The sequence below is a fragment of the Clostridium sp. 1001283B150225_161107_B6 genome (assembly GCF_015556325.1).
GTDB lineage: Bacteria > Bacillota > Clostridia > Lachnospirales > Lachnospiraceae > Enterocloster.
On record NZ_JADNMD010000014.1, the window covers coordinates 57,672 to 115,342 of the forward strand.

Below are 57,671 nucleotides of genomic sequence, written 5' to 3' on the forward strand. Positions count from 1 at the left end.
CGCCCAATGCGTACACAATCGTGTCATCATGGGCTGTGTGGAACTGGTTCGCATAATGGATGGTGGGCTGCTTTGCATATGTGCCGGAGGTACTCGTTCCTGTGCCGAAACGGCCCCAGAAGCCGGACTCAAAGGTGGACTGGCAATTGTAGTCGCTGCCTCTAAAATAAAACCCTGCAGAGCTATTGGACGGCTGATAATAGTGGTACCCGGGATACCGCTGCGATTTGCTCACACCGGCTGTATCCTCTGTCAGATAGTAGTAGGTTGGATAACCGTCACTGATAAAAATCATATACCGGTTGGCTTCCGGCCTTGTATCCTCAGATTCTCTTAAAAGGTCACCTGCTATTTTAAGGGCCTGCATTATGTTGGTACCGCTGCCGCTGGAGTTGCTCCACCCCTCCTCCTTCAGCAAATCCTCCCTCAGCGGTTCAAGGTCATTTTCTTCCAGGGTTCTGTAGTCCTGATTCCACCGGCTGGACGACCAGGCATCCCTGTCTCCCTTGCTGTATCCGCTGTCGCTTCCATCCTCTTTTTGATAATTATTCCAGGTTCCGGAGTACCCCACTATGCTGATGCGGTTTCGTTCATCACTGTTCAGCAGCTGCTCTGCAAAATTCTCTGCGGTATCCACCACAGCGTCAGCTCTTGTGCTGCCTCCCCCCATGTCTGTGGTCTGCATACTGTTTGAGTTATCCAGCACCATGACCACGTCTGCCGGCGCTCCTATGATTCCGGCCTTCAGGTCCAGGTACAGCCGGTAGAAATCAGTCATATCCATGTCCTTCTTATCCAGTCCGGTATCCGGATTCTTTTCACCGGTCTCAGGCCGCAGGGCATCAATGGTCTTTTGTATCTCCAGGGTCTGCTTATTGGGAATCTCCGCTTCCTTTGTATTGGTGATTGTAAAGGTCCATGTGGTGTCGGAGCTGCTTTGCCATTCGTAGAGGTCAAGGGTTTTGGCATAATTAGAATACGTGGTGGTTTCAGCCCCGCCATTGGCCGGAATACCGGATAAATAGTACTTATGATTTCCGTACTCTGTATACAGCTTTCCTGCATTGTTCGTATAGCTGTAATAGAAATTACCGCTATAGGTAGACTTCTGGCCGGCATATAGCCGGTAATAATAATACCCATTGATATATTCTGTATAAAGACCCAGCTTCCGTTCTGTATTCGCCGTATTTAACAGCTCAAAGCCTTTTGAACTGCCTGGGGCGGCGCTGCTTTTAGCGGTCCACACAGACTCCGGGGCCGCCTGTGTGCCTGCCTCAATATTCTCTGTTACACTGATTGAGGTCAGGCTGGAGGTATCACTTCCCGCACTGGCCAGAGCATTTCCGCTGTTTACCAGCATGTAGGTGCCGCCGTCTGTGAATTGCCGGACTTTCACCCATTCACCATCATCTGAGCTCATTTCACCGGCTATGGATGGATAGTATCCGGATACAGCACCTTCCTCCACAGAATACAGGATGGGTGTTCCGTCTTCTTCTGTAGGCGGAAGTCCGGTCCACTCTCCTGACCAGCTATTGCTGCTGTTTAGTTCCATGGAATCCCCGGTACGCTTACCGCCGGCCAGAAGATGCACTGTGACTGAGCCCGGATGCCCGCCCGAGTCCCCTTCCCATTTCTTTTCAACGCGTACATTGACATTACCGGTTCTTCTCTGGTTCATGATGGTGTATGAATACACTGCCCTGTTCTCAACACCTGACAGTCCTGTATCTGACGGATTTTCAGTATCCGTAACAGTTGCAGCATCCGCCTGGACCTCTGTCTGCCTGACATCCTCCGGTGATTCCGGGAATTCAATTCCCTCTGCATTTACAGTAATCTTCCATGGCTTCTCAGGCGTAACATATCCGGAGGGGGCCTGGGTTTCATACAGCAGGTAATTTCCTGCCTGGAGATTCCCGAAGAGAAGAATGCCCGAATTATCAGTCTCCTGTGAGGCAAAGGGAGTTTCCTCCAGTTTCTCCCAGTTTTCATCTGCTCTGTAAAGCTCAAACACTGCCCCGGGCAGTACGGTTTCGCCTGTGTTGGTTTTTCTGATTTCCAGCGACATTCCGGTGTATCCGGTATATGTATTGGTAATTGTGGTTGCTGCAAAGCTGTTTAAACGGAATGAATGCTGATGAATCTCGTTGGCGCTGCGTATCACCTTATCTGCCAGAATGGAGCCGCCAAAGGTGGCGCTTTGGTCCACGGTACCGCCGGGAGCCAGTATCACGCCTACGGCCGCGTTCTGCATCCGTATGTATCCGGTATAACAGCTGCCCTCATCAACCATGTTCCAAATCAGTCTGCCATACTCATCCTTCCAGCCCCCGGCATTATTGCTGTTTGGTCCGACATCCGGAAGCGTCACCATGTCAGATACCACATTGGCGCAGTTCAGATTAATTACCAGGTACTGTTCCCCCTGGGGTTCAGCCCCCAGCGGAATACCATGATTCAGATTTTTATCTGATTCTCCGATTGCGTCTGCTATGCTTCCCTTTGTAATGACGCCGTCAGCCGGTACATCCATATTCAGGAAACGCACGCCCGGTGTTTCCAAATCATCCTTGTCATAATCATTGGTCCTGCACGCTGCCAATGCTTCTGAAAAAGCTGCCAGCCGGTCAAAATTCTGCTCCCAGTCCATATTGGTGGGTTTACGAATGGCGCCTTCCCTGGCATTCTGCGCTTCTACCCTATAGCCGTCCGGTGTTGTTATGGATTTTTGGGCGTCATTGATTTCATTATCACCTCCAACATATAAGGCTGATACATTCTGTACCTTCATAGCCGGGTATTCACTGGGAATAAAGTTCTCTATATAGCTGGCATTATTAACATAATCGGCTGTTCCTCCGCCTAAGAATCCGTTGAGATTCTGTGCATCATAGGAAACCGTGAATCCATCACCCATTCCCTGGGCAATGGGATTTCCTGAGGCGTCCAGCTCAAAAACCCTGTAATATCCTGGTTCCAGGGTTACCTCTGCGGAGCCTGGACCAACCATCTGCAGCCGCTCTGCTTCTGAATCATTTTCATCGTAGACAACAAAATTGTATGTATCTGTTTCAGGGCCTCCCTCAGAAACCTCTTTTGTGACAGTCAGTGTCAGGGTTCCCTGATTTCCTGGCACAGTCGTTCCCACCTTGTCTGTATTTCCAAAGTCAAAATTACCATCAACCAGTTTCAGATTCTTCACCGCAATGCTGCCTTCCATGTGGCCTCTGGCTTCCATCTCATTTGCATACACTGCAAACTGATTTGTAATCCCAAACCCATCCAGAAGTTCTTCCAGTGTCATCTGTTCCGGGGATGCCGCCACCTTTACCTTGTACAGTGAAAAATGGTTGGTGCGCATGACCACTTTTCCATCCTCATCCGTCCATGCCTCCATATCGTCAGCCGTATCATTTTCTTCATCAATATGATAGACAGAAGCTGTGGCATTGTCAGCATCATCCAGAATTCCCTCAAAGGTAACCATCACCGGACCATCCGGTTCGATTTCCTTCTCACCATCCATAATGCATATATCAAACAGCCATTCAGACCAAGGGCTTTCCGGCTCATCAAGCTCATCTTCAGCCAATGTCTCTGCATCAGACGGCGTGGCTGTTCCGCCCTGTACTTTAGACACCTCCTTCACAACAAGTCTCAGGTCGCCCTTGGGAAATAAATCCTCAGGACCTGTCATGGTCACGGTCACACCGCCCTCTGTCACTGCTTCCAGAGTCAATTCCTTAATCGTTTCTCTCCAGATAAGCTCCAGGGAATTATTTTTGCGCTTGGATGCCCGCAGTCCCGCTTTATAATTCTTCCCGGTTCCGCCGTATAACCTGAAATACTGCCCTTCCTCTTCCGCCTCAGAGGGACTTGCTGCGGATACATTGGATGGTGTTGCTAAAGATGCATCGGAAGGAGTCGCTTTGTCCAGTTTCTCCGGCGCTGCTGTCTGGGATTCAGCCGGGTTTGACCCATTAACCGGGTTTTTATCTTCCTGTGAATTCTTTCCGGCCTCTTTATCCGCTGCGGCAGGGGGTTCACCGGAAGATACGGATTCCTCAACATCAGCTGTTGTTCCGCTGCCGGTGTCGGTTGTTTCTTCTCCGGTGTCGGTTGTTCCTTCTCCGGTGTCGGTTGTTTCTTTACCCGCATCCGTTGTTTCTTTTTCAGTGTTTGCTGCATCCTTTCCGGTATCGGTTGCTTCTTCACTGGTACCCGCAGTTTCTTTGCCGGCATCTGCTGTCTTTTCACCGGTATCCGCAGCTTCTTCCTTGGTTTCCGAAGTTATCTCTCCGGCCTCAGAGGCACTGTTTTTTTGCTTTGGCTCATTGTCAGTTACCGCACCACGCCATGTGCTCTCCGTATTTTCATCCAATGCATACGCCGGAAGAAACAGATGGACTGTAAAATGCCCGGAAATTTCCGCCTTGGGTTCGCTCTTTGCTACAGCGGAGCCGCTGTTATCGGAGGTGTCTCCACTCTCTCCGCCGCCGCTGTCGGAACCGCTGCTGCCGGAACCGCTGTCATCTTCCCCGCTGCCGGAACTGCTGCTACCGGAACCGCTGCCATCTTCCCCGCTGCCGGAACTGCTGTTACCGGAACCGCTGTCATTTCCTCCGCTTACGCTGTCGGAACCACTGCTGCCGGAACTGTTCTCATTTCCATCATTACCGGAGTTCCCACTTCCTGAACTGCTTCCATTTTCATCGTTTCCGGAGCCGTCATTACCCGGATTAACTCCGTTATCCTCACTGCCAGAACCGCCATTGCCGATTCCGGAACCATTGTTTTCCTCCGTTTTGCCATTGCCGGGCACGGAACCTTCATTTCCGCTTTCTCCTTTGTTCTCATCTGCCTCATGATTTGCCTGATTATCCTTTTCCGGGTTCCGGGATTCCTCCGGCTTACTTATACCATCTGCGCTCGAACCGTCCTCTGCGCCGCCTGCTCCTGCGCCGCCTGTTCCTGACCCGTCTGCTCCTGACCCGCCTGTTCCTGCGCCGCCTGCTCCTGTACCTCCATGACCTGCGGCTGCATTCCCGCCGGCAGCTTCCTTGGACGGCTCCCCAGCCTCTTTCCGGGCCTTCCTTTCCTCTGCCTTTTCCTTCTCCTGTTCATCCAGATTGGTGTACATATCTGAATTACAGTATAAAAGGAAAGACACTGCTTCCTCCGGCTCCAGGCTGAACCAGTAATTCACAACACCGTTTCCCTTAAACTCACGGTGAAGCTCTATGAATCCGCCGTCTTCTGTATCAACCAGACAGACTGCATCGTCCTCTTCCATATCCTCAAAGTTATACATATCGGAAAGACCTGCTCCATTGCTTTCTGTATGGAGTACAAAAACAGTTGGGTCTGCGCCCTTTACTGCTTCAGCCCTGATACGGACAGCCAGCTCATCCCCATAGACAGCTCTCACCGTCTCCGCCTCCATTCGGGGCTGGTCCTTTGTCATACTGATGGCCGGCATACACAGCAGCGCATATACGGAACCTGCAATTATGACAGACAGCAGAGTCAGTACAAGATATGTATACCTTCTCTGTCTGTGCGCTTTTATGTATTGCTCTACTTTTCTCCACAAATCGCTCTGCATCATGCCTCACCCCCTTCAATGTGATACTTGTTTCCCATACCGGCCTTATTGCACCGGCCCTATATTGGCCAGCGGCCATAGCTTGAGAATGACCTTTCCCACAATCACATCTTCCGACACGCATCCCACGGATGAAGACCGGCTGTCAATGGATGTGCTCCTGTGGTCCCCCAGTACAAAAATCCGGTTGTCCGGCACCTGGTAGGGAAAATCCAGGTCGCATTCCCCAAGACCCTTCTCTGTCACATAGGGTTCATCTGCAGCCACGCCATTTACCAGGACTGTTCCGTCATCCTTTACCACAATCTGGTCTCCCGGAAGCCCAATGACCCGTTTCAGCAAAATTTTGTTGTTATAATAAAATGCAATCACTTCGCCACGGCGGAACTTACCATTCTTCAGCGATAGAACCAGCTCCCCATTCTCCAGGGTAGGTTCCATACTGGTGCCCACTACCTGGAGCACCGGCATGAACATGGTGGCAATGAGGACCGCGATGGCTGCAACAATTATCAGCACATAAACCGTTCCTCTCAGCGTCCTCCTGTACTCATGCTTATGCCGCACACGCTTAAGCTCCATTTCAAGCTGTTCTATGGAAGGTACAAAAGCTGCTTTTTTACCCATAAACTTCCCCGCTCTTTTCCTGAATCCCGTCCATGGCATAAATGGCCAGCTCATCCTCCTGAGCTTTGCTTTTTGTCCGGATGTTCTCCAGATACCGCGCGGCTGCATCCTGTGCAGCCTCAAATATGCCGCTTAACTGCAATGCCGCCTCTGCGATAGAACCTGCCTGTCCTATCTTGATTTCCCGTGCCGTGATTCGCTGCTTAAGAGCCTCATTTTCTTCCCTTAAAGCTTCATTTTTCCGTTCAGACTCAATTAGCATCTCCAGAAGTTCAGACCGCCGGAGTTTACGAAGTTCCCTGCCTGTCATAGACCAACTCTCCTTTAATCCTGTAGTTCAATCTTCCCAGCCTCTTTCAGGTGCAGCGCCTCGTCGCCCACCGCACTGTCCATCAGCTTAATCAGTTCCAACACACTCCTGAAACAGACTGTCTTCTTTTTATCCACCCATATCAGCTTTCCCTGCCAGCTGGCATTCTGACGGTACTGGACCTGCACTATAAATGTGGCCCTGTCTCCTTTATTTTCCAAAATCTCATTGACCTTGTTCATCAAAAACACCCTCCTGTCATGTCTTACCTGAGCTGTCGAAGTGAAACTGCGGTTCTGCAGATTTGCCATCGGTGTCCCTGTCTGTTCAAATATGTCATCTGCCTTCAGAATCATCTGAAGCGCATTTTTAAAGTCCACCGGTTTATTCCCATATCTGTGGTAAAATCTCCCGGATATGGGGTCCTGTCCACTTCCGTCAATACATACACACAGCGTACCAGGATATGATTCAATTGATATCATTTTATCCCTCCCAAATATACCGTCAGTTCTAAATCACTTCTACACTATACACGCCAGGGCATTACATCACACATTACACCAAATAAAAAAATTACTGTTTTTTAGGCTGCACCACCGGGGTTATGCGGAAATCCAGCCTGATTCCCCATATTTTTCCTGATTTTTGGAAGCTCCTGTGTATTCTGTCCGTCACCCGGCTGCAGTCTTCCAGGGTCAGGCCGGATAGCAGGATTAAAAACTGGTTGTCTCCGCTTTTGGTATAGATATCTCCAACTCTCAGGGTACTCTCAATGGATTTCATTAACACAGAGGTATTGTCCAGCCCTTTGTCTCCCCGTTCCAGACGTTTTCCCTGATTATCGGTAATACTGCAGCACACAAGGAATACCGCCTGACCGTTACGGGCGGACAGACGTTTCAGTATACGGTAACAGTCAATAAAACTGGGAAAACGGCAGTAATACGCTCCCCCCACCGCCTCCTCATTGAACTGCTCCTGTATTTCTTTTATTGCCGTATAAGCACTGTTGATATGGCTGCTGACCTGCTCATACCGGCCCAGCATTTCTTCTGACGGCATAACGCCAAAATCCCGGAATATAGACTTGCTGAACTCATCCAGCGTGTTCAGGGCCTTCTGGAAATCCCCCCTGGCAATATGAGCATCGATTTTCATAATGGCAAAGGCCTCATACATGTATATATTGAATGCCCGGCCCGCGATATACAGGGCATTATCGTACTCCTTTTCATTCATATATGCCTGGTAGAGCCGCTCCACTGCCTCTGTATACATTTTCTGGTAATCCATGGTCCTGGCAGCCACCCATTGCTCCGCTGATAATTCAGGAAGAAAATCTCCCTTGTACAGTTCGCAGGCATCCCTTAAAAGTGGCAGCTCCTGTCCCTGGGGCAGGGTCTTTGCCTGCTGCAGATAACTAAAAAACTGCTTGACGTCTGTCTCCAGTCCCACCTTGGATGCATCCCACCGGTAAAGCCCGTTTTCAACTATGATGTACTCGTACTCAGGAAGCGGCAGTTTTTTAATCATTTTCCTCAGGCGGAAAATGTTAACGCGCATACTGTTGGCTGGATTGCTGACTTCATTTTCACCATAGAGCCGGCTCAGGATTAAATCCCGGCTGATTCCCTTCTCACCTGCCTCCCACAGCATGACAAGAAGCTGGACCGTGATACTGTGTATATCAAGCGGCAGTTTCATTGGCCTATCATCATACTCTATATACAGCTCTCCAAACATACATACCTTCAAGCATACTTGCTCCATGACAGACCCCTCTTCTTTTCTTTTGTTTAGACAATTCGCCTATTATATTTATTATAAAGCTTGATATGTTACGGGAACGTTATTAACTTAACAATGCAGTGTTACTTTACAGTTACATTTCGTTTTATGTCACAGATTACAGGAAATTACACCCTGCCGGTAAATAAAACAAAAAAACAATGGTCCGGGGCTTTTCTCCGTACCATTGTCTCTCAGTTCTTCCTATATCATAATTCCTAACTTATCCCTTTTATCAGCTGCTCTTTCTGCACCCTGCTCATGTGTTTAATCGCATACTCCCTGCGCATGGCTTCCTGTTTTGTCTCAAATGCCTCATAGTAGGACAGCACCACCGGACGTCTGGGCCTTGTGTACTTTGCCCCGGTTCCCTGGTTATGAGCCTTAAGACGCTTGTCCAGGTCATTGGTCCAGCCGCAGTAAAACGTACCGTCCGCACAGGTGAGGATATAGGTATAGTTCATGGATATCCCTTCCTTCCCGGTAATCAAACACCTGACAGCAATAAAAGGGCGTCCCTTTAAGGGAATGCCCTTCCTGTCTCATTTTATCAGATAATGCCGGCTATGTAAACGGTAATAACGCTTGCAACACGTCATCACCGCCCAGGTTGCCCTGTAATCTATGATTAAAGCACCAGCTGGATGCGCGGCACAACCAGATAGAAGGTATTTTTCTGAACCACATCTATACCTTATTATATCGCGCATACCTTTAAAATGTGCATAAAACACATTTAATATTCCTCTAAAATCTTCTCCCTCCGCCTCCGTGACTCCTGCCGCTGCTGGAGCTGTGGGTGGAACTGCGCCCTGAACTTCGTCCTGAACCTCCTGACGAGTGGTGTGCGGCGGGCCTTGGTATGGGGGCTGAGGTGACGAATTTCTGAATCAGGCTGTCCCCTGAACTGCCAAAGGCAAATTTGGCATCTGCCCGGTAAGCCAGAAGGCTGTTGGCTCTCTCCCGTTCAGTCTGGGCCATGGAATACCGCCCTTTTACTCCCAGGCACACCGAACCTGCCACTCCGGCTGACACCAGAAATGCGAACATGGCTTCATACCAGCGTATGCTTCTGTAGACACTGATTTCACCGGTTTCCGTATCATAATTATACTGGCCTCTCTGAATTCCCCGGTCCACATAATACTCCACATCTTTCAGGAATTCAGCTGCTGCACCCGCATAATCGCGGCTCCTCAATGCATAGGATACATCATCCTGTATTTCATCAATCCGCTGGTCTGTCAGAATCCGTATCATATTGCCGGTGGTGGACACATAGCTCTCACCGCCATAACTGTCCGGACTGTCCATATAAATCAGGAACAGCACGCCGCTGGCTTTCCTCCCTGTGCCCAGTCCGTTCTGGTCGTAAAAATCATCTGCATACTCCCTGGCCGTATGGCTGCCGTCATTATAGGCAGTCACCACCGCCACATCCATTCCGGTCTTTTTCCTGCACCGGGCAATAAGCTCCTCCAGGTTTTCGGCTTCCTCTGATGTCATAAGGCCGGCCTCGTCAAACAGCCGCCGGGTATCTTTACGGGACTGGTCCTTGCTGTAGGTCTTGGCCTTGCCATAAACCTGAATCCTGCCATAAGACTGAATCTCACCGTAAGGCTGAATCTTACCGTAAGGCTGGGATTCCTGTGCCTGAGATTCCTGTGCCTGGGAATCCAGTACATTCCCTGCTCCGCTCCAAAGTCCCAGGCACAACGCCGCTGCTGCCAGCAGTCTGAGCCATCTAACAACCGTTCTGCGTCCTGTCATCCTAAGAAATACCCTCCTATCATAAGTAATAGGAACATCGGAAGAAATACGGAGAAAAAGAGAACCGCCAGCTTTTTCCTGTCCACAGGCAGCTTGCCGCAGACTTTTCCTGTCTGCCCGTTGAGAGCGAAGTAGTATATCTTTCCCCTGGCCTTGTCATTATATGTAAGGGTCCATACAGGAAGCAGGGCATAGCTCCATTTCTCGTCCCTGATACCGGCTTCCTTTTTGCGCACCTGGATTTTGCTGTAGTTTCCGGCCTGATTCTGAAGGCTTTGCAGGGCAAACTGCCTGACCTCTGTCTGCACATCCGTCATGAACTGTTCCTTTTCCATATCCCGGTTCTCGGCCAGGAATCCGGAAAGATATCCCATGGAGAAATTCTCCTTCTCATTCATCCTGTATGGAAGTACACTGTCCACCAGCTGCCTGTTGGCCTTTCTCAGACCGTTCCTGGCCACATGGTCCACCTCCATGGTTCCCTGGCGTTTTACATCGTATATCTTTGTCTCTGTATACCGCATGCCTGCGGTATCCCATGTCCTGAGCATGGTCCCCTGGGCATCCAGCTCCCCGTCCACACGGCAGCTGTAAAGCCAGTAGGGAAAATACACTCCGCTCATGCTCTCAATCTGTTTCTTATTGTAAAATGCCTCCGGCACATATCTCTTTCTCCCTATCCACTGGGAAAATATCTCCTCTGCCTTCTGCCTGTCTATCCGGAAGGGAATCACATAATCCGGCCTGAATTCCCCTTCCAGCCGTCCTGCCAGCACCACGGGGTTATGGCAGTAATAGCAGAAAGTCGCAGCCGTGGTATTGTCCGTCACAATCTGTGCGCCGCAGCTGGGGCAGGTATAAAGAACCGGCTGAGTCCCGGCAGCGTCTGGCTCAGCATAACCGGATTCAGGGCTGCCTGATTCCGGATGGTCCAGTTCTTCCTGTGTAAAATCAGACAGGCAGTATTCGCAGTGGTATTTCTGTGAAGCCGGGTCAAACATAAGACCGCCGTTACAGTTAGGGCATTTGTAGGTTATGGCTGCCATATTCTCTCTCCTGTTATCACAGCATTTAAGACCTTGGTTTCCCGCATTCGCTGCAGAACTTTCCCGTATTAATAGTTCCGCAGGCACAGGTCCACGGTGTATCGGGACGCGGGTGCCCGCACTCCCCGCAGAACTTTCCCGTATTGGAGGTTCCGCAGCTTGGGCAGCTCCATGCCCCGGCTGTCTGTGCTCCCGGCGTCTGGGCGGCCATTCCCGCAGCTCCCGGCTGCGCTCCTGCCATTGGTCCGGCCATTCCCGCTGCTCCCGGCTGCGCTCCTGCGGTCTGGTTCGGCACAGCCCACTGGTTTCCGGCCGGCTGTCCTCCCATCCCAGGCCCCGGATTACCAGGCATCCGGCCCGGGGCCTGGTTCATCTGCATCTGCTGCATATTGGCATTGGATGCTGCGCCCATAAAGCCGCCGCCCATCTGCATTCCCATTCCCATGCCCATAAAACCGGCCATGGCGCCGTTGTCATTGGAGCCTGCATTTTTAAGCCCCTCCGCAATGGTGGTCTGTACATATCCTTCCCTGATTGACGGGTCGCCCATCATGGCTCCTCTGTTTCTCAGGTTAATCAGACTCTGGGACTCCTCGTCGTAGGTGATGCTGGCAATACCCACTGCCTGTATCTCCATGCCTCGCATCCGGGTCCACTCCTCATCCAGGGTCTGGGCCATATACTGTCCCAGCTCCCGGCTCTTGGATGTGACATAAGATATCCTGGTGCCGTCCGCCGACATCTGGTTGATGGATGTCTGCAGGGCCTCCAGGAACTCCGACAGGTACTGCTCGTTGATGGAATCAATATCCACATGGTCCGCATTCTTTGGGATAACCTCAGCATAAAACTTAATGGGGTCCGTCACTTTGATGGAGTACGTTCCATGGGCGCGCAGAAACAATTCCGCGTTGTAAAAATCATCAAAATAGTTCACCGGATTGCGGGTGCCGAATTTAATTCCTTTTATCTCCTGGAGATTGACATAATACACCTTCTGAGCCCCGGGCGTCACGCCGCCGAAGCGGATACGGTTAAAGGATTCCTTAAGCGCCTCCCCGAACTGCCCGTTAAACATGGAAGGCATGGAGGAATGGCTGACCTTATAGTAACCTTCCTCAGCCGTATAATCCACTATCTTTCCTCCGTCCACCAGCATCATGAACTGGTTGGGATATACGTGGATAACGGAACCGTCCGACACGATATCGGAGGACCCCTTTGTATTGGACCCCTTTCCCCTGCGCACCTGTACGCCCCGCACAAAGACGGTCTTATCTCCCATATCATCCGGCTCTATGGCCTCCAGCCACTGGTCTGCCAGGGCTCCTCCCACTGCTGTGGTAACTGCTTTAATGATTCCCATGATTAATCCCCTTTCTTAGCTGCCTTCTTCTGCCTGCGCCTGCGCTTAACCGGCTCCACTGCCTTGATGGCCACCCATATCATCAGCGCGGCTATGGCCAGCTGAATCACAATGCTTATGATAATCCAGTTCTCCATCACAAAGCCGGTGGACTGCATCCCGAAATAGCCTGCCATCTTGGCCGCAGGCGTACTGCCTCCCAGCTGTCCGTTTATGATTGTATAAAATGTAGCTGCCGGGTTAAGAAGCAGCAGATAAATCACATTTCCCGATGAGGGCTTCACCACATTTTCCCCGAATCCATAGGCTACCACTGAATTATTTATATTCATGGCGGACAGGGAGAGGGAAAACTTATTTATAAAGTATGTCCCTGCCACCACGGCTATAAGCACTCCATAGGTGGCAACCGTGGATATGGTAGACCGTTTAAACAGGGCTGAGAAACAGATTCCCAGGCTGCCTGCAAAAAAGGCCACTGTAATATAACATAAAAGCAGGGACAGAATATCCTGCCACGTGATACCCCCATAGACAAATACCATGGCCACTGCGGGAAAACTGGACACAATCAGCAGCAGCAGTGTGCTCAGGGCACTCATCAGCTTCCCAATCACCACCTGGGACGCCGTCATCTGGGTGGTGAGCATCAATTCCAGGGTCTGCCGTTCCCGCTCCCCGCTTATGCTGGCCGCTGTCACAGCCGGCACAATAAACATCAGCAGTATAAATTCAATGGTGGTGACAAACTCATACATATCCATAAAGCTGCTGTACTGGATAACAGCTGCGGACTCCACCTGGGCCACGGCGGAATACATGTTGAGCAGGGTGACCATGGACAGGATTCCATTGAACAGCACGATGATGAGGGGCAGTCTGATACTTCTGGAGCTGACCTTCATCTCCCGGCTATAGACCGGATTTCGCATCATAAGACAACACCACCCTTTCCTCTTCATGTTCTGTCAGCTGCATAAATACGGATTCCAAGCTTCCCTTTTCCCGGGTGAATCCGTTGACCAGCACATCGCTGTCAATCAGCTGCTGGAGCAGCAGGGCCTCGTCCTGTGCATCCCCTGCAAACCGTACGCAGATATCCTGCTCCCTTAGGGATATGGTCTGTACGCAGGGATGGCTCTTAAGGATGGCCAAAGCCTTGTCTATATTGGTAAACACAGATATGACCAGCGGATTGGAGGTATTGACCCTGGACAGGATATCGTCTATGTTTCCCTCCAGCACCATCCGCCCCTGGTCGATGATTCCGATATCCGTACAGAGCTCGGACAGTTCTGACAGGACATGGGAGCTGATTACTATGGTCTTGCCCGACTCCTGGAGCTCCTTTAATATTTCCCTGAATTCAAAACGGGTCCTGGGGTCCAGCCCGGATGTGGGCTCATCCAGTACCAGGATGGCCGGGTCGTGAATCAGGGCCCTGGCCAGGCACAGCCTCTGCTTCATGCCCCTGGACAGTCCGTCCACAAAAAAATCCAGCTTATCCTCCAGCCCCACCTGTTCCAGCAGGGCCGTGTATCTCTTTCTTGCCACCAGGCCGTTTATGTGATGGCAGGCTGCAAAGAATTCCATGTATTCCGATACGGTCAGGTTATCGTACACTCCGAAAAAATCCGGCACATAGCCAATCATGGCCTTTAGCTTTCCCAGGTCGGAACGGGCGTCCATACCGTTTATGGTGATTCTGCCTTCCTCCGCCTCCAGGAGCCCTGTCATGATTTTAATGGTGGTGGTCTTTCCAGCCCCGTTGGGCCCCACAAAACCATAGAGGGCTCCTGTTTCCACCGTCATGTCCAGGCCGCTTAACGCATGGTATTTTCCGTATATCTTGTGTAATCCTCTTATCTCCAGCATCATTTACTCCTTCCTGTCACGGTCAGTATGGGCAGCATGATATTCCAGGTGTAATCGCCTGTGGCATCATACACATACTTGATGGTCAGGGTATTGCCCGGGGACAGGTATGGTTCCAGAGCCTGCCTGTCATAGGACTGGGCATGGGTATCCATGGAATCATAGGCGCCGGTATTGTAATTATAAAAATACATGTTGCCGGCAAAGGGCACTGTATAGTAGTACCGCATGCTCTGTACCACCTCATCGCTCATCTGATGGAAGGACAGCTTCTCCACCTCAATATCATTGCCCAGATAGTACTCCAGCATCACAGGCGTCAGGCCGTACATGCTGTTGTTGGACGCATAATACTCACCGGAGAGCACATTAGGCTGCTTCTGGAGCGCGGACCTGTATATCATGCCGTCCTGCTCATAGTTTACGTCAATGGAGGATGTGAGCAGGGTGGACCCATATGTCTCATGGCTGGAGGACTTTAAGAAGCCTGTTTCCTCCTTCTCATTGCTGAATCCCAGCACTCTGGCTTCTGAGTGGTAGCCCGACAGGTAGTTTCCCATATAGAAGGACAGGAGGTTGGTTCTCTCCAGCGCCTGCACATAGGCTGCATCCCGTATGTCCTTGTCCTCCTTATAGCGGGAAGCCCCTGTTATCTGCTCCGCCATGGCATAGCCGAAATTGGTGATTCCGTATATGACCTTCATATCGTCCAGACTTACGGTTTCGCCCGGTTCCATATGGCCGATGAGAATCATCTGATTATACAGGAGGATGGCCACATTGTCCACCTCCTGGCCGTAATGGTTGGTCAGAGTGCCTGTCACCTTACCGTCAAAGGAATTCACATCCCCTGTAAATCCCTCCTGCTGCCCGTTTTCCATGCGGCGCTCCATCATGAAAAACTTTGAATTAAACGCACCCACATTATCAGACTTAACCCTGGTGCCCTCCTCATCATAACGTATGGTGATGGACGGCGTTTCCTCACCTGTGAATTTGGGCAGGGGCGTCATGTTGTAGTAGGCATTTCCCGTAATGGGATACAGGGTGTAGTCCGGGTTCAGGGTTACGGAATAGGATTTATTATAGGGCGCCCGCATATTGATGAATGTTGTCTCGGATATCTCATCCCGGTCCGTGTCCTTTATGGTGGCGTAGGTGAAGAAGGGCCCTGTGAACCGGGTGCTCATGCCCATGAGAAGGACCATGCCGGTGCAGCACAGGGACAGAACGGCCACGGACAGCTGATAGTACTGGCGCATTCCCCTCTGTTTCCAGAAGAAGTAAAGACCCGGCCCGGCCAGGGCCACATAGGCCACTGCCAGGGTCACGTAAAGGCTCACCTTCGGAAGATTATTGATGTTGCCTGTATTAATCAGTCCCTGTACCGACCAGAACTGGCTGGACGTGCTTCCGTCCATGGCGCTGGCCAGCCCGTTTATCTTATCCTCACCCAGGAGCGTGGTGAACAGGTTGTCGATATAGGAGATATTGGCCTGGCAGAACTCCTCTATGTCCACAAAATCGTACATGGCCACGGCAGCCAGTCCATTCCCCACGGAAACCGACGAGAGCACGGAAAGCTCCTCGCTTCCCAGCACCTCGGTGCCGCCTTTGAGCATAACATCCGTACATGTCAGGGGGATGGAGGCGCCCTCAGGCCGGTCCACCGCATATTCCACACCCATGTTGATGACCCGCTCATCGGGCTGGGGAAGGGGCTGCTCCAAAAGCTCCCTGCCAAAGGCCCTCAGGGTATCCTCTCCCCTTCCGCCGGTTCCTATGAGCAGGACGCCGCCTTTGCGGACCCATTCCCACACAGCCTCAATCTGCTGTCCTGACAGCTTTCCTGAATCAAAATCCGTTATGAGCAGCACATCCAGCTGGTCCAGTCCCAGTTCCGTCACGGGAAGCGTGGCTGCCGTCATCTCAATGGTCTTTGTCCTGAGAGTGCTGTAGTTGATGCCAACACCGTTAAAATACAGAAGCTCCGCCGGGTTATCGCTGAGCACGCCGATAAAAAGCTCTGCTGTTTCCAGGTTCAGATTCAGCTTCAGCCGTTTGCTTACCACCTCATTTCCATTCTCATCCAGCAGACGCACATACATCTGGTCCACTCTTGCCCCCAGGGATATACTCACTGATTTGTTCATGTTTCCGCCGGGTTCTATCTCAACCGGATACTCATACCGGTATACATCGTAATCCAGGTTCATATTATATCCCTGAAAATCCGGCTCCATGGCCAGAATACACAGGGTTCCCTTAAACGTCTGGCTGGTCCGGCTGTCCAGCTGGATTTTAATGGGCAGGAAACGGCCGCTTTTCGCTGTATTCTGATAACCGTAGACCACGTCCATGGCAACAGGGGATTCCGCGGTTTCCTCCCTGGCAGCTGTTTCACCGGTCCCTGATGCCTGGGCTCCCAGGGACTGGACCGTCACAGACGCTGCCAGCATTAAGCCAAAAAGGGTGCTTTTCAGCGCCCTTTTCATTTTCTCCGGAAATATCTGCATGTTACACTTCCTCATCCTATTCTCCGTTCAAGTCAGCTAATGGTTCCAAAATTCTCTTTATTAATGTCAAAATTCACCTGCAGCTTTACCGTGAACACGGTGCCGTCCAAATCGCTGGACACATTGATGGTGCCCCCATGCATGTCCACGATTTCCTTTGCAATGGCCAGTCCCAGGCCCGTACCGCCTGTGCTGCTGGACCGCGACTGCTCCACCCGGTAAAACTTGTTGAATATCAGGGGCAGCTCCTCCGGCGGTATAACATAGCCGTAATTGGTAACGGAAACAGTCACCACATCCTCCTGGGCCAGTATCTTTACCAGGACCCGCTTGCCGTCAGCGCCATACTTGATGGCATTGCCAATCAGGTTGTCAAACAGGCGGGCCAGCAGATTGCCATCAGCTGTTATGATTTTAGCCGGCACATTGCTCTGCAGGTCATATGACAGGTTCTTTTCCACAAAGTTGGGGTATGCCTCCTCCAAAAGCTGTCCCAGCAGCTTTACCACATCCAGCTGGGCCACATGCATGGATATCTTGCCGTAATTGAGCTTGGTAAACCCAAACAAATCTTCAATCAGCTTCTCCAGGCGCCTTGCCTTTCCATATGCAATCTCTATGTACTTGTGCTGCATCTCCGCCGGTATCTTATTGTTGCCTGCCAGCAGCTCCAGATATCCGATAATGGATGTCAGGGGCGTGCGCAGGTCATGGGCCACATTGGTTATAAGCTCATTTTTGGTGCGCTCGGATTCCCTCTCCTTATCCATCAGCTCCCGGATATCCTCCGCCATCTTGTTCAGGTTGGCAGCCATGCTGGAGAACTCGTCGTCTCCAATCACGTCGATGGTGGTGTTCAGGTTGCCTTCTGATATGCTCTGGACCGCATCCGATATATTGCTGATATAGCGGATGTAGGGTTCCTGGAGAATCATAAAGGTCACTGCAAACAGCACCAGCCCGGATACCACATAAACCAGCACCACCGCCACATGGTAATCCAGCACCGCCTGTAGCAGGCGGTTCATACGCCCGGATTCCTCCATGTATCTGGCAATCATGGACACGTTGGTCACCAGAAATATTTCCACCAGACAGGAAATAATGGCGCTGTATATGATGTTGGTGATAACACGGGTATGGTAGCGCCTGCTCATATCACTTTTCAATTTTGTAACCTACTCCCCACACAGTGGTGATGATTTTATTCTGTCTGGTGTCCTCTTTCATCTTGCCTCTCAGGCGTCTGATATGTACCATGACCGTGTTGTTGGCCTCGTATACCTTTTCATTCCACACCTTCTCGAATATCTCGTCGGTGCTGAATACCTTGCCCGGGTTGGAGGCCAGCAGGTACAGGATATCGAACTCAATGGGAGTGAGCTTGATTTCCTCATCGTCCACAATCACCTTATGGTTATCCTTATTAATGGTCATTCCCTTAATGGTTATCTCGTTGTTGGCCTTTTCCTTGGAAGCGCTGTTTGGATTCAGCTGTGTGTAGCGGCGCAGCTGGGATTTAACCCTGGCTGTCAGCTCCAGCGGGTTAAAGGGCTTCACCACATAGTCGTCCGCCCCTGTTCCCAGGCCTAATATCTTATCTAAATCCGTGGACTTGGCGCTGAGCATGATAATAGGGATATTGTTGGTTTCCCTTATCTTCTTGCACATCTCCAGGCCGTTCATACCCGGCATCATGATGTCCAGCAGCACCAGGTGCACCTCTTCTTTGGAAATAATTTCCAGTCCCTTGGCGGCATTCTCCGCCTTAAACACTTTATAGCCATCACTTACAAGATAAATCTCAATCAAATCCGCAATCTCTTTTTCATCATCTACAACCAGGATATTTATATCGGGCATGATGTCCCCTCCTCATACGTTAACTTATATGACCTATTCTAACATAATATATCAAGGTTTTCCTTACTTTTTTCTTGAAAAATTGTGGGAATTTCTGTTACAATCCGCCATACCTCCCTCTAATGGCAATATCTTCTTTTATTTGTATACTTTAAATAAAAACAGACTGAAAAATAGAAATTTTTGCAAATATTTGTGTTCTGTCACAATGGAAAAAGAAGTAAATTATGATATAATCATTTCATAAATATTATTAAAATTTTATAAACTCTCAGGAGGTGAGGATTATCAAGATAGTGACTGTCATGGACAATCTGGCCGGGGAACAAAAGGCCATGAAAGCAGAACACGGGTTGTCCTTTTATGTGGAGACAGGGGATGCGCGCATCCTCTTTGACTTCGGAGCAGGCAGACACGCCCTGGAAAATGCCCTCAGGCTGGGAATCCGGCCGGAACAGGTGGACATTGCAGTGGGAAGCCACGGGCATTACGACCACGCAGCCGGTTACAGGGATTTTGCGGCGGCAGGCCTTTGTTGTCCCCTGGTGACAGGTAATGGGTTCTTTGAGGAAAAATATGCCGTGAACGGCCTCAAGGCAACCTATCTGGGTACGGGATTTGACAGCCTGTTTCTGGAGGAGCACGGTGTCCGGCACATGGTATGCAGGTCTGTTCTTCCCATTGCCAGGAACTGCTGGGTCATGGGAGACATCATACGGAGCCATGACTTTGAGACGGTTCCGGAACGTTTTGTGATACGGGACAAGGAGGGATGGAAGCAGGATTATTTTCAGGATGAGGTCTGCCTTGTACTGGAAGACAGGGGTGAACTGGTGGTCATCGTGGGATGCAGCCACCCGGGCATCCTGAACATCCTGGATACGATAAGACAGCGCTTCTCACAGCCCATCCGGGCCGTGGTGGGCGGAACCCATCTGGTGGAGGCTGACCGGGAGCGCATACAGCTGACCATCCGTACCATGAAGGACATGGGTATCGGGCTTCTGGGCTTTAACCACTGCTCCGGGGAGCTTCTGCGGAACATGATGGCTGAAAATCCGGAGCTGAACACCGTGTATCTGGGCGCAGGCGACTGCCTGTTCCTCTGATTTCCCCGATTTGGATTACATCAGGGATACATTTCTTGGCAGGAGGACGATATGCTAGAATTTTCCAGTATGGCACAGGATTTTGTGGAAGCCACCTCCTCCCTGGTGGGAGGACGCACCATCAACATCATGGACCGGGAAGGGACCATCATCGCCTCCACGGAAAAGGAGCGCATCGGCACCTTCCACCAGGGCGCTGCCGAGGTCATTGCCACGGGAAAGCCGGTTCTTATTGAGACAAGGGACCTGCCCCGGTATCCCGGCGCAAAGGAGGGCTACAACATGCCCATCTTTCTGAAGGATGAGCTGATAGGGGTGGTGGGCATCTTTGGATGTGAGGAACAGATGCTGAATGTGGCTAATTTGCTGAAGGTCTATGTGGCCCAGCATTTTGCCCAGCAGGCCATGGCGCAGAAACAGAACGTGGAGTCCGAGGTAAGAAACCGGCTTTTGGGTCTGATGCTGCTGGGAGACACAGGGCAGACGGAAACCATATGCCAGCTGTCCGCCCTGATTCCGGTCCAGCCGGCCTTTCCTGTAAAGGTCATCATAATACGGGCAGGCGGACGGGAAAATACCAGGGAGCAGATGAACCACTACACCCAGCTCTTTCAGAACATGGCCTGGCAGGGCGCCCTGGACCGCGGGAAGGATGTGTTCGGCATCCAGAACAATGACTGCATCATCATTCACAGTGTTCCCCGGCACGGCAGGGACGAGGCCCTGGACAAAATCATAGCCCAGGTGGTCCGGGAGAAGGGACTCTGCATTGCTGTCAGCGGCGCCTGCAAAGGGCTGGAGGATATTCCCGGCGGTATGAAGGAATCCAACACCCTGATTTCCATGGAGGGGGGACCGGTCCGGAATCTGGAGGACAGCCAGGTCAGGATTCAGTATCTGATTTACAAGTCCCTGATTCACGGCGGTATGAAGTATGCAGAAATGCTGTACCGGAAGCTGACAGACAGCCAGGATGCCAGACAGGCCGAGGTCCTTCTGGTGACTGCCGGGGTATATTACCAGGAAAACGGCAGTGTGCAGAAGGCGTCCGACCGGCTCCATCTTCACAAGAACACCCTTCTTTACAGGATGAAGCGGCTGTTCCAGCTGCTGGACCTGGAAAACGAAACTCCCTTTACCAGGGAGTTCCTGATTCGTCTGATTTTCATGTATCATCCGGTGGGTGATATCACTTAAACATAGTTGAGGAGGTTTTACAATGTCAGGTATATTTATATTTTTAGTTATATTTCTGGCCGTAGTATGTATGGTATTGGCCATATCCAAATTTAACCAGCATCCGTTCCTAGTACTTACGGTCATTGCCATTGCAGTGGGCCTGGTGTGCGGCATTCCCACAGAGGAAGTCATCAACACAGTAAAAAGCGGCTTCGGCAACATACTGGCCAGCATCGGTATCGTAATCCTGGCAGGAACCATCATCGGAACCATTCTTGAGAAGACAGGCGCTGCCCTGACCATGGCCAACACCATTCTCAAGCTGGTGGGAAAGAAGAACAGCGTCCTGACCATGGCCATCACCGGTTATGTGACAGGCATTCCTGTATTCTGTGATTCCGGCTTTGTCATTTTAAGCCCGATTTCCAGGGCCCTGGCCAGCCAGAGCAACGTATCCCTGGCCGTCATGGCCACAGCCCTGTCAGGCGGCCTATATGCAACCCACTGTCTGGTTCCGCCTACCCCCGGCCCTATCGCCATGGCAGGCACCCTGGAAGCCGACCTGGGACTGACCATACTGGTGGGACTTCTGGTATCCATTCCAGCCACCCTGTCAGCGCTGTTCTATGCAAAAAAGGTATCCAGCAAAATTGATATCCCTGCAAACCCTGAGTACACGGTAGATGAGCTGCTTCAGAAATACGGCAAGCTGCCCGGCGCCCTTCACAGCTTCTCACCCATCCTGCTTCCCATCGTACTGATTGCACTTAAATCCGTGGGCGACTTCCCCAGCGCTCCCTTTGGAGACGGCGCTGTAAAGATGTTCTTCTCCTTTATCGGAAACCCTGTCATTGCCCTGATTTTAGGCGTGTTCCTGGCCATGACCCTGGTTCCGGCCGCTGAGAAGAAAAATACCTTGTCCTGGATTACGGAAGGCGTCACCAACTCCGCCGGCATCCTGGCCATCACCGGCGCAGGCGGCGCATTCGGAGCCATCCTTCAGAAACTGCCTATCGCTGACGCGCTGAGCGCATCCCTTCTGGGCCTTGGAGTGGGCGTATTCCTTCCATTCATCATTGCAGCCCTGTTAAAGACAGCCATGGGCGCCTCCACGGTGGCCATGATTACCACCTCCGCTATGATTGCGCCTCTGATGCCTGCCCTGGGATTTACCACCCCGCTGGCAAAGGTGCTTGTCATCATGGCCATCGGAGCCGGTTCCATGACCGTGTCCCATGCCAATGACTCTTACTTCTGGGTGGTATCCCAGTTCTCAGACATGGAGACAAAGGATGCCTATAAATGCCAGACCGGTATGACAGGGGTAATGGGTATTGTAACTATTATTGTTGTGTTTATACTTTCCCTGGTATTTGTGCATTAGCCAAATTTCAGTACATCAAAAGGAATCCCCTGGCCGGGGATTCCTTTTGATTTTGCTTACGCTGTATTTTCTTCTAATTCTTTGCATGGGCCAACGGCTCACCTCTGAAATAGCGCTCAATATCCTCCACAATAATATCCAGGGAAATGGCTGCCAGATTGCTGCAGTTCCCTGCCCGGTGAGGCGTCAGGGTAACATTATCCAGCCCCAGGATGGGATGTCCCTCAGGAATGGGTTCCACGGAAAAGACATCCAGTCCCGCCCCGCCAATCCTGTGTTCGGCCAGCGCCTCCACCAGCGCCTCCTCATCCACCAGCCCTGCGCGGGCCGTGTTGATGAAAAATGCCGTGGGCTTCATCATGTTTATATGCTCCCTGGTTATAAGCCCCTGGGTATCACTGGTCAGGCGGGCATGAACACTTACATAATCGGAAGTCTTCATCAGTTCTTCCAGGGATACGCTTCTGCAGTTTGTCGCCTCAAAAACCTCAGGTCTGCAGAACGGGTCATAGGCGATTATACTGCAGCCAAAGGCCTGCAGCTTGGCCGCCACCCTCTGTCCGATGATTCCGTACCCCACAAGTCCTACCGTGGCGCCTTTTAAACTTTTAATATAGGAAGAATTAGGCGCATCCGTCATCCACTGGCCGTCATGGTCCGTGATGCTCATTCTGGCAATATTTCTGGATTCTGCCAGAATCAGTCCAACGGTATAATCGGAAACAGGGTCTGCCAGGCGGCCGGGCGCAACCGCCACCTTAACCCCCTGCTCCGTGGCTGCCCCGATATTGATGTTCTCGGCGCCGCTTCTGGTGACTCCTATCATCTTAAGATTCTTTCCCGCCTTAATGATTGCCGACCCCACCGGGGCAAAATTGGCAATAATAACCTCTGCCTCCTCTGCCTCCTTTAAAAACTCCTCATTTACCTCAAAGGGTTCAGGACCGGTCTTCTCCACCTTGGACGCATACTCCACAAACATGGAACGGTCCCAGTCTTTCTGGTCCTGTACATAAATAATTTCAGCGCCGTAAGCCTCCAGACGTTTTAACACAGTCTGGGCGTCCGGCGACATCACTTTGGGATAGGTCAGGGATGAATCTGTCAGCATAATTACTTTTCTCTTACTCATATGTCAATTCCTTTCCGGATTACTTCTCATATCCAATCAATTGTCTCACTTCTTCTATTGTCTCTGCTTCCAATACCCTTGCAGCGGTCTGTCTGGCCTCTTCAATCCGTATGCCGCGTATGCATCTTTTTATCCTGGGAATGCTGGATGCGGTCATACTGAACTCATCCAGCCCAAACCCGGCCAGCAGAACGGCCGCCCTTTCATCCCCGGCAAATTCACCGCACATGCCCACCGGCTTTCCCTGTGCATGGGCGGCATCAATCACCTTTTTTATACTCCTGAGCACGGCGGGATGAAGTGGATTATACCGGCCGGCTATTTTCACATTTCCCCTGTCAACCGCTAATGTATACTGGCACAAATCGTTGGTGCCAATGGAGAAAAAGTCCGCATATTTTGCCAGTACCTCTGACATGGCAACAGCGGCAGGCGTCTCCACCATGATTCCAACCTGTATATCCGGGTTGAATTCTCTCCCTTCAGACCGCAGTTCACCCTTACAGGCTTCAAGTATTTCATTGGCCTGCAAAAGCTCTTCTTTTGAAATTATCATGGGATACATGATTCTCAGATTGCCATAGGCGCTTGCGCGCAGAATGGCACGAAGCTGTGTCTTGAAAACATCAACCCGCTCCAGACAGATACGGATTGCACGCCAGCCCAAAAATGGATTTTCTTCATGTTCAAAGGTGAAATAGGGAAGCTCCTTGTCCCCTCCGATATCCAATGTCCGGATAATGACAGGCTTGTCCCCCATCTTCTCCGCCACCACTTTGTAGGCTGTAAACTGTTCCTCCTCCGTGGGAAAATGGGAATTTCCCATATACAGGAATTCCGTTCTGTAAAGCCCGATGCCCTCTGCGCCGTAATCCAGTATCCTGTCCGCATCAGACGGATTGCCTATGTTGGCGCACAGTTCAAAAACAGCATGGTCCTCTGTCATGGCCGGCTTATCCTTAAGCTGGGCCAGCAGCTGTTTTCCGGCCAGATACTCCTCCTGCTTCTGTTTATAAAATGTAATCTGCTCTCCATCCGGGTTGATGATGACTGTGCCTTCCAGGGCGTCCAGAATCACCCAGTCCTCATCCTTAAGCCCTTCCATCATGGCCCCGGTTCCCACCACTGCAGGAACCTCCAGGGACCTGGAAATGATGGCTGTGTGGGATGTCCTGCCTCCCTGCTCCGTCATAAAGCCCAGGGTTTTTGAGAAATCCATGGACATGGTTTCAGAGGGGGTCAGGTCTTTGGCTGCAATGATGCATGGATAGGGAAGCCTGCTTAAATCCAGGGATGCATTGCCCAGAAGATAGTCCATTATCTGACCGCCCACGTCCCTGACATCAGCGCCCCTCTCCCTGAGATATTCATCGTCCAGGGCTGCAAACAGAGCTTCTATCTCATCCAATGTCAGCTTAAGGGCCTGCTCCACATTCATTCTTTCATCCCGAATCCGGTCCTTTACGCCATCCTCAATCATAGGGTCCTCAATCACCGATAAATGGGCCGCAAAAATCTCAGCTTCACTTTCATTTAACTTCTGTTTTGTGGACTCATACAGCGCCTGCACATGGCAGGCCACCTTCCCCAGGGCCTCTGTAAAGCGGCTGATTTCCTTTTCTATGTCCTCCTCGCAGATTGTGTACGCCTCGACAGCGCGTTCCTCCTTATCCAGCTTCAGCACACGGCCAATGGCGATTCCATCTGAAACAGGAATACCAGACAATTTTTTCATTGTGGTCCTCCTCCAGATTATTCTGCCAGCTCAGCCAGATACGTGACAACCGCCTCAAGAGCCTCTTGCTCATCCTCGCCTTCAGCCCGGACCAGCACCTGGGCTCCCTGATTTAAATCCAGGGTCAGCACATTGATGATGCTTTTTGCATTGGCAGTCTTATTATCCCTGATTAGGCTGATTCTGCTGCCGTATTTCTTGACCAGGCTGACAAGACCATTGGCGGGTCTTGCATGCAGGCCTGTCTTATTTATAATCGTTACATTTTGTTCTACCATGTCCAAACCTCCGTTTTTTAACGTACTATACGGTCCAGACGAAACTATACTCCACAATATCGGTTCTGAAAAATACCTTTGTGTATTTTACAACCTTCCCGCTCTTATCATAGACCTTACTGCGTATGGACAGCTGGGGCGCATTGGTTGTCAGGTTCAATACTTCCTTCTGCTCCTTTGTGGGAACCTTGGCCTTCAATGTCTGCATGGAATATGCAATCTTTACCCCAAACTGGGTTTCCATGATTTCTATCAGGGACTTTGTTTCCATCTCCCAGGGATTGATTCCCTCAAAGAGCCACGACGGCAGATAATTCACTTCCTCTGCAAAGGGAACCTGGTCCGCAAGCCGTATTCTGTGGATGACAATCACCAAATCCTCGGGAGCGCAGCCAAAGATGCTTGCCAGGCGTGAACCGCAGCTCTCTGTTGTCATTGAAAGAATCTTGGAGCCGGGGGTGTAACCCGCTGCCACCAAATCATCATAAAGGCTGAATCCCTTATGGGATGTGACGCCCTCCCGCAGCTTTGCCACAAAGTATCCCCTGTTTGGCTGGCGCTCCACCAGCTTTGTTTCAACCAGCGCATTCAATGCGTTGCGCACCGTAACCCTGCTTACCTGATAGGTCTTACTCAGTGAGTTCTCAGTTGGCAGCTTATCGCCGGGAGCAAGTATGCCCTCCTCAATTTTAGCCTTGATATCGGAAACAATCTGATAATATAAAGGCATTGAAACATTGAGATTTTTCATCGATATACCCCCCTCCCAAACTTTTGCATAATAATTAATTATATTATATTGGTGGAACGAGATACAATCAACAATTATTTTGCAAAAATACCTGCCTTCCATATGATATGGCGGGTTTTTAGAGCATTGTTCCGCCGGAACAGTCTATGGCTGCCCCAATAATCTGCGACGAGCAGTCCGAACACAGGAATGCGGCAACCTGTCCAATCTCAATGGGCAGGGTGAATTTTCCTGTGGGAAGCAGCGCACGCATCCGTTCTGTCCTTGCATCCCCGTCCGGATATGTACGCTCTGTCTGTACATAGCCGGGCACAATTCCGTTGACCCGGATACCGTAGGGAGCCATTTCATTGGCAATACCCTTGGTAAGTCCGTATGCGCCCATTTTGGCGCTGATGTATGTGGTATTGTCCTTGCTGTTTGTGGTAAATGCAGACTTGGACAGTACATTGACTATGCTGCCAGGACGGTCATTATCCCGGCAGTATTTTACAAATTTGCGGCTCATAAAGAACTGGCTGTTAAGCGTAATCTCCTGTACCGACCTCCATTCCTCTGTGGTGAGCTGGTGGAACGGCTTGCGGATGGCGCCCCTGCCCGCATTGTTAATCAGGATATCCACTCTGCCGAAATGCTCCAGTACAGCCTGGAAAATCATATCAATCTGGTTTTCATCGCTGACATCTGCGTTCAGCTCCAGCACATCCACCCCATATTGCTTCACAAGCCCGTCCATATAGGCCCTTGTGTCCCCGTCATGGGCCAGGTCGGCAATTGCCAGGCTGCATCCCTCCTGGGCCAGGACCGTACTGCAGCCTTTGCCGATACCCCGTCCGCCTCCGGTCACAATCGCAACTTTTCCTTTTAAACCTAAATCCATGGTGCCTCCTTACTGTCTATTCCCCTAATCCAATCCTGTGCATCTTCTCCATATACTCCGTGAGATCCATTACCATATCCCTGCAGACAGAAGCAGCCTGTGCAGCCAGTTCCTTTTTATCCATCTGGTCACGGTCTGATAATACCTCTATCAGCATGGGCATGCTGACCCCCGCAACCCCATATAAGCATCGTGTACGGGCTGCCTTTGCAAGGGATTTAAAGGGTGTGCCGCCCATAATATCCACACATACAAATACATTTCCGTCATAAGAGTCAATCAGCTGATTCAGCTGTTCCTCATACGTTTCCGGGTCCATTCCCTCCTCCAGGGGAAGGCTGTCCAGCCTGGCAACATCCCCAAATACCATCTTGACGGAGTTAACCAGCTCCCTGCAGAAAAATCCGTGGGAAATGACCAGTATTGCCGGTACCTGCTGTTCCATATATCCTCCTTTCTATGCCTTACCGCACTGATTAAATAATTTCATATAGTGAAGCAGTTTTGCCTTGTATCCGTCTGCCATCAGCTGATATCCCAGATGAGCCCTTTTGATTTCACTGTGATGCGCCAGCAGATTATCAACTCCTGCCTGGAACAGGTCTGTTCCTATGTTAACCTTGGTGATGCCCATGCTTGTGGCCCTGGCCAGGTTCTCATCTCCTGAGCCTGAGCCTCCGTGAAGTACCAGGGGTATCTCCACTTCGTTGTATATTTTTTCCAGAAGTTCAAAATCCAGATAGGGTGTGCCCACATATTTTCCGTGGGCTGTTCCGATTGCAATTGCCAGTGCGTCTATGCCTGTTGCCTCCACATAGGCCTTTGCCTGTCCCGGGTCGGTCAGCCCTGCATTGCGGTCCGCGTCATACTGCTCTCCGCTTCCCACATGTCCTAATTCCGCCTCCACGCTGACACCTACTGCGTGGGCGATTTTAACCAGTTCCGCAACCTCCGCCACATTCTCCTCATAGGGAAGGCTTGAACGGTCCACCATAATGGAGGAAAAACCTGCCCGCAGCGCAATCATGGCATGCTCAAAGCATCCGCCGTGGTCCAGATTCAGCGCCACGGGAACCGATGCCTTCCCGGCCAGCTTCCCGCATATATCGGCAAAAAGGGGGATATCGGGATTTACATTAAAGATTACATCCAGAATCAGGGGCGCACGGTTCTCCTCAGCCACCTCTATGGCTGCCCTGGCAGTATCCTCATTGCATATATTAGGAGCCACCACACCATATTTGCCTTCCCTTGATTTTCTTAAAATATCGCACATATTGACTAACATAATAATCTCCTCCATTTTCAGGGGATGGTAAGGGGACGCGGATTCAGGCATCCCCCCACTGTCCCATAACAGCTGCTGTCTTATACAATACCCAGGAACGCTCCTGCAAGACAGGCCACCAGCGTAATGATAATCAGCCTTAAATACTTACCGCCTTTTTCAAAGTAGGAATACACACCCATCATCAGGATAAACGGAAGCAGTCCGGGCAGGATGCCGTCCAGCTTTTCCTGAATGGAAATCGCGCCGCCCAGGGTCTCACTTGCAATGGAAAGCGCCAGATTCAGCTTGCAATAGCTGGAGCCCATGGCTCCCAGCATGAACATTCCCATGACACCGGCGCCCGCCATAAGCTTCTTCATCCAGCCGCCTCTGAGCAGGGCTATCAGGGAACGTTTACCCATCTTATAACCCAGGTCAAAGGACCAGATACTTGCCAGACATGCGCTGAAACGGATGAATGGTTCCATGAGAAGTCCGGCCAGTACGGAGCCGCCCAATGCAAACGGGATAAATACAGTCCTGACAACAGGCGCATAGGTAGACCAGAGCAGGGAATCACCAAAGCCTGCAAAGGGCCCCATCAGGGACGACTTAAGGGTAATCACATCGTCACCGTCAATTCCTTCTGAACCTGCTGCAATCTCCTCTTCCATGGCCAGGGCGGCACCCATGATACAGTTTCCAAGGGACATCTCAGATATATACGGAAGCAGGTGGCGGTCCATTGCTTCTTTCAGTTCCTCATCCTTTCCCTTATACAGCTTTCTCAGGGCAGGCATCATGGCATAGCCCACGCCGGTACCATACATGGCTTCCAGGCTGTTGCCGAACCGGTGCCCCAGCATGACCCTCCACGCAGTCCTGTGGCAGTCCCGTTTTGTAAGGGCGCCTTCAAAACCGCCCTTTTTCTTAAAAATAGACATATCAAAGGGTTCCTCCCCCTCCTGCTTCGGATAAGCCAGCTGCACATATACAATTGCCAGGATAATGCCGAACACAGCAGCAACCAGGGTGGTAAAGCCAAATATCTTCATGGAGAAAAAGCCCAGTGCAAAGAAGGGAAGGAAATTCTTCTTTCCGATAAAGGTTGCGCAGAGTACAAGTCCGAATCCCGGAAGAATGCCGCCTACCACGGACAGGCCGGTAAGCAGCCACTGGGGTACCACGTCAAGAATGGCTGTGGTGCCTCTGCTGACGCCCAGCATGATGGCAAAGACAATGGGGACACGTACTATGAACTGTGTCAGGAACGGATAAATCGTGCCGTCCATGGTGATTCCCTTAAAGTTAAGGGCCTGTGCATCCCTGTGCGCCTTGCGGTTCCAGTAGCCGTTTACCATTCTTCTCGCGTTGTCCATAAACGTGCCAAGGATACCAAAAGGAGTTGCCAGAAGAACTGCGGTTGCCGGGTCCAGACCCGAGGTCAGTGCAACCGGTATGGCCACACAGGCTGCCAGCGAATCGTCTGCCGGCATGTTGGCGCCCACTGCAGCGATTGATATGTACATAATATTAATGGTTGCGCCGATAATCGTGCCGGTTACCACATCCCCGAAAACCAGTCCGAACAGCACGCCGTTTAAACAGGGGTTCATCAACGCCCTTCCCAGATTACCTAAATCACAGTTTATGACCCAATACCATACAGCTATCAAAAAGCAATGTAAAACTGATAATTCCATTCTTTCCCCTCCATCACATTTTGCAAATCATTATCCCTTCAGATTCAAGATACGATTGTCTCTATTATCCCTTCAGCTTCTTATATGCAGCTTCAAATTCAACCAGCTTGTCCTCCGGCGTGGGATGGAAATAGACCCTTACGCCGTCTCCGTTCAGTCCTTTCAGGGCATTCAGCTCCACCTCGCTCAGGTGGCAGGTATTGTTTGCGTGGTATGGCCTGTCCGCCATCTTGGGTACCTGTCCTATGTTGATGGATGTGTAATTCAGCCCCTGGTCATAGCACCGCTTGGCCGTGTCAATGTTCTGGAAAATAATAATGGTGTTCTGTTCCCCATATCCGTCCTTTTTCCATTCCTCCAGCGCCTTTGCCTCATCCATTACCTGGACCGTGACACCCTGGGGGGCTGCCAGAAGCAGCAGCTCTGTCAGAAAATCGTCAGCTGCCGACTTGTTGTCAACCACCACAATCTTCTTGGCCTGCAGGACCTTTGTCCAGCGCACCGCTACCTGACCGTGAATCAGCCTGGCATCAACCCTTGTCATTACTACATTACTCATTAAATCTCGCACCTCCTTAAGCATTTTTTTGTGTAATTTTGTTTTATTTGTATGTCTATACCATAATGCATGTGATTCAATTTGTCAATATACTTTTTGCAAATTGATTTAATTTTATATTGACAAAAAGGACAAATTAGATACAATATAGGTAGAATCATTAACAGACAAACAAAATACAAGAGGAGGTTATACATGGATTTAGGCCATAAAGGAAAAACAGTCATCATATCCGGCGGTTCCAAGGGAATCGGAGCCGGAATCAGTGAAGTGTTTGCGCAGGAAGGCGCCAACCTGGTTATCAATTACCACCGCAACAGAGAAGCCTGCCTGGAATTTGCCGGCTACCTTTCAGAGCACTATGGAATCAGGACAGCAGCCGTACAGGGGGATGTGGGAAAGGAAGAGGATGTGGCAGCCATATTTGACTGCGCCATTCAGAATTTCGGCCAGGTTGATATTCTGGTGAATAATGCGGGCCGCGGTGTTTCCAAGAAGTTTACCGATATCACACTGGAGGACTGGAACCAGTGTTTAAACGACAATCTAACCGGACAGTTCCTGATGTCAAGGGAGTTTGCGCGCAGGGTAATACCTGCTAAAAGAAGAGGATGGATTGTAAACATACTCTCCAAAGCATCCTGTACCTCCACCACAAAAGGACGCGTCTGCTATGTGTGCAACAAATCCGGTGAAACAGGGCTGACCCACTCCCTGGCCGTGGACCTGACTGAATATGGAATACATGTCAACGGCGTCATGCCGGGTTTTGTAATGGCTAATACACTAAAAACACAGTATGAGACAAACCGCGATGAATTCAACCAGCGGGTAGAACGGGTTCCCTTAAAACGGGTGGGGGAGCCATGGGAAATCGGAACCATGGTGGCGTTTCTGGCCAGCGATAAATGTGAGCTGGCCGTGGGGACATGCGTGGATATGACCGGCGGCCTGCTGCTGGGATATTAATCCGGGAGCATTCATATGAAACCAGACAAAAAATTGGTTTTTATAGACCTGGACGGGACCCTGCTGGATAACAGCCGCAGAATATCCGCCTACAGCCTAAGCGCGATAAAAAAACTGGAACAATCCGGCGGCATTCCCTGTATTGCATCGGGACGCCCGGCGTCCATGGTCCGGCTCTACACCCATGAACTGGGTCTGGATACCCCCCTGATATCCAATAATGCGGCCAATATCAGCCTGAACAAAACCATACTCCGCCAGACCTGCCTTCCCCCTGAAGCGGCGTGGGAATTCCTGAAGTTTTGTTTTTTCCATCATATGGACTGGGCGGTTTTTTACACGGATGCCATCTACACGGCAGACACGCCCACGCGGCTGGCACGGTATAGGGATTATAATATGGGGCTGGTAAAGGCTGGCTTTCCCCCGGTTCCCATTACAGTGGTGCGTTCCCCGGACCAGGCCCGTCCCCTTTTGGCATCAGGAGCCGAACGGCTGTCACTGCTGATTCATTCCCGGCAGGAGCGCAAATTGGTCCTGTCTTACTTTGAACACACCGGCGCCCTCTCCTGTATCCGTTCCACCCCTGATTCATTTGACATCGTACATCCCGGCGTGGACAAATGGTCCGGAATCCAGTTCATTGCAGACTATTACGGCATGTCCATGGACCAGGTATATGTATTTGGAAATGACCGGAATGACTTAAGGATGATTCAGAACTGCCCCAATTCATTTGTTGTGGCAAACGGAGAACCGGAGGTACGCTGCGCCGCCGCCCATATCATTGGAAGAAATGATGAGGATGGGGTGGCCAGGGCAATTGAGCAATACTTAATAATTTAATATATAGCGAAAGGAGTTTTTATGAACAATTTTATGTTTTACAGTCCCACCCGCTTCATATTCGGGAAGGGCGAAGAAATGAATGTGGGGAACTATATTTCCCAGTACGGCGCCAGCAAGGTGATGGTGCTTCATTATGGTACTGATTTTGAGTTTGAGACAGCCTTAATAAACAAGATTTTTGCTTCCCTTGACCAGGCTGGAATCCCTTATGTGGATTTTAAGGGCATTAAGCCCAATCCCACCATTGGGACCGGTGATAAAGGGGTTGCTGTTGTTAAGGAGGAGCATGTGGATTTCCTGCTTGCAGTAGGCGGCGGCAGCGTCATTGACACTGCTAAATACATAGGTGTGGCAGCCCTTACTGAGGAAAATGTATGGGATGAGTATTTTCTCAAAAAAACACCCGTCCATGCAACCCTTCCGGTGGGCGCCCTTCCGACTATTGCCGGAACAGGCAGCGAGGGTTCCTTCAGCTGCGTCATGACCAATGGTATATTAAAACGTTCCCTGAACGATGACAGGATTCGTCCTGTTTTCGCCCTCATGAATCCGGAATTAAGCTATACCCTTCCTGCGTTTCAGACTGCGTGCGGAGCCGTGGACATTATGGCGCATGTCCATGAACGGTACTTTACAAGGGGCGAGGATAATTATCTGACCGACAATCTGGGTGAGAGTATCTTCCGCACCGTTATCAAGTATCTTCCCATTGCCCTTAAGGAACCGGAAAATTACAATGCCAGGGCACAGCTTCTCTGGGCCAGTGTATTGGCCCATAATGACAGCTGCGGAGTAGGGCGTGTCACAGAAGGAACGGTCCATGGCATACAGTCTGAAATAGGGGGCATGTACGACAGTGCCCACGGCGCCGGGGTTGCCTGTGTGACGCCGGGATGGATGAAATATGTGTACAAAGCAGATACACGCCGTTTTGCCCGCTACTTTAACAGGGTATGGGAAATGGAATACGATGCCTATGATGTGGAAGGCATGATACTGGAAGGAATCGAACGGCAGAAGCAGTTTTATGTGTCCGTAGGCATTCCGGTACATTACAGCGAACTGGGTGTGAAGGAGGAGGATATACCGGCCCTGTGCTCCACGGTGCGCCGGGGGCCTGACGGCATGGCTGGAAACTTCATGAAACTGAGTACCGAGGACCTGATTCGCATTTACCAGCTCTTCAAATAGCCCAAGACCACATGGCGGGGAGTTTGACAAAACTCTGCCCATGCTTTAAAATAAAGGAGGAAAATTATGTCACTTGTAACCTTAAAAGAAATTCTTGCACCTGCTAACGAAAAAAACTATGCGGTAGCTGCCTTTGATACCATGGATTTTACCCTGACGGAAGGCATCATTGAGGCAGCCGAGCAGACCGGTCTTCCAGTTATCCTGATGCTTCCCGGATTTGCCTTTGACCGCCAGGAGGCTGACGCATTCCTGGATTTTAACCTGAGCCGGATTAAAAAGGCCAAAGCGCCCATCTGTTACCACCTGGACCACGGCGCATCCGTTGAGGAATGCTACCGTGCCATTCATGCAGGCTGCTCCTCTGTTATGTTTGACGGCTCCAAGCTGCCGTTTGAAGAGAATATCGAAAAGACCCGGCAGGTGGTCAAAGTCGCCCATGCCTGCGGCGTCAGCGTGGAGGCCGAAATCGGCCATGTGGCGGCCCCGGAGGGCAGCGTGGAGGGCAGTGTGGCAAAGGAGGACCTGTTTACCAGGCCCGAGGATGCGGTTGCATTTGTAGAGGCAACCGGAATCGATGCACTGGCCATTGCCTTTGGAACGGTCCACGGCGTTTATAAAGGCAAACCCAACCTTGATTTTGAGCGGCTCGCCAAAATTAAAAGCATGGTGGATGTTCCCCTTGTCATGCACGGAGGCAGCGGACTTCCTGAAAGCGACTTCAGAAAAGCAGTGGCTGGCGGAATCAACAAAATCAACTTCTTCACCGGTATGTCCCTGGCAACCATTGCCTCCATGCGCAAGATGATTGATGAGACAGATGGCCGCTGCCGTTATGTAAACCTCTTTGACAGGGCATTAAATACAGTAATCGGCATAGCCAGGGAACAAATGGAACTTTTCGGCACACAACCCATGTAAGAATATGGATTATAAGGAATAGGGATTATATGAAAACAGCTTCTAATGGTTCACTTCCCCTGTATTCTCAGATTGTACAGGATATCCGGAATAAGATATTAAACGGAACATATAAATACAACGAAAGGCTTCCAAATGAAAAGTGGCTCTGCAGTTTATACGACATCAGCCGCACCACCCTGCGCAAATCCATTGATGAACTGATTGCCGAGGGTCTTCTGGAACGCCATTCAAACAAAGGGGTCTATGTGGTCTATTCCAAATTTGACACCGGGTTTGACCGGCCTTACAGCCTGTTCCAGGAAATGGTCAAATCCGGAATAAAGCCCAGCTCTAAAATACTGTCTTTTTCGCGAATCAACGCGGACAGTAAGCTGGGCCATGCCCTGAACTGCGAAGTGAACACACCGCTGCTGGAAATCCTGCGCCTCAGGTATGCTGATGAAGTACCCTTTAACATTCAGCATCTCTATCTGATTGAATCCTTTTTTCCGCAGTTCAATCCGTGGCTGCTGACAGACCATTCCCTGTATGAAATCATGGAATCCGATTACCAGATAAAAATCGTCAAAACAGTACAGGTGGTGACCACGGGCACTGTCTCAAAAAACCAGTCGGAACTTTTAAAGGTACCCATCCGCACGCCTCTGCTCCACACCACCAGCACCATATATTCATCCACCGGCGATATTGTGGAATACCAGCAGAACGACATACTGACCAATGTGATTCCTTATTCATATAAAGTGCAAAGGCCATAAATAACAAAGTCTGTAAAATAACACCGCATCAGCTCCCGTAACAAGGGCGCTGATGCGGTGTTCTCTTATCTGTCATTCCATATGATTTGTAAGGACCTGCCTTGTATTTCAGGCAGTCCTATGCATGCATCCGTACAGGATGCCTCCACGGTCCCTGAAAACAGCTCTGTCAAACACTTCCCTGTTTGCAATGTTGGGCGGCAGCTGGCCGCCCAGATAAAGAGCCAGGGCCTGGTACAGTTTTTCTGACTGATATACAATCCGTTCCTCACTGACCCCGGCCAGATGGGGCGTCAGCAGAAGACGTTCCCGGGGAATCGTGTACAGAGCCGAGTCTTCCGGAAGGGGTTCCTGGTCAAACACGTCAAGAGCAGCCCTGATTCTCCCCTCTTTAAGCGCATCCTCCAGCGCCTGGCTGTCCACCAGGGCAGCCCTGGCCGTATTGACCAGACACGCGTCCTGTTTCATCATTCCCAGAAGCTTTCTGTCTATCATATGCCTTGTTTCATCTGTAACCCGGGCCATTAATACGATATAATCAGATACGGAAAACAGCGTTTCCAATGCTGTCAATTCAATCTGCAATGCATCGGAGCGCTTTTTATCCACATAGGGGTCATAACCTACCACATGCATCTGAAAAGCCCTGCATCTGGCGGCCAGCCCCATCCCATTTCTTCCCAGTCCCACGATTCCCACTGTTTTTCCTGACAGTTCCGTGGAGGACTCATTGATTCTCCTGAGCCTCAAATCATTCTTCTCCGTCCACTTTTCCGTCCGGAACACATGGGTTGCTGACAGCACCGGCTTTGCCATCATCATCATTGCCAGAAATGTAAATTCAGGCACCGAGCGTTCACAGCGGCCGCTGCTGAACAAAACCGGTATTCCCAGCCTGGTACACGCCTGAATATCTATATTTTCCTCGGGCCCGTCCCGTACACTCAGTATAAGCTTTAAATCAGGGCATTGGTACAGTACTTCCTCCGACAGTTTTTCGTATCCTGATATATGGATATCGTATCCCTTAAGAGCTTTTGTGATTTGTTCCTTTCCCATCCGCTTTTTCGGGTCCTTGTCCAGGCTGAACCCAACCCTGTCCATGTCCACCAGTTTCCTGAATTTTTCTGTCCATCCGTCATCAAATTCCGCCGTACACAGCAATCGTAACATATTTGTCCCTCCTTCTATATACTATCTTAAAATATTGTATTGCTTTTGTCAATTTAAATGTTCTATTTTGTTGCTTTTAGTTTCTATTTAAGATATAATATAAATACAATTTATAGAAGGAGGATTTACAGATGCGCTACAAGAAATTTGGAAGTACCGGTTTGGAGTTATCGGAAATCTCAGTAGGAACCTGGGCCCTGGGCGGAAAAGATATGGGACCCGTGGATGAGAAGGATGCAATTGAGGCCATACATACCATGATAGACTGCGGTGTCAACTTCATTGATACGGCGCCTACTTATGGAAGAGGGGCTTCAGAGACAATTGTGGGAAAGGCTCTGGCATCCGGAAAACGCAGCCAGGTCACCCTGCTGACCAAATGCGGTATCCGCTGGGAGGAAGGGCCAAAGAATTTTAAGAAGGGCGCTGTCCGTGACAGCAGCCATGACAGCATCATGAAACAGATTGACGAGTCCCTGATGCGCCTGCAGACGGATTATATTGATATCTACCTGATTCACTGGCCCGATGTCAATACACCCCTGGAAGAAACAGCTGATACATTAAAGGAACTTAAAAAAGCCGGCAAAATACGTTTCTCCGGCATTTCCAATTTTGAAGATAATGACCTTGAACAATTGTACACCCTGGGTGTGCTGGATGTAATCCAGTTCCCATATTCCATGGTTAACAGAAGCCAGGAACAATTATTAAAGAAGTATCACGGGAAAGGTGTTGCCACCATGGGTTACGGTTCCCTGGGAGCCGGCATCCTTACCGGGTCCATCCGGGAGCTTCCCCACTTTGAGCCCGGGGATGCGCGTCTGGGTTTCTACGATTTCTTTGTGGAGCCAAAATTCTCCCGGGTTATGAAGCTGGTCGGGGTGCTGGATGAAATCGCCCTGAAGCGCCAGGTGCCTGTTGCACAGGTAACAATCAACTGGACCGTCCAGCACAGCTTTATCAACACATCCCTGACCGGTGTCAGGAATGCCAGGGAGGCGGTTGAAAATACGGCCGCCATGGCATGGCAGCTGACCGCAGATGAGATACAGAGGATTGACCAGGCGGTTGAGCAGTTGGATTCACTGTCATAAACACAGCGGGCTGCGCGGGCTGAACGGAAAACAACTATGCCGCAAAGCGCGTCCCGCTTTGCGGCATAGTTTTCTAATTACTGCTCATAACCGGTTTAAACACTCTGCTTCTGGCCGGGTCCTCCCCATCTGCGGACTCCTGAGCCATAAGGACGGCCTCGCGGCAGAACTGTTCCTGGGAATTAACCAGGACCTTGCCCCGCTTGTCTTCCTTCTCGTAGCTGCCGTCCGGCTGCAGGATATGGGCCTTTACATTGTCCTCCAACTCCACCTCCAGGATATGGATAACCTTTTCCCTTAACACATCATCTTCCACCGGGAACATAATTTCCACCCTGCGGTCTAAGTTTCTGGGCATCCAGTCCGCGCTGCCCATATATACCTCAGGGCTTCCGTCATTAAAGAAATAAAAGATGCGGCTGTGCTCCAGGAAATTGCCCACAATGGAGCGCACGGATATGTTTTCACTGAGTCCCGGCACGCCTGCTTTAAGGCAGCAGATGCCGCGGATAATCATCTCCACCCTGACGCCTGCGCAGGAAGCTTCATACAGGGCGGTGATGATTTCCTTGTCACACAGGGAATTCATCTTGGCCATGATGTGGGCGGGTCTTCCTTCCCTGGCATGTTCCGCCTCCCTGCGTATCATCCGCAGGAACCTGCCCCTGAGCCACAGCGGCGCAACGGACAGCTTATTCCAGGCCAGCGGCTCGGAATAACCGGACAGCATGTTGAACACGGCAGTGGCGTCCTCTCCTATCTGGGGATTGCAGGTAAGTATGCCGCAGTCCGTGTAGAGCTTGGCTGTGGAATCATTGTAGTTGCCTGTGCCCAGATGTACGTAGCGGCGGATTCCGTCCTCCTCCATCCTTACCACCAGGGTAATCTTGCTGTGGGTCTTAAGGCCCACCAGCCCGTATATTACATGGCATCCCGCCTTCTCAAGCATCTTTGCCCAGTTGATATTGTTCTCCTCGTCAAAACGGGCTTTCAGCTCCACCAGCACAGACACCTGCTTGCCATTGTCCGCCGCCTCTGCAAGAGCAGCAATAATAGGCGAATTTCCGCTGACCCGGTACAGGGTCTGCTTGATGGCCAGGACCTCGGGGTCCCTTGCCGCGCTGCGCACAAAGTTTACCACCGGGTCAAAGCTCTGATATGGATGATGAAGCAGGATATCGCCCTTTCTGATATTGGTGAATATATCATCCTCATTCATAAGGGCCGGCACGGGCTGGGGCACATACCGGGGCGCCTTGAACAGTTCAAAGCCCTCCAGTCCGTACATCTTCATAAGGAATGTCAGGTCCAGGGGACCATTAATCTCAAAGATATCCTGGCTGTTGATGGACAGTTCCTTCCGGAGGATTTTAAGGAGGCGCTTATCCACATTATCCTCGATTTCCAGGCGGATAGCCTCGCCCCACTGACGTTTCTTGAGCTGCTTTTGGATTTCCTCCAGCAGGTCCACAGCCTCCTCCTCATCTATGGTAAGGTCGGCGTTCCTCATGATGCGGAATGGATGGGAGGCCACAATATCATAATTGAGGAACAATGAAGGCATGTTCCGCTCTATGATTTCCTCCAGAAGGATGACCACCCTCTGCTCCTTGCCGTCCTCGTCTATCTCCCTGGGCAGCTCCACAATCCTGGAAATGACCGAGGGAACCTGCACCATGGCGAACTCCAGTTCCTCATCCTCGCCGCTCTTCTTTTTCAAAAGTGCGGCAATGTTCAGGGTCTTGTTGCGTATCAGCGGGAAGGGCCTGGAGGAATCAAAGGCCATGGGCGTCAGAACCGGATATACATTCTTCTTAAAGTACTCGTCCGCATATGCCGCCTCTTCCCCTGTCATGTCCTCATGCTCTGTTATGATTCGCAGCCCGTTCTGTCTTAAGGTAGGCACCAGGGAACGGTTATAGGTGGAATACTGCATCTCCACCAGCTCATGGGTCCTCTCGCTGATTCGGTCCAGCTGCTCCTGGGGCGTCAGGCCTGCGATGTCGGGCTTGGTATACTTTGCATGTACCATGTCCTTTAAGGAGGCCACCCGGACCATATAAAACTCGTCCAGGTTGGAGGCGGTTATGCTCAGGAACTTAAGGCGCTCAAAGAGAGGGATACTCTTGTCCCTGGATTCGCTGAGAACACGGTAGTTGAATTCCAGCCAGCTCAGCTCGCGGTTAACATAATTCGTAGGGTCCGCAGCAAAATCAATGGGGACTGAATCCGCCCTTACCATATCGGTTTTTTCCGCTTTATTTTTCTCTGCTTTAGCCTTCTCAGCCTTGGTTTTGGCTGCCTGAGGCTTTCCAGCTGCTTCTGCCATATCTACACCCTCCTTTTCTGTCTGAGTACCGGCCTTATGCCGAATATCTCTTCAAAGAAGTCCGCCTTCTGGTCAAAGGATGCGGCCTCCAGCGCCATATTTCCGGGATAACCAGTGGTGATTACCAGTTCATTTTCCCGGATAGCCATGCGGCAGTCCACCAGCTTTCCCCTGTGGCTGCGGTCCATGGAATTGGCCAGGCGCAGGATGGCTGTCAGCTTGGCAATGAGGATGGTGATGGCGTTGCGGCTCATTCCGCTGTCCTCCTCCTGGTGTACCTGGGTTTCCAGCTGCACCTTGTCATAGTCGAAATCACGGATATTATACCGTACTACATTGGCGATGATTTCCCGCTCCAGATGGCTCAGACCGATGATTTCCGTGGACATAATGATGTTATAGGAGCATTCGTTGGAATTCTTTATGCTTATGAACTTTCCGCAGGCATGGAGCAGCACCGCTATCTGCAGCATCAGCCGCTCCCGCGGTCCCAGTCCATGGAATTTCTTCATGTTGTCGAATATACCCAGGGCATACTGCTCCAGCACCTGGTTATGGCTGGTGTGGCACTTATAGCGCTTTGCAATGTTCCTGGATGCTGCCAGAATGTCATTCTCAAAATTGTGGCTGAACCGGACCAGCTTATTGTCGTTGGCATATTCTGCGGCAATACCGTCGCAGAGACGGATGCCCGGCACCCAGAACATCTCTGCGCCGGTCAGCTCCAGAATCCGCTTATATACCACAACACTCGGCAGAAGAAGGGATGCGTATTCGCTGTTGACCCCGAAGCGCTCCTCAATCTGGTCCGTTGTCATCTGACACATGCGGTCGTAGAAACGGTTCATGGTGGCCGCGTCAATCTTGTCCCCATAGGTCTTAAGGTCCAGCCGGTTGATGATATAGAGGATGTTCTCTCCGATGCCAATCAGGTTGGTAATTTCCCTGTCCTTCAGGTACATTTTCCGGAAGGTAAACAGCTCATTGTCCACGATTTCCTCTATGTGCTGCTTGTGTTCCTCCACCGTGGCCGGTATCCTGGCCAGCAGCCCTCTCACACGAAGGGTGCCCAGGGGCAGGTTCTGGGTGGTCACCAGGGAATCCTTGTCAAAGAGGGACAGCTGGGCGCTTCCGAATCCCACATCCACAATAGCGGTTCCCTTCTGGATGATTTTGTTGAATTCCGCTGCCTTGGCAGCTATGGCCTTATAACTGATGAACCGCTGCTCCGAATTGCTGATGATACGCACCGTAAGCCCTGTCCTGACCCGAATCTGGTCCAGGATAATCTGGCGGTTGTGCGCCTCCCTCATGGCGCTGGTCGCATATGCCCTGTAGTCCTTTACCTTATAGGACTTCATAATCTGGACAAATTCCTCCAGTACCTGGCACATCTCCTCCACCAGCCCATAGCTTATCTTTCCTGTGCTGTAAGTATCTTTTCCAAGGGCTATTACATGGCGTACATGGTCAATACGCCGGATACCTGTCTTATATGACATCTCATAGATGCCCAGCTCCAGCTCAAATGAACCCACATCAATCGCCGCAAATGTCCGAACTGCCACTTTTTTCAACTCCTTATCGGTTGCCTTATAGGTTAACTCATGGTTATTATAATCGTCCTCCTCCCATCTTACATCGAAAGGCGGTAAATCTTATGTAAAATCTGCGTAAAAACTACTGTCTCGCCTTCAGATGGGTTATAAACTGGGCCGCTGTCCTTCCAGACAAGCCTCCGTGGCTCAGCTCCCACTTGTTGGCCTCAGCAAAAAGCTCCTGCTCCGGCATGTCCAGGCCATGGCGCTCCGCCAGCGCCTTTACAATTGTCTCAAACTGCCTCTTATCCGGCGAGCCGTAGTAAATAGTGACCCCGAACCTGGCGGCCAGGGACAGCTTTTCCTGGACCGTGTCGTTGTTGTGAAGCTCGTCATCCAGCTCCCTCTTGTCGCTGAACTTTTCACGGATAAGGTGGCGGCGGTTGGAAGTGGCATAGATGAGTACGTTGCCGGGGCGCTTTCCCAGTCCGCCCTCTAAAATCGCCTTCAGATACTTATACTCAAGTTCGTAGTCCTCAAAGGAAAGATCGTCCATGTAGATGATGAACTTATAATTACGGTCCTTAATCTGCTCCAGCACATCGGACAGCGCCTTGAACTGATGCTTATATACCTCAATGATGCGCAGACCCCTGCCATAATATTCATTGAGCACTGCCTTGACGCTGGAGGACTTGCCTGTTCCTGCATCTCCGAAGAGAAGAACATTGTTGGCTTCCTTGCCCTCCACAAAGGCATCGGTGTTCTCTATGAGTTTCTGCTTCTGCAGCTCATAGCCCACAATGTCCTTAAAATATATGTGCTCCACATTGATGATGGGGTCTATGATAACAGGCTGCCCTTCCTCCTTCTCAATGATGCGGAAGGCCTTATTGAGCCCGAATTTTCCAACGCCGAATTCCCTGTAAAATTCCACCACATGGTCCTGGAACTCACCTGCATCCGCTGCTTCCTCCAACTGTACGGCCAGATTCACAATCCGGTCCCTGACACGGCGGTTGAATACCCGGCTGTCCTTTCTGGCAGGCCTGTAATCCTCCATAAGGGCCCACAGGCCGGAGGGTTCCAGGTTTCGTATATCATAATCAAACAGGGCCTTGAAGATTCGGCAGTCCTCCCTGGCCAGTTCATCCAGGGAACCTCCTGCCGCACCTGTTATCTCACATGTGGTGGTGTATGCGTTCTCATTGTTCGCCAGGCAGAAGGCCAGGAAACAATGCCAGAGGTTTCCCTCAAATCCGTACTTAACAGCCAGCTCCGTAAGGCGTCCCCCGCAGGATGCGCCGTCAGGCTCCTGTCCTCCCTGCGCATACCCCATCAGATGGGCGATGTCCCGGAACAGCTCCTGGTGCTCCAGGTTTCTGTATATTACTAAATCTTTGATATCCATGGCCTTCCTGCCTCCCTAATAATTTCCCAGAATTCTCATGCTGACTGCTTCCTCGGAGATTCCCAGCAGCGCGTTGCGGATGGCCGGGTCGCTGAGCGAACCCTCCACATCCACAAAGAACCTGTATTCCCAGCTGCGTCCCTCTATGGGCCGTGATTCTATCATCAGCATATTCACATCATTGTAGATAAAGTTCCCCAGCATATTATACAGGGAACCGCTTTTATGCAGACCTTCAAAGCATATGCTGACCTTGGCGGCATCCTTCCGGTACATGGGAGTCCTGGCAACAATGATGAACCTGGTGGTATTGTTCTTATTGTTGTTGATGGAGGCCTCCAGAACCTTCAGGCCGTAGAGGGCTCCTGCTGTGGGGCTGGCCACCGCTGCCTGGGTTATATCCCCCTCTTCCAGCACCTTTTTAGCCGCCCCGGCCGTGTTCTCCGCGCTTATCTGGCTCCACTGCCTGTGGGCGCCCAGATACCCGGAGCACTGCATCAGGCCCTGGGGATGGGAATAGACCCGTTTGATGTCCCGGAGAGTGGCTTGCGGCAGGCCCAGAAGCGCATGGTCCACAGCCACCTTTGTCTCGGCCACAATGTATATGTCATGCTTCAGCAGATTATCGTAATTATCAATCACGGCCCCTGCCAGGGAATTCTCAATGGGAAGCACTCCGTAGTCAGCCCTTCCCTCCTCCACCTCTATCATGGCGTCCTCAAATACCGGGACATGGTATACATCGGCATCTTCCCCAAAATACTGGAGGGCGGCCCTGTGGCTGTAGGCCCCCTCCACGCCCTGGTACACAATCCGCGCGCCTTCCCGTTTCAGCCCGTCCACCATGGTAAAGCCGGTATCCCCGTCCATGCCGTGCTCCGCCAGAAGGCGGTACTGAAGCCTGCGGCTGATGGTCATAATCTGCGAAAAAAGCTCATGCACCCCTTTTTTGTTGAATTCACTGCGGGCCATGGCAGCCACTGCCTCCAGCTTCTGCTTTTCCCGCTGCCCGTCGTACACAGCCTTCCCTGTCCCAATCTTAAATTCGGCCACCTGGCCGCACAGCTCCATCCGTTTCTCAAACAGCTCCACCAGTCCGGCGTCTATCTCATCCAGCCGGCCCCTTATCTCCTGTAAATCCAGATTCTCCATGGTTATTTCTCCTGCTCCTGTCCTTCCTTCATGTCTTTCAGCATGCCTGATATAACGTCTCTTGTATATGCCCCGGGAAACTTACGGCTTTCTGCCGGAAGCTCCTTGATATAGATTGGTGTTCCGTAGCGTATGCACACATGGCTGGGCTTTATGAAAGGCAGGTGCTGTTCAAATATCTCAGCCGTCCCCGTGATGGCCACGGGTATGACAGGGCATCCGCTTTTCTGCGCAATCTTAAGGCTCCCCTCATGGAACGGCAGGAGCTCTGTCAGCTCCCGGTTCTCATTGCGGGTGCCCTCAGGGAATATCCATATGGATACGCCGGATTTTACTTTTTCGATTCCCTCCAGTATGGTCTTAAGGCCTTCCTTTATATCCACACGGTCCAGGAAAAGACAATTGACTCTCTGCATCCAGGTCCGCAGAAGGGGTATCTTTAACATCTCCTTCTTGGCCACAAACCCGGTCAGACCCGGAACCGTCATATAGCCCACCAGTATATCGAAATAGCTCCTATGGTTCCCCACATAGAGGACGGCCCGGTCCGACGGTATGTTCTCCAGCCCCTGCACCTCGTATGTAACGCCTGACAGCCTCAATATGAAGCGGAATATCCCCTGAATTTTGCTGAGACTCTTTTCCTGCACTCCCACAGGGTCCTTTTTGGCTCTGAACTTAAGCAGGGTCAGTACCGGTATGGAAAATACCAGGTACAGTACAATCGTCAGCGCCACCAATATGATACGTATCATTGCCTTCTCCTTTATACATCCGTATTTATAAGTCAAGAAATGTTTATTTTCCATTATATCAAAAAGAACGGCTTAAATACAATACCTTCCAACCAGGTTTGTTATTTAATCGCCGTTCTTAGGCTTAGTGAGATATTCAAATAAAAGGCCTGTCATAAACCAGAGCGGCGCGAACTTAAGCCGTATGACCCCGCCCACATTATCCGGCCACAGGGAGTAATCCCATGGGCAGATTCCTATGCTGGTAAGCCATATGCCGGTTATATATTCCGCAATGAAAATCAGCACCATATAAATCAGTCCGTGGCGTATGCCCCGGCCGGCGCGGCTGAGTCTGTCCTGTCCCGCGTCCTCCAGCCCCGGAAGTCCTGTGAGCCAGCTGTCAATGAACCGGCTAATTGGAAGCAGGAGGGCCCCCATACCGTAGATGGGAAACATGATAAGGGACGTCCGGCCAATGAGTCTCCAGTCCCCGGCCATAATGGAATCCACGGAGGTGAACATGACCTCCAGACACCATCCTGCAATTCCGCATCTGCAGAAATTAAGGAGTAATCCATATATTTTATTTTCGTGATTGATTTGTCCTGTTTGCGCTCTCATAGCCATTAGTATGGGCCCGGGAAGCTGCCTTCTATTCGCAGTTGCCTGCTTTTCCAAAACTTTCCGGGTTCCTGCGCCCGGATTCAGGACTTGATAAAATCCTCCCGGCCGGCCTCTACAAAAGCGGGGACAGCAGGCGGCTGGACTGCTCCTTAATGCGCATCCACATATTCCTGTCCCTGTACTCCTCTTTAGTGATTTCCCTGCAATGGGGCAGGTCATTCATAAACGCCTCTTCCAGCTGGCCGGTAACTTCCTCGTCATAGATGGTGGCATTGACTTCAAAATTCAGTTCAAAACTGCGTATATCCATGTTGGCTGTTCCATAACAGCTTACCCTTCCGTCCACCATGATACCCTTGGAGTGGAGGAATCCATTTTCATACACATAAACCCTGGCGCCATAGTCCAAAAGCTCCCCAGCATAGGAGCAGGTGGCCCAGTACACAAAGGGATGGTCCGGTTTGCAGGGAATCATCAGCCGCACATCCACCCCGGAAAGGGCCGCAATCTTAAGGCTGGAGAAAATGGCGTCATCCGGTATGAAATAGGGGGTCTGTATATAGATATGGTGCTTTGCCTTGTGGAACAGCTCCAGGTAATTATTCCGTATATGAGGCTCCCTGGTATCCGGCCCGCTGGTGATAATCTGCATGCAGACCATCTCGCTCACATGGTCCGGGTCCGGCCAGACAGCATGTATCTGACCGTTCAGCCTGCGTCTGGCATACTCTGCTTCCTCCCCGAAATACCGGATTTCCTTAAACAGGTTCTCACCTGTGACATAGTTCCAGTCCAGGGCAAAACGAATCTGAAGGCTGATGGCTGCCTCCCCCTTGATTTCCAGGTGGGTATCGCGCCAGTAGCCAAACTTAGGGTCCCGGGATATATATTCCCGGCCTATATTAAATCCCCCCACAAACCCTGTGGTGCCGTCCACCACCACGATTTTCCGGTGGTTGCGGTAATTCACCCTCAGGTTAAGCCACCCCAGAAAGGGAGGGAAGAATACTCCCACCTTAATTCCCGCGCAGCGCATCTGGTCCCACCGCTTCTTCGGCATGAACCGGCCGCCCATTCCGTCGCACAGGATTCTCACCTCCACCCCTTCCCTTACCTTTTCCAGAAGAATGGGAACAATGGAGTCAAAGAGCTCATCGTTCTTGATAATATAGTACTGTATGTGGATGAACCGCCTGGCCTGGCGCAGGGCGTTTCTCAGGGCCTCAAATTTGGCCTGGCCGTCCGTGTATATCTGCACCTGGTTGTTCACGGTAAGCACGGAACCCGAAGTCTCCAGGTTATAGATAATCAGGCTCTTAAAATCCCTGGACATGGGGTCCATCATTTCCTCGGGCATGTCGTCGGAGCGTATGATATCCTCCTGGCTCTTCACCGGCAGGTTCAGCCGGTCGCTGACCTCCTTCACGCGGAACATCCTGCTCTTCTTCATATCCTGTCCAAAGAGCAGGTAGAATACGATTCCAAACACAGGGATGAAATACAGGGCCAGAAGCCAGGTCCATACACTTCTGGGGTCCCTGCGCTGAAAAAATATAATAATGATTGAAAACGCCAGGTTGATATACAGCAGATGGTCCAGCAGCCATCCCCATACCGTCAGTACCGTACTCCAGATTATTTCCATTCCACAGCCTCTCTCCTAGTCTTTTGCTTCCGTTATATTTCCTTCCTCGTCAATGTTCAGTTTCACGGTGCTGTACTGGTTTCCATATTCCAGGCAACTCAGACGGCCTGTGGGAATGTCCGCCTCCACGGAGACAATTCTGGCCTCCTTCTGCCCTCCGGAAATATAATCCTTTAGCGGCCCGTCGGGATTGCTGAGGTCCAGTCCCATAAGCCTGTTTAGCTTCATTGCTGTCAGCGTCCCCTTCTCCTTCTCGTCATTCAGGTAACGCTGGACCGCATCCACGCAAATCAGAGCCTCTGTTTTTGCCGTTGCCTCATGGGCAGCATTTATATAGTTCATCATATTAGGCACCGCGATGCACAGCAGTATGGACAGGATTGCAACCACTGCAATCAGCTCCACCAGGGTAAACGCGGAATTTCCCTTTTTCTTCATGTCTTTTTTCCTCATCTTACGCTTCCTGCATATGCCGCCGATAATGGCTCATTGTACCACATTCGGGGCTTAATTTCCAGACTCAATCTTGCCCTCCCCGGTATTGCCGTAATAGCAGGCTTTATAGGTTTTACCGTTTATTTCCCCTTCCCAGTAGGCGCTGTTGCCATCTTTGTCATAATGGTACTCCTTTTTCTCTGACTCCTTCATTACGCCCGCATCTACCATGTCCTGCTGCGCTTTTCCCAGGGTATAGTTTGACCTGGCATTGGAAATGGCTACCTGCTCCGCTGATTTATCCTGGATTCCCCGGTAGGACGGCACTGCTATGGCCACCAGTATTCCCAGTATGGCGATGACACAGATTAGTTCCACCAGCGTAAATCCTTTGGTTCTATTCTTTCCCTTTTTCATATGTATGTTCATTATCATGACTCCTCTTTTCTTTTGTACGATTGCAGCTCCCTACTGGACGGAATACAGTATCTTCTCAGCCTCCTCCATATCTGTCTCCCCGCTGGCAGCCATTCTCAGGACATGGTTTCTGAGAGGCACGGAACCTTTTTGTTCCTGGTATTCCCTTATGGATGAAAGAGGCTCGTTGTCAAGTATCATGGCCTTAATGGGTTCATCCACATCCATCATCTCATAGACCGCGGTCCTTCTGACATACCCGGTGCCGCCGCAGAGCGGACAGCCGGCAGACCTCCACAGCCTGTCTGGAACATCTGCCCTGCGCTCTGCAAATATCCGGCGTTCCCTCTCATCCGGCTCATAGGGTTCGCGGCAGTTGGGACAGAGCAGCTTCACCAGTCTCTGGGCCACAATGCCGGAAAGGGAAGCCGCCGCCATATAAGGAGGAACTCCCATATTGCGGAGTCTGTGGAGCGTGGAAGCGCAGTCATTGGTATGAAGGGTGGACAGGACCAGATGTCCTGTGATGGCGGCCCTTACTCCGATGTCCACTGTCTCCTCGTCCCTCATCTCACCTACCATGATTACGTCCGGGTCCTGCCTCAGGATGGAACGCAGGGCGGACGCAAAGGTAAGGCCGGCTTTGGGATTGACCTGGACCTGTGTGATTCCCTCCATGATTTTCTCTACCGGGTCCTCCACCGTGACTATGTTGATTTTCTTTTTCACCATACGGTTCAGGGCAGCGTACAGGGTAGTTGTCTTTCCGCTTCCCGTGGGACCTGTGACCAGGACCATGCCGTGAGGCGCCTTAAGGATATGTTCAAACACAATTCTCTGCTCTTCCTCCATTCCCAGGCGCCGGATATCCATCAGTGAATTATCCCTGTCATTCCCCAGCAGTCTGAGCACTGCCTTCTCGCCGTAGATGGAGGGCAGCGTGGAGATTCTCAGGTCCGTGGACACCTCACCCCGCTCATAATGGTATTTTCCATCCTGGGGAAGGCGTTTCTCAGCAATATCCATGCCTGCCATCAGCTTAAGCCTGGTTATCATGGGACGGTGATATTCCATTTTAAGTGTAGTATGGACAATCAGGTCCCCGTTGATTCTGATGCGGACAACCAGCTCTTTCCTTCCCGGCTCCACATGAATATCACTGGCATTTTTATGGAACGCATCTTCAATGACCGCGTTGACCATACGCACCACAGGAGCGCTTTCCACCCGCTCCATAAAGGACAGCTCTGGGCCGGAGCCCTCCGGCGCCGTCCCCGGCGTCTCCATTGGGAAATATCCATTCTCTCCATAGATACGCTCCGGCGCATTTCCATAGGCTTTTCTGAGGGCCTTCTTCAATTCCTTTTCCGGCGCCAGCACAGCCCTGACCTCCATGCCGGACAGGGTGGCCACCTCATCCAGCACATCAGGGTCCACCGGATATGCGGCTGCCACCACCAGACATTCTTCCTCAAATCCCATGGGAAGAATCCGGTTCCTTATGGCAAAGGACGGCTCAACCAGGGCCGCTGCCTTCCGGTCAGTTCTGAGACGGCCGGAAGGCGCCACCTCCATATGGTCCCTGGCCGATGCGCAGGCCAGGAGGGCTGCTTCTGTCACATAACCGAACTCCATCAGTATTTCCTCAACAGAGCGTTCCGGCCTGCCCTCCTTAAAATGCATGGCGCGGTCCATCTGTTCCCGGGTCAGATATCCCTTGTCAATCAACAGGTTTTCTATGGGTATTTTCTCTGGCACTGTTGTCTCCTCTCCCTTCCATGTGGTATACTTTCGCCAGACAGCAGATTTTGATGGAAGCGAGGTATTACCATGGTCTTTATCTATTTTGTATACGGACTGTCAGGCGCACTGATTGGCAGTTTTCTGAATGTCTGCATCCTGCGCATACCGGAGGGCCGGACGTTCCTGACCGGGCGTTCCCGCTGTCCTGTCTGCGGCCATGTGCTGGCCTTTTACGATATGGTTCCCATCCTGTCCTGGCTGTTCCTAAAAGGCCGGTGCCGGCATTGCGGGGCCCCTGTCTCCAGGCAGTATCCGGCCGTGGAGCTTCTCACTGCATCCGCCTTCATCCTCTGCCTTAAGGCAGAAGGCCCGGGTATTGGTTCTGCCCTTATGTGCATCTTTGCCTGCCTTCTCATCACAGCCGCCTTCATAGACGCGCGGCACATGTACATACCTGACGGCATCCATATCCTGATTCTGGCGCTGTCCTGCATCTCACTGGCAGCCGGAACCGGGCCGGGCCTTCTGAACCGGCTGGGCGGCTTTTTCCTGGCAGGCGGTTTTCTGGCCTTTGTAAATCTGTTAAGCCGCGGAGGCGTTGGCTGGGGCGATGTAAAGCTCCTTGCTGCCAGCGGTCTGCTGCTTGGCGCTGCGCCGGCCATGATAGCCCTTCTCATGGGCTATGTCATAGCCGGTCTTTGGTACGCCGTTCCCCTTATGCGCGGAAAAATCAGCCGGAAAACACAGATTCCCATGGCCCCGTTTTTTGCTGTGTCCTTAATGATATGCGGGCTTTGGTTCTGCCCGCTGTTCCTGTGGTATATGGGCTTTTTCCTGTGATGGCTGCCGTGTGTCTGCTTTTCAGGGTCATCTGCCCTCATAATAACGGTACACTCCGTTTCCGTTCAGATATACCTTTACATCCGGGCCGCCCCCGCCGCTGGAACGGTAGGGTTTGCGGATAATCATGACCGAGCCGTCCCGGTCATCAAATACAATATCCGCCATCATGGAGAAATGGTAACCGCCGTTTTCCACTACGGTGCGGACCGTTGCAAGGGATTTAAGGGGATATGCTGTCAATGTAATTTCAATTTCCGTGGGAACCTCTGCCGCAGAGTCATCCATTATACCGGAATCCCCGGAAGAGCCTCTTCCACGGACCACATATTCCCTGTTTCCCAGCGCATGGTACAAATACCGTTCCCAACGGGTTTCTTCTTCCCCAGCCACATCCTCCCCAGGTTCGGACGCTTCTGCTTCAAGCTCCCGCCCGTCTGCTTCCTCCCCCTCATTTTCCTCTTCCTCATCCATCATTGCATCAAATTCTTCCCTTACCCTGTCGCAGTCTTCCTGGAAACTCTGCCAGACCAGGTTCATGGCCGTGGAATCACCGCTGCTTACCGCCTCGCAGAATGAACGGTGAATGGTCTTGGCAGAGAGCTGGGCTTCCATATAGCGCCTGCTGTCCAGGGCAGCCTGCATATTGTGCCGTGAAACCGCCATGTATCCGCAGGACAGCACGGACAGCAGCGTCATGAGGAGGACCACATATATCATGCTGCTTCCACGGGTATATCTGCTGTATCCTCTTTCTGTTCTTCCCCTGTCCATCACGTCCCGCCTTCCCCATCCATGGTATAACCATACATGGATTCAATCACTGCCTCCTGTTCATATATTACATCCCCGTCCTTCTTCACCTTTATGCACACTTTGGCCTGTGTATTCTTTGTACCGCTAAAATCCAGCTCCAATTCCATACCGCCCATTTCCGTTACATCCAGTTTGGCCGCAGAGATACTTGGCCAGTCCTCCACCGGAGGCAGCTCCTCATAATATGACTCACCCGCCTCCGTCAGCTCCGGAATCTCCTGTCTGTTCCTTACATAATAGGATACTGCGCCCGTATCCCGGTAATCGCAGTAAAACACGTAGCCGTATCTCAGCTTTTCCTCCAAATCCCGGTAGGCCTGGCTGCACATGGCTTTTGCCTGGGACAGCCGGTCCAACTCATAATACAGCTTCATCTGAGGATGGATGAAACCGGATATAAATACAGCCAGAACAGCTGCTATGGACAATGCCGCCACTGTCTCTATCAAGGTAAATCCACGGTTGTTCTTTCCTGCTCTGCCTCCTGCGGCCATATCCTGTCCACCCTTATCTGTGCCTGTAAAATGTCATATGGTTGCCTGTATCTTCCTCTGACTCAAAGATTTCGTACTGTTCAAATATTTCCTGAGCCAGATTCTCCGTATACCCATACTCTGTGCCCCCATCCTTTTCCTCCAAGCTGAACTCCACCGCAATGGTCTCTCCGGTAGGGTCGCCTTCCCCGACGCCGGCCCTGGCGCTGAGGTCATAATTGGACCGTTCCAGACTCTGTTCCCCGGACAGCTGGCTGGTATTTGCAGCTGTCATCATCAGAAACCCGGTACAGACTACTGCCAGGAGGGCAGTTGACACCACTACCTCAATCAGCGTAAATCCTCCCCTGGATGACCTGCTATCTGATTTCTTCATAATAATATCTGACCTCCACGATTCCCTTCATTCCCTGATACACCTCCCGGCCGTCTTCCGCACTTTCATACACAGCTCCTGTATCCATAAAAGTTACCAGGAGACTTTTCTGCTCCCTGTATATTTCATCTGAAAATGCCATCACGCCCTGGGCATCCGGACATTCTATCTCCATGGTAATAACTGATTCCTTTACCACCCCGCCTGCCGGACCGTCCCCGTTTTCGCTCTTCTCCTTGGTTTCGCTCTTCTCCTTGTCCTCCGTTCCATTTTCCTCCATATCATAGGATAATTCTACCGGAACAGCCTCGCCTATACTCATACGGCATATACTTACCCCTGCCCTGTCCGCCATAGCCTGCAGGTTCCTGTCCATGAATGTGTCGTCAATATCCCGGTAAAAGAAATCCTCTTTATTCCTCAAAGCCTCCCACTTGTTTAAGGTTTGTTCCAACTCCTCATAGTGGTTCAGGTAAAACTCCATCTCTTCCTTTTCATGTCTCTGGCTCTCCATCTGCTCCCTGGATGTCTCATATCCTAAACGGCCCGGCCAGATAAATACCTCCAGCGCCGCGGTCCATAGGATAATGGTAAGCAATGTCCCGATGAGAAAACGCTCCCTGCTACTGAGCTTCATCTTGTCCTCCTGTTCCCAGGGACCCATAAACGGTTGCATATACACGCTCCGTTTCCCTGTCCTCTTCCCTCTTTTCCCACAGACTGTGTCCTACCTGTCCGAAAACCCCGGAATGCTCCACCTTCTCTACGTAGACCGGTACATCCCCGGCATGTTCCATGGACACCACCATCTCAAGATATACCCCGTCAAAGGTAATGGATTCAATCCTCATACCCGGCTCCATTGCTTCGGTAAATGCCCTGAATCCATCCATACCCAGCAGATTCTTCCCGGCCAGCAATGTCTTCACCGCCTGGGACCTATTGCTGTAATCCGACATTTCCCCTATTTTCTCTTCCATCTGCAGGGCTTCACGGAAACGGGCCCTGTACTCTGTTCCTTCCATGGCAAGCTCCCTCCGGGCCAGCTCCTTACCTGCCGACCGGTCCAGCCAGGCAGCGTGAAGAGACAGCCCTGCCGCAGCCAGCCCGTTCACAAGCAGGAACAGTGCCCAGCCCCTGGTCATGAACACTCCATGGCTCAGAGCAGAATTCTCACCATCCCCATATACCTGTTCTTCCAGTTCCAGCGCCTTTCTCCTGCCTTCCAGCGAACCGGCCACGCAGGCCGCCAGGCATGCGGCATCCACTGGTTCCGGCATCCTGACACAGCAGGGTATCTTCAGTCTTTGGGACATGTATCCTGCTGCAGACTCTGCATCAGGAAGACAGCAGGACATGATTACCATACAATCCGGGGCAGGAACACCTGCAGCCGCGCTGCACTCCTGTATCAGGCCTTCAACCTGCTCCGCCATCTCCTCATAGAGCAGGTCCATTGCTCCCTCCCGTATAAAACAGCCGGCCTTCAGGCCCGTCATTCGGCACGCCAGACAATGTCCGCCTGACAGCACATAAAATCCCATGCCTCCCTGGCCCACATCCACCAGAAGAATCCGTTCTTCCTTCCACAGCTCCCTGGCCATAAGGGCCATGCAGTCAGGCAGGACCAGGACCCTGCCGCATATCATTTTCCCGTTCTCCAGGGCTTTCTTATATGCATTCAGGCTGCGCTGTTCCATGTAATATGCGGTAACCGCAACCATTGTCCTGCCGCTTTTCGCTCCCAGGTCCAGGGCCGCTGCATGGTCCCCAAAGCCTGCATCCAGCATGGACAGCTCATTGACCGCCATCCTTTTCATGGCATTCTTTCCTGCCTTTGGAACGGTGAGCCCCATCATCTTTACATCCTGTCCCACTACCAGACTGACACGTTTTCCCTCCATACCGTGTTTTTCAGCCAGACACGCCAGGGCCGATGCCACATCGGGCACCGGCTCCACGAATTCCCAATCCATTATCTCCAGGCGGCGGTGGCTGCCAGAACCGTGACGCCGTTTAAACCGGCCGCGGACATACCATATCCTGTCCTCTTCCAAACATATGTAATATTTCATTTTCTACCTCTTACAGCATCGACGAGTACATGTTAAATACAGGCATCATGATGGCCATGACCACACTTCCCACCACCATGGCCAGTATGAGAATCATGGCCGGCTCCAGCAGAGCAATCATCTGATTGACCGCCCTGGCAGCCTCCTTTTCATAAAAACTCCCCGCATCCTCCAGCACCATATCCAATGCACCGGATTCCTCACCCGCTGCCACCATGGAAATAAGCACAGGCTGGAACAGATTCAGTTCCTCCAATGCCTGCGACAGCATCACGCCGCCTTTTAAGCTCTCCGCTGCCTGGGCCAGCCCCTTCTCCACATATGAATTTCCCATTACCCGCCCTACCGTATGCATTGCATCCAGAATTCCTATTCCGCCTCCGTAGAGCACGGCAAAGGCAGATGCAAAACGGGATGTATATACGGTTCTTAAAAGTTTTCCTATGATTGGGGTATACAGTACAGCCCGGTCTGCCTGCAGCCGGACGGAAGGACATTTCAGAATCCCCTTGAACAGGGCCATCAGTACCAGAATAAGTATGATGTAAAGGAACCCGCGGCTGCGGAGGCTGAAGCTGAGCCTCATCATCATCCGGGTAATCCAGGGAAGTTCCTGCTCCTGCAGCATGGAGGCAAACTGAGGAAGGACCGTGGTCAGCATGAATACTGCCGCCATCACGGTAATGGAGAACAATATAATGGGATAGGTCATGGCTGCACGCACCTTGCCATTTAACTCTTCCTCCCGGCCGTAGTACTCCGCCATCTTGTGAAGCAGCTCATCCAGTCTTCCGCTGGACTCGCCTGTGCGCATCATATAAACCAGCAGGTTGGGAAATACTCCCTTCATCTCCTCCATGGCCTCTGACAAGGTACGTCCCTTGTGGATGCTCTCCCTGAGTCCGGCCAGGGTTACCTTAAGAGTCTTGTCCCCGGCAGACCCGGCGCTCACTTCCAGAGCCCGGGACAGCGGCACTCCCGCTGTCAGCATGGCTGCTATCTGCCGGCACAGCAAGGGGAGCTGTCTCTGGTTCAGCTTCGCAGGACGCACCGCAGGTGTACGCTCCCGGGAACTGTACTCATAGCAATAGAGTCCCTGGGATTTAAGCATAACGAAAAGAGCCCTGCCGTTGTCTGCTTCCTTGGTTCCACAGTGAACTCTGCCATCTTCACTTTTCGCCTTATATCTGTAACGCGGCATGGCTCTTCCCCCTTTCCATAACGGTTTCATATGTACAAAGCCGGCTTTATCTGATATAAGTCAGACAAAGCCGGCCACAAAACATTTATATATGATTTTATCAGCGGAAGCTGTTCTGAGCCGGCTCATATTGGTAGCCAATACCAGACAGCACAGATATAATCCTGGACTTATCCGCATCCAATGCCTGGCACATCTCGTCCAGAGAACTATAATTGTCACGGAGCTGTGTGTTTACATAACTCAGCAAAATAACTGGGTCTTTCGGAATGGTACTCACAATTTATACCTGCTTTCTATTACCTCATATTGATTCAGTTAATATTAAATACCCTATATCTAGTCCTATTCCGGCTATAGGTACGCCAGCCTTCAGCAGAAACGATTATATCACCTGCAAGTAACGTTTTCAACATTAAATTAGGGTATTTTCCCTACTTTTTTCGTCAGTGCCAAAAGTTGATTGAATTATATTTCTATATTAGAAGTATTCTGAAAAATGCTTCCTATTTTATGGAAAAAACAGGGGCAGGAATCTGTCCGCACAGATTCCTGCCCTCTCCTCTATCATCACTCTGTCTTTATCTAAAATATCCAGAATTATTCCACATATGCGATGAGTCTGGTCCTGTCCTCATCCACATCTATAACAATGGTGCTTCCCTCCCGGACTCCATCGCCCAATATGATTCTTGCCGCCAGGGTCTCCACGTTCTTCTGGAGATAACGCTTCAGGGGACGGGCGCCGTACGCAGGGTCGTATCCCTTATCCGTAACAAATTCCCTGGCCCCCGCTGTCAGCTCTATGGTCAGCTCCCTGTCTGCCAGACGTTTATTCAGGTCCGCCACACAAAGCTCCACAATTCTTCCGATATCCTCCCTGGTCAGCGGCTTAAAGAGTATGGTCTCGTCCAGCCGGTTTAAGAACTCCGGCCTGAAATGGGCGCGAAGCTCATTCATCACAGCGTTTTCCACCTCCGGACGGATGTTCCCGTTCTCATCAATCCCTTCCAGCAGATACTGGGAGCCGATGTTGGAGGTCAGTATGATGATGGTATTCTTAAAATCCACGGTCCTGCCCTGGGAATCCGTGATACGTCCGTCATCCAGTACCTGCAGGAGCACATTGAACACATCCGGGTGGGCCTTTTCCACTTCGTCGAACAATACCACGCTATAGGGTTTGCGGCGCACTGCCTCTGTCAGCTGTCCGCCCTCGTCATACCCAACGTATCCCGGAGGCGCTCCGATGAGACGCGACACAGAGTGTTTCTCCATGTACTCGCTCATATCAATACGCACCATATTGGACTCGTCATCAAACAATGCCTCTGCCAGGGCCTTGGCAAGCTCCGTCTTACCTACGCCCGTGGGGCCCAGGAACAGGAAGGAACCAATGGGCTTGGTGGGGTCCTTGATGCCTGCCTTGGAACGGATGATGGACTGGGTCACCAGCTGTACGCCCTCGTCCTGGCCAACCACACGTTTGTGCAGAACCTCATCCAGATGCAGTGTCTTGCTTCTTTCGCTCTCTGTCAGCTTGGCAACCGGGATTCCCGTCCATTTGGATACGATTCTTGCAATCTCATCCTCTGTCACGCTCTCCCTCACAAGGCTCAAATCCTCATTCCGAATCCGCTCCTCTTCTGCCTGCAGTTCCTTCTGAAGCTCCGGCAGCCTGCCGTACTGCAGCTCCGCAGCCTTATTCAGGTCATACTTCTGCTGTGCGTCCTGAATCTCCCGGTTCACACCCTCTATCTCCTCCCTGAGGGCGGAGAGACGGTCCACGCTGGCCTTCTCATTCTCCCACTGGGCCTTCTTGGATGCAAATTCATCGTGAAGCTCAGCCAGCTCCTTCTGGAGGTCCGCCAGGCGGTCCTGGCTCAGGCGGTCAGTTTCCTTTTTGAGGGCTGCCTCTTCTATCTCCATCTGCATGATTTTCCTGGACATTTCATCCAGCTCAGCAGGCATGGTATCCATCTCAGTCTTAATCATGGCGCAGGCTTCATCCACCAGGTCAATGGCCTTATCCGGCAGGAAACGGTCGGTAATATACCGGTCGGACAATGTGGCCGCGCTGACCAGTGCAGAGTCTGTTATCTTCACCCCATGGAATACCTCA

Annotated in this window: 52 protein-coding genes (2 of these 52 cut by a window edge); 10 read left to right on the plus strand and 42 right to left on the minus strand. The window is 51.3% G+C overall.

Annotation, left to right across the window (positions count from 1 at the left end; translation table 11 throughout):
• From I2H39_RS24270 to I2H39_RS24335, 14 genes are all read right to left on the minus strand, one after another.
• Positions 1 to 5,614, minus strand: partial view of a SpaA isopeptide-forming pilin-related protein gene (locus I2H39_RS24270; protein WP_195627714.1) — the 5' portion only. 1,223 nt of this gene lie to the left of the window's left edge; the window shows 5,614 of its 6,837 coding nt (coding positions 1-5,614); it begins with the start codon at positions 5,612 to 5,614; the stop codon falls past the left edge of the window.
• Positions 5,615 to 5,656: 42 nt separating this feature from the next.
• Positions 5,657 to 6,238 (minus strand): signal peptidase I, encoded by a 582-nt coding sequence (gene lepB / locus I2H39_RS24275; protein WP_195627715.1) that lies wholly within the window; start codon positions 6,236 to 6,238, stop codon positions 5,657 to 5,659.
• Entirely contained in the window at positions 6,231 to 6,548 is a 318-nt protein-coding gene (locus I2H39_RS24280; protein WP_207746953.1) for a DNA repair protein, read from the minus strand. Before I2H39_RS24280 ends, lepB begins: the two co-directional genes overlap by 8 nt.
• A gap of 14 nt (positions 6,549 to 6,562) precedes the next feature.
• Positions 6,563 to 7,033, minus strand: coding sequence for a hypothetical protein (locus tag I2H39_RS29355; protein WP_227147399.1), 471 nt, complete (start codon positions 7,031 to 7,033; stop codon positions 6,563 to 6,565).
• Positions 7,034 to 7,124: 91 nt separating this feature from the next.
• Positions 7,125 to 8,321 (minus strand): BTAD domain-containing putative transcriptional regulator, encoded by a 1,197-nt coding sequence (locus I2H39_RS24290; RefSeq protein WP_195627716.1) that lies wholly within the window; start codon positions 8,319 to 8,321, stop codon positions 7,125 to 7,127.
• Positions 8,322 to 8,557: 236 nt separating this feature from the next.
• Entirely contained in the window at positions 8,558 to 8,803 is a 246-nt protein-coding gene (locus I2H39_RS24295; RefSeq protein WP_138306343.1) for a GIY-YIG nuclease family protein, read from the minus strand.
• A 283-nt stretch (positions 8,804 to 9,086) separates the two neighbouring features.
• A complete protein-coding gene (locus tag I2H39_RS24300) occupies positions 9,087 to 10,109 on the minus strand; it encodes a TPM domain-containing protein (RefSeq protein WP_195627717.1) in 1,023 nt (340 codons plus the stop codon).
• Positions 10,106 to 11,155: a zinc ribbon domain-containing protein gene (locus I2H39_RS24305; protein ID WP_195627718.1), complete on the minus strand. Its 1,050-nt coding sequence runs from the start codon at positions 11,153 to 11,155 to the stop codon at positions 10,106 to 10,108. The genes I2H39_RS24300 and I2H39_RS24305 overlap by 4 nt, the downstream gene beginning before the upstream one ends.
• Positions 11,156 to 11,180: 25 nt before the next feature.
• Positions 11,181 to 12,521: an SPFH domain-containing protein gene (locus tag I2H39_RS24310; protein WP_195627719.1), complete on the minus strand. Its 1,341-nt coding sequence runs from the start codon at positions 12,519 to 12,521 to the stop codon at positions 11,181 to 11,183.
• A 2-nt stretch (positions 12,522 to 12,523) separates the two neighbouring features.
• Positions 12,524 to 13,456, minus strand: a complete 933-nt coding sequence (locus I2H39_RS24315; RefSeq protein ID WP_138306339.1) for an ABC transporter permease subunit — start codon at positions 13,454 to 13,456, stop codon at positions 12,524 to 12,526.
• Positions 13,434 to 14,396, minus strand: coding sequence for an ABC transporter ATP-binding protein (locus I2H39_RS24320; protein WP_138306586.1), 963 nt, complete (start codon positions 14,394 to 14,396; stop codon positions 13,434 to 13,436). The genes I2H39_RS24315 and I2H39_RS24320 overlap by 23 nt, the downstream gene beginning before the upstream one ends.
• A complete protein-coding gene (locus I2H39_RS24325) occupies positions 14,396 to 16,912 on the minus strand; it encodes a hypothetical protein (RefSeq protein ID WP_195627720.1) in 2,517 nt (838 codons plus the stop codon). Before I2H39_RS24325 ends, I2H39_RS24320 begins: the two co-directional genes overlap by 1 nt.
• A gap of 32 nt (positions 16,913 to 16,944) precedes the next feature.
• Entirely contained in the window at positions 16,945 to 18,081 is a 1,137-nt protein-coding gene (locus I2H39_RS24330; protein WP_138306337.1) for a HAMP domain-containing sensor histidine kinase, read from the minus strand.
• Positions 18,071 to 18,775: a response regulator transcription factor gene (locus I2H39_RS24335; protein ID WP_002572923.1), complete on the minus strand. Its 705-nt coding sequence runs from the start codon at positions 18,773 to 18,775 to the stop codon at positions 18,071 to 18,073. The genes I2H39_RS24330 and I2H39_RS24335 overlap by 11 nt, the downstream gene beginning before the upstream one ends.
• A gap of 305 nt (positions 18,776 to 19,080) precedes the next feature.
• On the opposite strand from I2H39_RS24335, the gene I2H39_RS24340 reads away from it, so the two are divergent.
• The 3 genes from I2H39_RS24340 to I2H39_RS24350 are packed head-to-tail and all read left to right on the plus strand — an operon-like array spanning position 19,081 to position 22,447.
• Positions 19,081 to 19,884, plus strand: a complete 804-nt coding sequence (locus I2H39_RS24340; RefSeq protein WP_207746955.1) for an MBL fold metallo-hydrolase — start codon at positions 19,081 to 19,083, stop codon at positions 19,882 to 19,884.
• Positions 19,885 to 19,935: 51 nt separating this feature from the next.
• Complete coding sequence (locus tag I2H39_RS24345; RefSeq protein ID WP_138306334.1) at positions 19,936 to 21,081, plus strand: sugar diacid recognition domain-containing protein; 1,146 nt, start codon at positions 19,936 to 19,938, stop codon at positions 21,079 to 21,081.
• A 22-nt stretch (positions 21,082 to 21,103) separates the two neighbouring features.
• Positions 21,104 to 22,447, plus strand: a complete 1,344-nt coding sequence (locus tag I2H39_RS24350; RefSeq protein ID WP_195627722.1) for a GntP family permease — start codon at positions 21,104 to 21,106, stop codon at positions 22,445 to 22,447.
• A 73-nt stretch (positions 22,448 to 22,520) separates the two neighbouring features.
• Here the strand turns inward: I2H39_RS24350 and I2H39_RS24355 are convergent, their stop codons facing one another.
• The 9 genes from I2H39_RS24355 to I2H39_RS24395 form a co-directional block, all read right to left on the minus strand.
• Positions 22,521 to 23,579, minus strand: coding sequence for a 2-hydroxyacid dehydrogenase (locus I2H39_RS24355; protein WP_195627723.1), 1,059 nt, complete (start codon positions 23,577 to 23,579; stop codon positions 22,521 to 22,523).
• Positions 23,580 to 23,598: 19 nt separating this feature from the next.
• Positions 23,599 to 25,314, minus strand: a complete 1,716-nt coding sequence (ptsP, locus tag I2H39_RS24360) for a phosphoenolpyruvate--protein phosphotransferase (RefSeq protein ID WP_195627724.1) — start codon at positions 25,312 to 25,314, stop codon at positions 23,599 to 23,601.
• Positions 25,315 to 25,331: 17 nt separating this feature from the next.
• Complete coding sequence (locus I2H39_RS24365) at positions 25,332 to 25,592, minus strand: HPr family phosphocarrier protein (RefSeq protein WP_138306330.1); 261 nt, start codon at positions 25,590 to 25,592, stop codon at positions 25,332 to 25,334.
• A 25-nt stretch (positions 25,593 to 25,617) separates the two neighbouring features.
• Positions 25,618 to 26,343, minus strand: coding sequence for a GntR family transcriptional regulator (locus tag I2H39_RS24370; protein ID WP_138306329.1), 726 nt, complete (start codon positions 26,341 to 26,343; stop codon positions 25,618 to 25,620).
• A gap of 118 nt (positions 26,344 to 26,461) precedes the next feature.
• A complete protein-coding gene (locus I2H39_RS24375) occupies positions 26,462 to 27,223 on the minus strand; it encodes an SDR family oxidoreductase (protein WP_195627725.1) in 762 nt (253 codons plus the stop codon).
• Positions 27,224 to 27,239: 16 nt separating this feature from the next.
• A complete protein-coding gene (locus tag I2H39_RS24380) occupies positions 27,240 to 27,668 on the minus strand; it encodes a hypothetical protein (RefSeq protein WP_195627726.1) in 429 nt (142 codons plus the stop codon).
• A 12-nt stretch (positions 27,669 to 27,680) separates the two neighbouring features.
• Positions 27,681 to 28,511 (minus strand): class II fructose-bisphosphate aldolase, encoded by an 831-nt coding sequence (locus I2H39_RS24385; protein ID WP_195627727.1) that lies wholly within the window; start codon positions 28,509 to 28,511, stop codon positions 27,681 to 27,683.
• Between the two features lie 80 nt (positions 28,512 to 28,591).
• Complete coding sequence (locus tag I2H39_RS24390) at positions 28,592 to 30,196, minus strand: PTS system mannose/fructose/sorbose family transporter subunit IID (protein ID WP_138306325.1); 1,605 nt, start codon at positions 30,194 to 30,196, stop codon at positions 28,592 to 28,594.
• Between the two features lie 64 nt (positions 30,197 to 30,260).
• Complete coding sequence (locus I2H39_RS24395; RefSeq protein WP_138306324.1) at positions 30,261 to 30,755, minus strand: PTS sugar transporter subunit IIB; 495 nt, start codon at positions 30,753 to 30,755, stop codon at positions 30,261 to 30,263.
• 195 nt (positions 30,756 to 30,950) lie between these two features.
• Here I2H39_RS24395 and I2H39_RS24400 point away from each other — a divergent pair, with 195 nt between their 5' ends.
• From I2H39_RS24400 to I2H39_RS24420, 5 genes are all read left to right on the plus strand, one after another.
• Positions 30,951 to 31,724: an SDR family oxidoreductase gene (locus tag I2H39_RS24400; RefSeq protein WP_138306323.1), complete on the plus strand. Its 774-nt coding sequence runs from the start codon at positions 30,951 to 30,953 to the stop codon at positions 31,722 to 31,724.
• A 15-nt stretch (positions 31,725 to 31,739) separates the two neighbouring features.
• Complete coding sequence (locus I2H39_RS24405; RefSeq protein WP_195627728.1) at positions 31,740 to 32,570, plus strand: HAD family hydrolase; 831 nt, start codon at positions 31,740 to 31,742, stop codon at positions 32,568 to 32,570.
• A gap of 21 nt (positions 32,571 to 32,591) precedes the next feature.
• On the plus strand, positions 32,592 to 33,764 hold the full coding sequence (locus I2H39_RS24410) for an iron-containing alcohol dehydrogenase (protein ID WP_195627729.1): 1,173 nt from the start codon (positions 32,592 to 32,594) through the stop codon (positions 33,762 to 33,764).
• 66 nt (positions 33,765 to 33,830) lie between these two features.
• Complete coding sequence (locus tag I2H39_RS24415) at positions 33,831 to 34,685, plus strand: class II fructose-bisphosphate aldolase (protein WP_138306320.1); 855 nt, start codon at positions 33,831 to 33,833, stop codon at positions 34,683 to 34,685.
• 29 nt (positions 34,686 to 34,714) lie between these two features.
• Positions 34,715 to 35,446: a GntR family transcriptional regulator gene (locus tag I2H39_RS24420; protein WP_138306319.1), complete on the plus strand. Its 732-nt coding sequence runs from the start codon at positions 34,715 to 34,717 to the stop codon at positions 35,444 to 35,446.
• Positions 35,447 to 35,554: 108 nt separating this feature from the next.
• On the opposite strand, the gene I2H39_RS24425 is transcribed toward I2H39_RS24420, so the two are convergent.
• Positions 35,555 to 36,619 (minus strand): NAD(P)-dependent oxidoreductase, encoded by a 1,065-nt coding sequence (locus I2H39_RS24425; protein ID WP_195627730.1) that lies wholly within the window; start codon positions 36,617 to 36,619, stop codon positions 35,555 to 35,557.
• A gap of 131 nt (positions 36,620 to 36,750) precedes the next feature.
• Here I2H39_RS24425 and I2H39_RS24430 point away from each other — a divergent pair, with 131 nt between their 5' ends.
• A complete protein-coding gene (locus I2H39_RS24430) occupies positions 36,751 to 37,716 on the plus strand; it encodes an aldo/keto reductase (RefSeq protein ID WP_138306317.1) in 966 nt (321 codons plus the stop codon).
• A gap of 73 nt (positions 37,717 to 37,789) precedes the next feature.
• On the opposite strand, the gene I2H39_RS24435 is transcribed toward I2H39_RS24430, so the two are convergent.
• From I2H39_RS24435 to I2H39_RS24480, 10 genes are all read right to left on the minus strand, one after another.
• Entirely contained in the window at positions 37,790 to 39,958 is a 2,169-nt protein-coding gene (locus I2H39_RS24435) for an RNA degradosome polyphosphate kinase (protein WP_347563789.1), read from the minus strand.
• Between the two features lie 89 nt (positions 39,959 to 40,047).
• Positions 40,048 to 41,613 (minus strand): exopolyphosphatase, encoded by a 1,566-nt coding sequence (locus tag I2H39_RS24440; RefSeq protein WP_138306315.1) that lies wholly within the window; start codon positions 41,611 to 41,613, stop codon positions 40,048 to 40,050.
• Positions 41,614 to 41,725: 112 nt separating this feature from the next.
• Positions 41,726 to 42,994: an ATP-binding protein gene (locus I2H39_RS24445; RefSeq protein WP_195627731.1), complete on the minus strand. Its 1,269-nt coding sequence runs from the start codon at positions 42,992 to 42,994 to the stop codon at positions 41,726 to 41,728.
• A gap of 15 nt (positions 42,995 to 43,009) precedes the next feature.
• Positions 43,010 to 44,146 (minus strand): bifunctional chorismate mutase/prephenate dehydratase, encoded by a 1,137-nt coding sequence (locus I2H39_RS24450; RefSeq protein WP_195627732.1) that lies wholly within the window; start codon positions 44,144 to 44,146, stop codon positions 43,010 to 43,012.
• 2 nt (positions 44,147 to 44,148) lie between these two features.
• Positions 44,149 to 44,901: a lysophospholipid acyltransferase family protein gene (locus I2H39_RS24455; protein WP_138306312.1), complete on the minus strand. Its 753-nt coding sequence runs from the start codon at positions 44,899 to 44,901 to the stop codon at positions 44,149 to 44,151.
• Between the two features lie 105 nt (positions 44,902 to 45,006).
• Positions 45,007 to 45,504: a hypothetical protein gene (locus tag I2H39_RS24460; protein ID WP_330641108.1), complete on the minus strand. Its 498-nt coding sequence runs from the start codon at positions 45,502 to 45,504 to the stop codon at positions 45,007 to 45,009.
• Positions 45,505 to 45,619: 115 nt separating this feature from the next.
• Entirely contained in the window at positions 45,620 to 47,152 is a 1,533-nt protein-coding gene (gene cls, locus I2H39_RS24465; RefSeq protein WP_138306310.1) for a cardiolipin synthase, read from the minus strand.
• Between the two features lie 15 nt (positions 47,153 to 47,167).
• On the minus strand, positions 47,168 to 47,605 hold the full coding sequence (locus I2H39_RS24470) for a type II secretion system protein (protein ID WP_330641109.1): 438 nt from the start codon (positions 47,603 to 47,605) through the stop codon (positions 47,168 to 47,170).
• 54 nt (positions 47,606 to 47,659) lie between these two features.
• Positions 47,660 to 48,016 carry a type II secretion system protein gene (locus I2H39_RS24475; RefSeq protein WP_195627733.1) on the minus strand — a complete coding sequence of 119 codons (357 nt, stop codon included), beginning with the start codon at positions 48,014 to 48,016 and terminating at the stop codon, positions 47,660 to 47,662.
• A gap of 39 nt (positions 48,017 to 48,055) precedes the next feature.
• Positions 48,056 to 49,762: a GspE/PulE family protein gene (locus I2H39_RS24480; RefSeq protein WP_138306308.1), complete on the minus strand. Its 1,707-nt coding sequence runs from the start codon at positions 49,760 to 49,762 to the stop codon at positions 48,056 to 48,058.
• A gap of 72 nt (positions 49,763 to 49,834) precedes the next feature.
• On the opposite strand from I2H39_RS24480, the gene I2H39_RS24485 reads away from it, so the two are divergent.
• Positions 49,835 to 50,587: an A24 family peptidase gene (locus I2H39_RS24485; protein WP_195627734.1), complete on the plus strand. Its 753-nt coding sequence runs from the start codon at positions 49,835 to 49,837 to the stop codon at positions 50,585 to 50,587.
• A gap of 27 nt (positions 50,588 to 50,614) precedes the next feature.
• Here the strand turns inward: I2H39_RS24485 and I2H39_RS24490 are convergent, their stop codons facing one another.
• From I2H39_RS24490 to clpB, 8 genes are all read right to left on the minus strand, one after another.
• Positions 50,615 to 51,361 carry a hypothetical protein gene (locus tag I2H39_RS24490; RefSeq protein ID WP_207746957.1) on the minus strand — a complete coding sequence of 249 codons (747 nt, stop codon included), beginning with the start codon at positions 51,359 to 51,361 and terminating at the stop codon, positions 50,615 to 50,617.
• On the minus strand, positions 51,361 to 51,897 hold the full coding sequence (locus I2H39_RS24495) for a prepilin-type N-terminal cleavage/methylation domain-containing protein (RefSeq protein WP_138306305.1): 537 nt from the start codon (positions 51,895 to 51,897) through the stop codon (positions 51,361 to 51,363). Before I2H39_RS24495 ends, I2H39_RS24490 begins: the two co-directional genes overlap by 1 nt.
• A gap of 13 nt (positions 51,898 to 51,910) precedes the next feature.
• Complete coding sequence (locus tag I2H39_RS24500) at positions 51,911 to 52,273, minus strand: prepilin-type N-terminal cleavage/methylation domain-containing protein (protein ID WP_195627736.1); 363 nt, start codon at positions 52,271 to 52,273, stop codon at positions 51,911 to 51,913.
• Positions 52,257 to 52,910: a hypothetical protein gene (locus I2H39_RS24505; RefSeq protein ID WP_195627737.1), complete on the minus strand. Its 654-nt coding sequence runs from the start codon at positions 52,908 to 52,910 to the stop codon at positions 52,257 to 52,259. The genes I2H39_RS24500 and I2H39_RS24505 overlap by 17 nt, the downstream gene beginning before the upstream one ends.
• Positions 52,897 to 54,348, minus strand: a complete 1,452-nt coding sequence (locus I2H39_RS24510; RefSeq protein ID WP_195627738.1) for a hypothetical protein — start codon at positions 54,346 to 54,348, stop codon at positions 52,897 to 52,899. The genes I2H39_RS24505 and I2H39_RS24510 overlap by 14 nt, the downstream gene beginning before the upstream one ends.
• Before the next feature lie 10 nt (positions 54,349 to 54,358).
• Positions 54,359 to 55,549, minus strand: a complete 1,191-nt coding sequence (locus tag I2H39_RS24515; protein ID WP_195627739.1) for a type II secretion system F family protein — start codon at positions 55,547 to 55,549, stop codon at positions 54,359 to 54,361.
• Between the two features lie 100 nt (positions 55,550 to 55,649).
• The gene (locus tag I2H39_RS24520) at positions 55,650 to 55,829 is read right to left on the minus strand and encodes a DUF4250 domain-containing protein (protein ID WP_002576758.1); all 180 of its coding nucleotides are present in this window, start codon (positions 55,827 to 55,829) and stop codon (positions 55,650 to 55,652) included.
• Between the two features lie 320 nt (positions 55,830 to 56,149).
• On the minus strand, positions 56,150 to 57,671 hold the 3' portion of the coding sequence (gene clpB, locus I2H39_RS24525) for an ATP-dependent chaperone ClpB (RefSeq protein ID WP_138306300.1). 1,070 nt of this gene lie beyond the right edge of the window; only the last 1,522 of its 2,592 coding nucleotides appear in the window; the start codon falls outside the window, past its right edge; the stop codon is at positions 56,150 to 56,152.

Bases quoted from the DNA above. Each gene is read 5' to 3' on its own strand.
- I2H39_RS24410 (WP_195627729.1), top strand. From the start codon at position 32,592: ATGAACAATTTTATGTTTTACAGTCCCACCCGCTTCATATTCGGGAAG.
- I2H39_RS24470 (WP_330641109.1), bottom strand. From the start codon at position 47,605: ATGAGGAAAAAAGACATGAAGAAAAAGGGAAATTCCGCGTTTACCCTG.
- I2H39_RS24305 (WP_195627718.1), bottom strand. From the start codon at position 11,155: ATGGCAGCCATAACCTACAAATGCCCTAACTGTAACGGCGGTCTTATG.
- I2H39_RS24320 (WP_138306586.1), bottom strand. From the start codon at position 14,396: ATGCTGGAGATAAGAGGATTACACAAGATATACGGAAAATACCATGCG.
- I2H39_RS24290 (WP_195627716.1), bottom strand. From the start codon at position 8,321: ATGGAGCAAGTATGCTTGAAGGTATGTATGTTTGGAGAGCTGTATATA.
- I2H39_RS24400 (WP_138306323.1), top strand. From the start codon at position 30,951: ATGGATTTAGGCCATAAAGGAAAAACAGTCATCATATCCGGCGGTTCC.
- I2H39_RS24450 (WP_195627732.1), bottom strand. From the start codon at position 44,146: ATGGAGAATCTGGATTTACAGGAGATAAGGGGCCGGCTGGATGAGATA.
- I2H39_RS24420 (WP_138306319.1), top strand. From the start codon at position 34,715: ATGAAAACAGCTTCTAATGGTTCACTTCCCCTGTATTCTCAGATTGTA.
- I2H39_RS24295 (WP_138306343.1), bottom strand. From the start codon at position 8,803: ATGAACTATACCTATATCCTCACCTGTGCGGACGGTACGTTTTACTGC.
- I2H39_RS24350 (WP_195627722.1), top strand. From the start codon at position 21,104: ATGTCAGGTATATTTATATTTTTAGTTATATTTCTGGCCGTAGTATGT.
- I2H39_RS24405 (WP_195627728.1), top strand. From the start codon at position 31,740: ATGAAACCAGACAAAAAATTGGTTTTTATAGACCTGGACGGGACCCTG.
- I2H39_RS24385 (WP_195627727.1), bottom strand. From the start codon at position 28,511: ATGTTAGTCAATATGTGCGATATTTTAAGAAAATCAAGGGAAGGCAAA.
- I2H39_RS24515 (WP_195627739.1), bottom strand. From the start codon at position 55,549: ATGCCGCGTTACAGATATAAGGCGAAAAGTGAAGATGGCAGAGTTCAC.
- I2H39_RS24380 (WP_195627726.1), bottom strand. From the start codon at position 27,668: ATGGAACAGCAGGTACCGGCAATACTGGTCATTTCCCACGGATTTTTC.
- I2H39_RS24315 (WP_138306339.1), bottom strand. From the start codon at position 13,456: ATGATGCGAAATCCGGTCTATAGCCGGGAGATGAAGGTCAGCTCCAGA.
- cls (WP_138306310.1), bottom strand. From the start codon at position 47,152: ATGGAAATAATCTGGAGTACGGTACTGACGGTATGGGGATGGCTGCTG.
- I2H39_RS24435 (WP_347563789.1), bottom strand. From the start codon at position 39,958: ATGGTAAGGGCGGATTCAGTCCCCATTGATTTTGCTGCGGACCCTACG.
- I2H39_RS24335 (WP_002572923.1), bottom strand. From the start codon at position 18,775: ATGCCCGATATAAATATCCTGGTTGTAGATGATGAAAAAGAGATTGCG.
- I2H39_RS24460 (WP_330641108.1), bottom strand. From the start codon at position 45,504: ATGAGAGCGCAAACAGGACAAATCAATCACGAAAATAAAATATATGGA.
- I2H39_RS24355 (WP_195627723.1), bottom strand. From the start codon at position 23,579: ATGAGTAAGAGAAAAGTAATTATGCTGACAGATTCATCCCTGACCTAT.
- I2H39_RS24345 (WP_138306334.1), top strand. From the start codon at position 19,936: ATGCTAGAATTTTCCAGTATGGCACAGGATTTTGTGGAAGCCACCTCC.
- I2H39_RS24490 (WP_207746957.1), bottom strand. From the start codon at position 51,361: ATGGACAGGGGAAGAACAGAAAGAGGATACAGCAGATATACCCGTGGA.
- I2H39_RS24325 (WP_195627720.1), bottom strand. From the start codon at position 16,912: ATGCAGATATTTCCGGAGAAAATGAAAAGGGCGCTGAAAAGCACCCTT.
- I2H39_RS29355 (WP_227147399.1), bottom strand. From the start codon at position 7,033: ATGATATCAATTGAATCATATCCTGGTACGCTGTGTGTATGTATTGAC.
- I2H39_RS24375 (WP_195627725.1), bottom strand. From the start codon at position 27,223: ATGGATTTAGGTTTAAAAGGAAAAGTTGCGATTGTGACCGGAGGCGGA.
- I2H39_RS24390 (WP_138306325.1), bottom strand. From the start codon at position 30,196: ATGGAATTATCAGTTTTACATTGCTTTTTGATAGCTGTATGGTATTGG.
- I2H39_RS24455 (WP_138306312.1), bottom strand. From the start codon at position 44,901: ATGATACGTATCATATTGGTGGCGCTGACGATTGTACTGTACCTGGTA.
- I2H39_RS24370 (WP_138306329.1), bottom strand. From the start codon at position 26,343: ATGAAAAATCTCAATGTTTCAATGCCTTTATATTATCAGATTGTTTCC.
- I2H39_RS24445 (WP_195627731.1), bottom strand. From the start codon at position 42,994: ATGGATATCAAAGATTTAGTAATATACAGAAACCTGGAGCACCAGGAG.
- I2H39_RS24365 (WP_138306330.1), bottom strand. From the start codon at position 25,592: ATGGTAGAACAAAATGTAACGATTATAAATAAGACAGGCCTGCATGCA.
- I2H39_RS24500 (WP_195627736.1), bottom strand. From the start codon at position 52,273: ATGAAGAAATCAGATAGCAGGTCATCCAGGGGAGGATTTACGCTGATT.
- I2H39_RS24310 (WP_195627719.1), bottom strand. From the start codon at position 12,521: ATGGGAATCATTAAAGCAGTTACCACAGCAGTGGGAGGAGCCCTGGCA.
- I2H39_RS24505 (WP_195627737.1), bottom strand. From the start codon at position 52,910: ATGAAGCTCAGTAGCAGGGAGCGTTTTCTCATCGGGACATTGCTTACC.
- I2H39_RS24430 (WP_138306317.1), top strand. From the start codon at position 36,751: ATGCGCTACAAGAAATTTGGAAGTACCGGTTTGGAGTTATCGGAAATC.
- I2H39_RS24510 (WP_195627738.1), bottom strand. From the start codon at position 54,348: ATGAAATATTACATATGTTTGGAAGAGGACAGGATATGGTATGTCCGC.
- I2H39_RS24495 (WP_138306305.1), bottom strand. From the start codon at position 51,897: ATGGCCGCAGGAGGCAGAGCAGGAAAGAACAACCGTGGATTTACCTTG.
- I2H39_RS24395 (WP_138306324.1), bottom strand. From the start codon at position 30,755: ATGAGTAATGTAGTAATGACAAGGGTTGATGCCAGGCTGATTCACGGT.
- I2H39_RS24340 (WP_207746955.1), top strand. From the start codon at position 19,081: ATGGACAATCTGGCCGGGGAACAAAAGGCCATGAAAGCAGAACACGGG.
- I2H39_RS24485 (WP_195627734.1), top strand. From the start codon at position 49,835: ATGGTCTTTATCTATTTTGTATACGGACTGTCAGGCGCACTGATTGGC.
- I2H39_RS24415 (WP_138306320.1), top strand. From the start codon at position 33,831: ATGTCACTTGTAACCTTAAAAGAAATTCTTGCACCTGCTAACGAAAAA.
- I2H39_RS24280 (WP_207746953.1), bottom strand. From the start codon at position 6,548: ATGACAGGCAGGGAACTTCGTAAACTCCGGCGGTCTGAACTTCTGGAG.
- ptsP (WP_195627724.1), bottom strand. From the start codon at position 25,314: ATGAAAAAATTGTCTGGTATTCCTGTTTCAGATGGAATCGCCATTGGC.
- I2H39_RS24300 (WP_195627717.1), bottom strand. From the start codon at position 10,109: ATGACAGGACGCAGAACGGTTGTTAGATGGCTCAGACTGCTGGCAGCA.
- I2H39_RS24475 (WP_195627733.1), bottom strand. From the start codon at position 48,016: ATGAACATACATATGAAAAAGGGAAAGAATAGAACCAAAGGATTTACG.
- I2H39_RS24425 (WP_195627730.1), bottom strand. From the start codon at position 36,619: ATGTTACGATTGCTGTGTACGGCGGAATTTGATGACGGATGGACAGAA.
- lepB (WP_195627715.1), bottom strand. From the start codon at position 6,238: ATGGGTAAAAAAGCAGCTTTTGTACCTTCCATAGAACAGCTTGAAATG.